The organism is Halostagnicola sp. A-GB9-2 (assembly GCF_030068615.1).
Lineage (GTDB): Archaea > Halobacteriota > Halobacteria > Halobacteriales > Natrialbaceae > Halostagnicola.
In genome coordinates this window covers 109,117-164,113 of sequence record NZ_JASJOC010000002.1, presented here as the reverse complement: position 1 = coordinate 164,113, position 54,997 = coordinate 109,117, and the positions used below count along the sequence as shown (strand labels likewise).

Annotated in this window: 56 protein-coding genes, 1 tRNA gene and 1 pseudogene (1 of these 58 cut by a window edge); 33 read left to right on the top strand and 25 right to left on the bottom strand. The window is 60.6% G+C overall.

Features of this window, described 5'->3' with window-relative positions; translation table 11 throughout:
• The first annotated feature begins 451 nt into the window (after positions 1-451).
• Positions 452-610 carry a hypothetical protein gene (locus QNM96_RS06265; RefSeq protein ID WP_283835164.1) on the top strand — a complete coding sequence of 53 codons (159 nt, stop codon included), beginning with the start codon at positions 452-454 and terminating at the stop codon, positions 608-610.
• Between the two features lie 524 nt (positions 611-1,134).
• Complete coding sequence (locus QNM96_RS06260; protein WP_283835163.1) at positions 1,135-1,944, top strand: alpha/beta hydrolase; 810 nt, start codon at positions 1,135-1,137, stop codon at positions 1,942-1,944.
• Positions 1,945-2,012: 68 nt separating this feature from the next.
• Here the strand turns inward: QNM96_RS06260 and grpE are convergent, their stop codons facing one another.
• Entirely contained in the window at positions 2,013-2,939 is a 927-nt protein-coding gene (grpE, locus tag QNM96_RS06255) for a nucleotide exchange factor GrpE (protein WP_283835162.1), read from the bottom strand.
• 248 nt (positions 2,940-3,187) lie between these two features.
• Here grpE and QNM96_RS06250 point away from each other — a divergent pair, with 248 nt between their 5' ends.
• From QNM96_RS06250 to QNM96_RS06240, 3 genes are all read left to right on the top strand, one after another.
• Positions 3,188-4,642: a DEAD/DEAH box helicase family protein gene (locus tag QNM96_RS06250; protein WP_283835161.1), complete on the top strand. Its 1,455-nt coding sequence runs from the start codon at positions 3,188-3,190 to the stop codon at positions 4,640-4,642.
• A gap of 65 nt (positions 4,643-4,707) precedes the next feature.
• Entirely contained in the window at positions 4,708-6,273 is a 1,566-nt protein-coding gene (locus tag QNM96_RS06245; protein ID WP_283835160.1) for a DUF790 family protein, read from the top strand.
• A 32-nt stretch (positions 6,274-6,305) separates the two neighbouring features.
• A complete protein-coding gene (locus QNM96_RS06240; RefSeq protein ID WP_283835159.1) occupies positions 6,306-6,599 on the top strand; it encodes a hypothetical protein in 294 nt (97 codons plus the stop codon).
• A gap of 32 nt (positions 6,600-6,631) precedes the next feature.
• Here the strand turns inward: QNM96_RS06240 and QNM96_RS06235 are convergent, their stop codons facing one another.
• Positions 6,632-7,867 (bottom strand): alanine--tRNA ligase-related protein, encoded by a 1,236-nt coding sequence (locus QNM96_RS06235; RefSeq protein ID WP_283835158.1) that lies wholly within the window; start codon positions 7,865-7,867, stop codon positions 6,632-6,634.
• Between the two features lie 92 nt (positions 7,868-7,959).
• Positions 7,960-8,481: a multiprotein-bridging factor 1 family protein gene (locus tag QNM96_RS06230; protein WP_283835157.1), complete on the bottom strand. Its 522-nt coding sequence runs from the start codon at positions 8,479-8,481 to the stop codon at positions 7,960-7,962.
• A gap of 135 nt (positions 8,482-8,616) precedes the next feature.
• On the opposite strand from QNM96_RS06230, the gene QNM96_RS06225 reads away from it, so the two are divergent.
• From QNM96_RS06225 to QNM96_RS06215, 3 genes are all read left to right on the top strand, one after another.
• A tRNA-Leu gene (locus tag QNM96_RS06225) sits at positions 8,617-8,701 on the top strand.
• A gap of 241 nt (positions 8,702-8,942) precedes the next feature.
• Positions 8,943-9,506 (top strand): DUF420 domain-containing protein, encoded by a 564-nt coding sequence (locus QNM96_RS06220; protein ID WP_283835156.1) that lies wholly within the window; start codon positions 8,943-8,945, stop codon positions 9,504-9,506.
• A 71-nt stretch (positions 9,507-9,577) separates the two neighbouring features.
• Positions 9,578-10,159 carry a hypothetical protein gene (locus QNM96_RS06215; protein ID WP_283835155.1) on the top strand — a complete coding sequence of 194 codons (582 nt, stop codon included), beginning with the start codon at positions 9,578-9,580 and terminating at the stop codon, positions 10,157-10,159.
• A gap of 66 nt (positions 10,160-10,225) precedes the next feature.
• Here the strand turns inward: QNM96_RS06215 and QNM96_RS06210 are convergent, their stop codons facing one another.
• The gene (locus tag QNM96_RS06210; protein WP_283835154.1) at positions 10,226-10,855 is read right to left on the bottom strand and encodes a DUF4013 domain-containing protein; all 630 of its coding nucleotides are present in this window, start codon (positions 10,853-10,855) and stop codon (positions 10,226-10,228) included.
• Positions 10,856-11,084: 229 nt separating this feature from the next.
• Here QNM96_RS06210 and QNM96_RS06205 point away from each other — a divergent pair, with 229 nt between their 5' ends.
• Entirely contained in the window at positions 11,085-11,681 is a 597-nt protein-coding gene (locus QNM96_RS06205) for a plastocyanin (RefSeq protein ID WP_283835153.1), read from the top strand.
• Positions 11,682-11,705: 24 nt separating this feature from the next.
• On the opposite strand, the gene QNM96_RS06200 is transcribed toward QNM96_RS06205, so the two are convergent.
• Positions 11,706-11,903 carry a DUF5800 family protein gene (locus QNM96_RS06200; RefSeq protein ID WP_283835152.1) on the bottom strand — a complete coding sequence of 66 codons (198 nt, stop codon included), beginning with the start codon at positions 11,901-11,903 and terminating at the stop codon, positions 11,706-11,708.
• 263 nt (positions 11,904-12,166) lie between these two features.
• Here QNM96_RS06200 and QNM96_RS06195 point away from each other — a divergent pair, with 263 nt between their 5' ends.
• From QNM96_RS06195 to QNM96_RS06175, 5 genes are all read left to right on the top strand, one after another.
• Positions 12,167-13,021, top strand: coding sequence for a polymer-forming cytoskeletal protein (locus QNM96_RS06195; RefSeq protein WP_283835151.1), 855 nt, complete (start codon positions 12,167-12,169; stop codon positions 13,019-13,021).
• A 335-nt stretch (positions 13,022-13,356) separates the two neighbouring features.
• Positions 13,357-14,220, top strand: a complete 864-nt coding sequence (locus QNM96_RS06190; protein WP_283835150.1) for an electron transfer flavoprotein subunit beta/FixA family protein — start codon at positions 13,357-13,359, stop codon at positions 14,218-14,220.
• A 2-nt stretch (positions 14,221-14,222) separates the two neighbouring features.
• Positions 14,223-15,860 (top strand): electron transfer flavoprotein subunit alpha/FixB family protein, encoded by a 1,638-nt coding sequence (locus tag QNM96_RS06185; RefSeq protein WP_283835149.1) that lies wholly within the window; start codon positions 14,223-14,225, stop codon positions 15,858-15,860.
• A complete protein-coding gene (locus QNM96_RS06180; protein ID WP_283835148.1) occupies positions 15,860-17,557 on the top strand; it encodes an FAD-dependent oxidoreductase in 1,698 nt (565 codons plus the stop codon). The genes QNM96_RS06185 and QNM96_RS06180 overlap by 1 nt, the downstream gene beginning before the upstream one ends.
• A gap of 43 nt (positions 17,558-17,600) precedes the next feature.
• On the top strand, positions 17,601-17,975 hold the full coding sequence (locus QNM96_RS06175; RefSeq protein ID WP_283835147.1) for a hypothetical protein: 375 nt from the start codon (positions 17,601-17,603) through the stop codon (positions 17,973-17,975).
• A 28-nt stretch (positions 17,976-18,003) separates the two neighbouring features.
• On the opposite strand, the gene QNM96_RS06170 is transcribed toward QNM96_RS06175, so the two are convergent.
• Both QNM96_RS06170 and phoU read right to left on the bottom strand, forming a co-directional pair.
• Positions 18,004-18,234, bottom strand: coding sequence for a hypothetical protein (locus QNM96_RS06170; protein ID WP_283835146.1), 231 nt, complete (start codon positions 18,232-18,234; stop codon positions 18,004-18,006).
• A 162-nt stretch (positions 18,235-18,396) separates the two neighbouring features.
• Entirely contained in the window at positions 18,397-19,068 is a 672-nt protein-coding gene (gene phoU, locus QNM96_RS06165; RefSeq protein WP_283835145.1) for a phosphate signaling complex protein PhoU, read from the bottom strand.
• A 339-nt stretch (positions 19,069-19,407) separates the two neighbouring features.
• Between phoU and gfcR the strand changes: the two genes are divergently transcribed.
• Positions 19,408-20,058 carry a transcriptional regulator GfcR gene (gene gfcR / locus QNM96_RS06160; protein WP_283835144.1) on the top strand — a complete coding sequence of 217 codons (651 nt, stop codon included), beginning with the start codon at positions 19,408-19,410 and terminating at the stop codon, positions 20,056-20,058.
• 216 nt (positions 20,059-20,274) lie between these two features.
• Here the strand turns inward: gfcR and QNM96_RS06155 are convergent, their stop codons facing one another.
• Positions 20,275-21,237 (bottom strand): transcription initiation factor IIB, encoded by a 963-nt coding sequence (locus QNM96_RS06155; RefSeq protein ID WP_049953109.1) that lies wholly within the window; start codon positions 21,235-21,237, stop codon positions 20,275-20,277.
• 160 nt (positions 21,238-21,397) lie between these two features.
• Here QNM96_RS06155 and rnhA point away from each other — a divergent pair, with 160 nt between their 5' ends.
• Complete coding sequence (gene rnhA, locus QNM96_RS06150) at positions 21,398-21,991, top strand: ribonuclease HI (protein WP_283835143.1); 594 nt, start codon at positions 21,398-21,400, stop codon at positions 21,989-21,991.
• Between the two features lie 105 nt (positions 21,992-22,096).
• A complete protein-coding gene (locus QNM96_RS06145) occupies positions 22,097-22,765 on the top strand; it encodes a rnhA operon protein (protein ID WP_283835142.1) in 669 nt (222 codons plus the stop codon).
• Between the two features lie 66 nt (positions 22,766-22,831).
• Here the strand turns inward: QNM96_RS06145 and QNM96_RS06140 are convergent, their stop codons facing one another.
• Positions 22,832-23,191, bottom strand: a complete 360-nt coding sequence (locus QNM96_RS06140) for a PadR family transcriptional regulator (protein ID WP_283835141.1) — start codon at positions 23,189-23,191, stop codon at positions 22,832-22,834.
• Between the two features lie 200 nt (positions 23,192-23,391).
• Between QNM96_RS06140 and QNM96_RS06135 the strand changes: the two genes are divergently transcribed.
• The 11 genes from QNM96_RS06135 to QNM96_RS06085 all read left to right on the top strand — a co-directional run bounded on the left by QNM96_RS06135 (position 23,392) and on the right by QNM96_RS06085 (position 32,990).
• Positions 23,392-23,925 (top strand): inorganic diphosphatase, encoded by a 534-nt coding sequence (locus QNM96_RS06135; RefSeq protein ID WP_283835140.1) that lies wholly within the window; start codon positions 23,392-23,394, stop codon positions 23,923-23,925.
• 238 nt (positions 23,926-24,163) lie between these two features.
• Positions 24,164-24,286: a hypothetical protein gene (locus tag QNM96_RS06130; RefSeq protein ID WP_283835139.1), complete on the top strand. Its 123-nt coding sequence runs from the start codon at positions 24,164-24,166 to the stop codon at positions 24,284-24,286.
• A 225-nt stretch (positions 24,287-24,511) separates the two neighbouring features.
• Positions 24,512-25,855, top strand: a complete 1,344-nt coding sequence (locus QNM96_RS06125; protein WP_283835138.1) for an alkaline phosphatase family protein — start codon at positions 24,512-24,514, stop codon at positions 25,853-25,855.
• 72 nt (positions 25,856-25,927) lie between these two features.
• Positions 25,928-26,431 carry a DUF371 domain-containing protein gene (locus QNM96_RS06120; RefSeq protein ID WP_283835137.1) on the top strand — a complete coding sequence of 168 codons (504 nt, stop codon included), beginning with the start codon at positions 25,928-25,930 and terminating at the stop codon, positions 26,429-26,431.
• An 80-nt stretch (positions 26,432-26,511) separates the two neighbouring features.
• Positions 26,512-27,348, top strand: coding sequence for an endonuclease III (gene nth, locus QNM96_RS06115; protein ID WP_283835136.1), 837 nt, complete (start codon positions 26,512-26,514; stop codon positions 27,346-27,348).
• A 68-nt stretch (positions 27,349-27,416) separates the two neighbouring features.
• Positions 27,417-27,788 (top strand): rhodanese-like domain-containing protein, encoded by a 372-nt coding sequence (locus QNM96_RS06110; protein WP_283835135.1) that lies wholly within the window; start codon positions 27,417-27,419, stop codon positions 27,786-27,788.
• Positions 27,789-28,067: 279 nt separating this feature from the next.
• Positions 28,068-28,754, top strand: coding sequence for a 5,6-dimethylbenzimidazole synthase (gene bluB / locus QNM96_RS06105; protein WP_283835134.1), 687 nt, complete (start codon positions 28,068-28,070; stop codon positions 28,752-28,754).
• 218 nt (positions 28,755-28,972) lie between these two features.
• Positions 28,973-30,115, top strand: coding sequence for an extracellular solute-binding protein (locus tag QNM96_RS06100; protein ID WP_283835133.1), 1,143 nt, complete (start codon positions 28,973-28,975; stop codon positions 30,113-30,115).
• 26 nt (positions 30,116-30,141) lie between these two features.
• Positions 30,142-31,275, top strand: coding sequence for an ABC transporter ATP-binding protein (locus QNM96_RS06095; RefSeq protein WP_283835132.1), 1,134 nt, complete (start codon positions 30,142-30,144; stop codon positions 31,273-31,275).
• Position 31,276: 1 nt separating this feature from the next.
• A complete protein-coding gene (locus tag QNM96_RS06090; protein WP_283835131.1) occupies positions 31,277-32,194 on the top strand; it encodes an ABC transporter permease in 918 nt (305 codons plus the stop codon).
• Positions 32,187-32,990, top strand: a complete 804-nt coding sequence (locus QNM96_RS06085; RefSeq protein ID WP_283835130.1) for an ABC transporter permease — start codon at positions 32,187-32,189, stop codon at positions 32,988-32,990. Before QNM96_RS06090 ends, QNM96_RS06085 begins: the two co-directional genes overlap by 8 nt.
• A 69-nt stretch (positions 32,991-33,059) precedes the next feature.
• Here QNM96_RS06085 and QNM96_RS06080 read toward each other — a convergent pair whose 3' ends face one another.
• The 3 genes from QNM96_RS06080 to QNM96_RS06070 form a co-directional block, all read right to left on the bottom strand.
• On the bottom strand, positions 33,060-33,866 hold the full coding sequence (locus QNM96_RS06080; protein WP_283835129.1) for a ZIP family metal transporter: 807 nt from the start codon (positions 33,864-33,866) through the stop codon (positions 33,060-33,062).
• 260 nt (positions 33,867-34,126) lie between these two features.
• The gene (locus QNM96_RS06075; protein WP_283835128.1) at positions 34,127-35,089 is read right to left on the bottom strand and encodes an EamA family transporter; all 963 of its coding nucleotides are present in this window, start codon (positions 35,087-35,089) and stop codon (positions 34,127-34,129) included.
• Positions 35,090-35,267: 178 nt separating this feature from the next.
• Positions 35,268-37,202, bottom strand: coding sequence for a beta-CASP ribonuclease aCPSF1 (locus QNM96_RS06070; RefSeq protein WP_283835127.1), 1,935 nt, complete (start codon positions 37,200-37,202; stop codon positions 35,268-35,270).
• Positions 37,203-37,524: 322 nt separating this feature from the next.
• On the opposite strand from QNM96_RS06070, the gene QNM96_RS06065 reads away from it, so the two are divergent.
• Positions 37,525-38,013: a hypothetical protein gene (locus tag QNM96_RS06065; RefSeq protein WP_283835126.1), complete on the top strand. Its 489-nt coding sequence runs from the start codon at positions 37,525-37,527 to the stop codon at positions 38,011-38,013.
• A gap of 153 nt (positions 38,014-38,166) precedes the next feature.
• Here QNM96_RS06065 and QNM96_RS06060 read toward each other — a convergent pair whose 3' ends face one another.
• The gene (locus QNM96_RS06060) at positions 38,167-38,733 is read right to left on the bottom strand and encodes a hypothetical protein (protein WP_283835125.1); all 567 of its coding nucleotides are present in this window, start codon (positions 38,731-38,733) and stop codon (positions 38,167-38,169) included.
• 161 nt (positions 38,734-38,894) lie between these two features.
• Here QNM96_RS06060 and nucS point away from each other — a divergent pair, with 161 nt between their 5' ends.
• The gene (gene nucS, locus QNM96_RS06055; RefSeq protein ID WP_283835645.1) at positions 38,895-39,611 is read left to right on the top strand and encodes an endonuclease NucS; all 717 of its coding nucleotides are present in this window, start codon (positions 38,895-38,897) and stop codon (positions 39,609-39,611) included.
• Positions 39,612-39,998: 387 nt separating this feature from the next.
• Here nucS and QNM96_RS06050 read toward each other — a convergent pair whose 3' ends face one another.
• Positions 39,999-40,367, bottom strand: a complete 369-nt coding sequence (locus QNM96_RS06050; protein ID WP_283835124.1) for a 4a-hydroxytetrahydrobiopterin dehydratase — start codon at positions 40,365-40,367, stop codon at positions 39,999-40,001.
• A 130-nt stretch (positions 40,368-40,497) separates the two neighbouring features.
• Between QNM96_RS06050 and QNM96_RS06045 the strand changes: the two genes are divergently transcribed.
• Positions 40,498-42,456 carry an ATP-binding protein gene (locus QNM96_RS06045; RefSeq protein ID WP_283835123.1) on the top strand — a complete coding sequence of 653 codons (1,959 nt, stop codon included), beginning with the start codon at positions 40,498-40,500 and terminating at the stop codon, positions 42,454-42,456.
• 1 nt (position 42,457) lies between these two features.
• Here QNM96_RS06045 and mutS read toward each other — a convergent pair whose 3' ends face one another.
• From mutS to QNM96_RS06000, 9 genes and pseudogenes are all read right to left on the bottom strand, one after another.
• A complete protein-coding gene (gene mutS / locus QNM96_RS06040; RefSeq protein WP_283835122.1) occupies positions 42,458-45,265 on the bottom strand; it encodes a DNA mismatch repair protein MutS in 2,808 nt (935 codons plus the stop codon).
• A 334-nt stretch (positions 45,266-45,599) separates the two neighbouring features.
• Positions 45,600-45,998, bottom strand: a complete 399-nt coding sequence (locus QNM96_RS06035; protein WP_283835121.1) for a hypothetical protein — start codon at positions 45,996-45,998, stop codon at positions 45,600-45,602.
• Between the two features lie 88 nt (positions 45,999-46,086).
• Complete coding sequence (locus QNM96_RS06030) at positions 46,087-46,281, bottom strand: hypothetical protein (RefSeq protein WP_283835120.1); 195 nt, start codon at positions 46,279-46,281, stop codon at positions 46,087-46,089.
• Positions 46,282-46,403: 122 nt separating this feature from the next.
• On the bottom strand, positions 46,404-47,909 hold the full coding sequence (locus QNM96_RS06025) for a DNA polymerase IV (protein ID WP_283835119.1): 1,506 nt from the start codon (positions 47,907-47,909) through the stop codon (positions 46,404-46,406).
• Positions 47,910-47,979: 70 nt separating this feature from the next.
• Entirely contained in the window at positions 47,980-48,261 is a 282-nt protein-coding gene (locus QNM96_RS06020; RefSeq protein ID WP_283835118.1) for a hypothetical protein, read from the bottom strand.
• Between the two features lie 121 nt (positions 48,262-48,382).
• Positions 48,383-48,580 (bottom strand): annotated as a pseudogene (locus QNM96_RS22920) (hypothetical protein); the annotation flags it as partial.
• 169 nt (positions 48,581-48,749) lie between these two features.
• Positions 48,750-49,520, bottom strand: a complete 771-nt coding sequence (locus QNM96_RS06010) for a methyltransferase domain-containing protein (RefSeq protein WP_283835116.1) — start codon at positions 49,518-49,520, stop codon at positions 48,750-48,752.
• A 12-nt stretch (positions 49,521-49,532) separates the two neighbouring features.
• The gene (locus tag QNM96_RS06005; RefSeq protein WP_283835115.1) at positions 49,533-50,138 is read right to left on the bottom strand and encodes an OsmC family protein; all 606 of its coding nucleotides are present in this window, start codon (positions 50,136-50,138) and stop codon (positions 49,533-49,535) included.
• A gap of 194 nt (positions 50,139-50,332) precedes the next feature.
• Positions 50,333-51,157 carry a MarR family transcriptional regulator gene (locus QNM96_RS06000; RefSeq protein WP_283835114.1) on the bottom strand — a complete coding sequence of 275 codons (825 nt, stop codon included), beginning with the start codon at positions 51,155-51,157 and terminating at the stop codon, positions 50,333-50,335.
• A 370-nt stretch (positions 51,158-51,527) separates the two neighbouring features.
• On the opposite strand from QNM96_RS06000, the gene QNM96_RS05995 reads away from it, so the two are divergent.
• Together QNM96_RS05995 and QNM96_RS05990 are read left to right on the top strand one after the other, a co-directional pair.
• Positions 51,528-52,133, top strand: coding sequence for a DUF1326 domain-containing protein (locus QNM96_RS05995; protein ID WP_283835113.1), 606 nt, complete (start codon positions 51,528-51,530; stop codon positions 52,131-52,133).
• Between the two features lie 25 nt (positions 52,134-52,158).
• The gene (locus QNM96_RS05990; protein WP_283835112.1) at positions 52,159-52,950 is read left to right on the top strand and encodes a DUF2182 domain-containing protein; all 792 of its coding nucleotides are present in this window, start codon (positions 52,159-52,161) and stop codon (positions 52,948-52,950) included.
• A 168-nt stretch (positions 52,951-53,118) separates the two neighbouring features.
• On the opposite strand, the gene QNM96_RS05985 is transcribed toward QNM96_RS05990, so the two are convergent.
• Positions 53,119-54,603 carry an RtcB family protein gene (locus tag QNM96_RS05985; RefSeq protein ID WP_283835111.1) on the bottom strand — a complete coding sequence of 495 codons (1,485 nt, stop codon included), beginning with the start codon at positions 54,601-54,603 and terminating at the stop codon, positions 53,119-53,121.
• A 94-nt stretch (positions 54,604-54,697) separates the two neighbouring features.
• Positions 54,698-54,997 carry the final stretch of a DoxX family protein gene (locus tag QNM96_RS05980; RefSeq protein ID WP_283835110.1) on the bottom strand. Its footprint extends 798 nt past the window's final position, so 300 of the gene's 1,098 nt are visible here — the last part of the coding sequence; the start codon falls outside the window, past its right edge; it ends in the stop codon at positions 54,698-54,700.

The following is a 54,997-nucleotide window of genomic DNA, read 5'->3' as shown; positions in this document are numbered from 1 at the left end:
GACACGCTTAGCCCAGCTGGCGGCGAATCGGAGAGTCCACATGCAGACGACCACGTCAACAGACGGCACCAGTATCGCGTACGATGAACACGGAGACGGCCCACCGCTGGTCTAGCTCCACGGCGGGGGGACGCGCCGTTACTACTGGAACCTACTAGTTCCCCACCTGACGGAGGACTTCACGGTCGTCCGTCCGGATCGACGCGACCGCAGCGACAGCGGAGACGCCGAGGAATACCTAGCAAGACTGCTATCGATCCTACCGGCTTCGTTTCCAACGAGCCACTGCACACTGTCTGATTCAGCTCCTGTGATTTCCTCGTCACACCCGGTGAGTGAGACGCTCATAGCCAGTCCCGATCACGAACGACAGTGCGTAGAAGTACACTACTGTGAGCAGAAAAAATGCCCAGTCCGGTGCCCACGGATCGTACAGAGCGGTTAGAACCGAGTGTACTGGGACGAGGACGAGGCCCATCAACTGATCGAGAATCTTGAAGGGAAGTCCGGTTTCGAACCATGTTGTTGTGTATCCAGCGAGTGGTCGTCGGAGGAAATGTTGGAATACGAGGAAGACGAGAAGGCCGAATACCCCGAGAACAGGTCGTGATGGTCGAAGGGCAGAATACAATATGCCAATATTTTGACTCCATGATTTCGACTCCATTAAGATGTCATTTTAATTATACCATCTTGTATTTACCGATCACGTCAAATAGATGTCGGAACAGTCATGATTTTTGCATTTACCATTTTGGTTTGTATGTTAAATAACCATACAAGAAGATATACTCGATGAGGATCCCGAAGAACATTACTGGCCATACCCAGTCTGGACATACTCACGGAGTGCGACGCTGAGCGGATGGGCCTACGAAAAGAAAATCCCATCAACGTCACCTTCGAGAATTTGAGCAGTATATCTGAAGTGACTGACGTTCTCGACGATGATGGATGGACCTCGCTTGACTGGAGGCAGGGCCAGGAAAAGCGACGCTTCGGATAGAAGCACAGAACAGATTCTGTCGAGAAGTCCACAAGTTATGGGACGTCGACGCCCCGCCGACTTCGTATAAACTGCCGAACTATTTCGAGACGGGCTTAGGCTGACTGGCATCCTACCTGTTCTTCCACATGCAGACGACCACGTCAGCAGACGGCACCAGTATCGCGTACGAAACAGACGGCGACGGACCGCCGCTGGTCCTCCTCCACGGCGGCGGAACGCGTCACTACTGGAAACCGCTCGTTCCCCGACTAGCCGACGACTTTACCGTCGTCCGTCCAGACCGGCGCGGACGCGGCGACAGCGGCGACGCCAAGGAGTACGGAATCGAACGAGAACTCGAAGACGCTCGAGCAGTGATCGACTCGATCACCGGCGATCCGATCCTGTTCGGCCACTCCTTTGGCGGCCTCCAGGCGATCGAGGCCGCCCGCGAGCGGTCGGTCGAGGCGGTCGTCGCTTACGAGCCGGCGTACCTCGTCGGCGAGTACCGGGAGCGAGCGGACCTCGCGTCCCGAATGCAAGCGAAGCTCGAGGACGGAAACCGCCGCGAGGCGATGAAACTGCATCTCGAGGAAGTAATCCACGGCGGCGAGATCGACGACCTCGATCGCTGGCTCGAGGAGTGGCCGGCCTGGCCCGACTGCGTCGAACACGTCGAGAACACGCTCCGGATGGATCGCGCACTCGAGAAACACCCGACTCCCGACGCACTGGACGTTGATGCACCGACGCTCTTGCTCAGCGGGAGCGAGGGACCGTCACACCTTCGAGATAGCGTTCGCGCAGTTCACGACGCGCTCCCGAACAGTCGTTTCGTGGAGTTCGAGGGCGTCAGTCACCTCGGACCGGTCGAAGCGCCGGAGCGGATCGAGAGTGAAGTTCGGCGGTTTCTCGAGGCAATAGAAGCACCGGATTCGACGATCGACGGAAAATGAAGGGGTGCAAGGGACGATGTGGAAACAGGCGGCTGTTCCACTAATCACACGACAGGTTTCTAACTGCGTCAGTTCTCGGCGTCCGCTTCGTCGTCTCCGGATCCGCTCGGCGTTTCGTCGTCGGTCGCGCCGCTCGCCTCCGCCCCGTTTTCGTCGCTTTCGTCGGCGAACTCCCCGTTCGAGACGGTTATCTGTGCGTTCTGGATGACCTTCTCGCCCATCTCGTAGCCGGGTGTGAACACGTCTGCGACGGTCCCTTCGGGCTGGTTGCTGTCGACGTTCATCATGACCTCGTGCCGTTGGGGATCGACCTCGGCCCCTGGTTCCGGATCGATCTCCGTGACGTTCTCGTCCTCGAGGATTCGGTCGAACTCCCGAAGCGTCATATCGACGCCGTCTCGGAGGCTTTCGACGTCCCCGCTTTCCTCCTCGAGCGCGCGTTTGAGGTTGTCCCGAACGCCGACCAGCCGTTCGACCAAGTCCTCGGTCGCGCGCTCTTTCATCTGCTCCTGGCGCTTTTTGGCTCGTTTCTTATAGTTCTGAAAGTCCGCCTGCTTGCGTTTGAGCCGGCTCTGGAGGTCTTCTATCTCGGCTTCTGCCTCCTCGAGTCGTCCGTCTCGTTCCTCGAGTGCCGCTTGCAACTCCCCGATTGTCTCGGCTTGCTCCTCGATACGACCGGCGAGGTCCTCCTCGCGATCGATCGCGTCCTCGAGCAGTCGGTCGACCTCCTCGGACGTTTCCGCCTCGGAAATATCCGCGACGGATTCCGATAGCGCGGGCGAGAGGGAGGGGTCGAGATGGATCTCGCCCTCGGTCGAGTCGTCGGCGACTGCTTCGGTGTCGGACTCCGAAGCGGCCGAATCTTCGGTCTCCTCGGCGACACCAGTGTGATCGGTTTGACTTGCCGAATGCTCATCCCCTTCGGCAACGTCGTCGGATTGCTCCTCGGACGGAACGGCCTGGGCGTCTGCGTTCGTGCCCTCGTCTTCGCTCATATCCCAGTCAAAGAACAGCGGTAATAAAAGGATTGAGGTCCGCTCCCGGACGTGTCAACCCTCCCGATAGCGATCGTGAAAACGATGTATACGACTGATACTGCCGGCTGTGACTATATGAAGATTCTCGCACCCCCGGGGCGGCGAGAATTGTGAACGACGTACAGCCGGCAGTATGAACTCGAGCGCTCACACCTCCACACGTGCTCAGCCAATCGATATATGTGCGTCCGGCGTGACTTGGGGCTATGACGTCTCCGGAATCGGACGAGAGGGGTGACCTCACGCTTCGGTACGAAGACGGGACGGTCCGTCTCGACGGAGCCCTCCCCGAACGCGTTCGCTCGCAGCTTCTCGACTCGACCTCCCTCGAGTTCGAGTCGGACTCGCGATCCGAGACGTATCGCGTTCCGGCTGTTCGATACGCGGACCTTCTCGAGGCCCTCCGAAGCATCGGTGAAGACGGCGGTCAGAATCTTCGGGGGACCGCCGTCGACGATCGAGTACTGTCGCTCGAGGAACTCTCTCGGCTCGAGTCGGCCTACACGCTTCGTGACTACCAGAACACGGCGCTCGAGGATTGGCTCGAGACCGATTCGACCGCGAACGCCGGTGATTTGGCACCCGCTCCGAGAGGCGTTCTCGAACTCCCCACGGGGAGCGGAAAGACCGTTATCGGGCTGAAAGCGATCGAGCGGCTCTCGAGACCGACGCTGATCGTGGTCCCGACGATCGACCTGCTCGAGCAGTGGCAACGAGAACTCGAGCGGGAGTTCGACGTGCCGATCGGGCGATTCGGCGGCGGCGAACAACGGCGCGAGGCGATCACCGTCTCGACGTACGACTCGGCGTACCTGAAGGCGGATTCGGTCGGCGACCGGTTCGGACTCGTCGTTTTCGACGAAGTCCACCACCTCGGCGGGGAAGGGTATCGCGACATTGCTCGACTGCTGGCGGCACCCGCGCGACTCGGACTCACGGCGACGTTCGAGCGGCCGGACGACGCCCACAAAGTGGTCGCCGACCTCGTCGGTCCGCTCGTCAACCGCATCGCCGTCGACGAACTCGCCGGTGACCACCTCGCGCCCTACGACGTCAAACGCCTCGAGGTCTCTCTCACTGACGAGGAACGCGAGGAGTACGAGAAGAACCAGGACATCTTCACGGACTACCTCGCCAGTTCGAACATCCGAATGACCAGCGGCTCGGACTACCAGCAGTTGGTCAAGCGGTCGGGTAACGACGCCGAGGCCCGTGAGGCCCTGCTCGCCCGCCAGCGTGCACGCGAGATCACTCGCGGAAGCGACGCCAAGAGACAGACCCTCGAGACGATCCTCGACGACCACCGGGACGAGCGGATCATCGTTTTCACCGCCTCGAACGACCTTGCCTACGAGATGAGCGAACGATTCTTGATCCCCACGATCACCCACCGGACGGGAACGGACGAACGCCGAGAGATTTTGGAGCGCTTTCGCGAGGGAACGTACTCGCGCGTGGTCACGTCGAACGTTCTCGACGAGGGCGTCGACGTTCCCGACGCCTCGGTCGCTGTCGTCCTCTCGGGGAGCGGAAGCGAACGGGAGTTCACCCAGCGTCTCGGTCGGATTCTCCGACCGAAAGCCGACGGCGGGCGGGCGCTGTTGTACGAAGTCGTGAGCCAGGAGACGAGCGAGGAACGCGTCGCCGACCGTCGACGATAGATCGAGACAAGCGAGACCCCGCATTCCGGGTGACTTTTACCCTCCCTCGACTGATAGGTCGGTAGATGTTGACGAAGGACCTGTTGCGCGTGTCGCGCGCAGGAGGGGGGTATCAGCCGCGCTTCGCCGGACGCGAACACCGGCCGCTCGCGGCCCGAGTGATCGGGATCTATCAGGGCCACGTCGGCGAGCCGCGCGGATCGCTCGAGTCGTCGCTGGAGGAACTCGAACGGGGGATCGGCGGAGTGGGAGACTCCTCGAATACCGGCTCTACGGACGGTGGCAACCAGCGTCCCGTCGACGAATTCAAACTGATTCGGGGATTCGGTGCGCTTCTGGATCGCGAGACGACAGTCCAGACCGAAGCGCCGCTCGAGCCTGTCCGCGCGAGACGCGCGGCGTTCGAGGCCGCGGAAGCCGTCGGCGGGGTCGCCTCCGAGGAGGAACGCGCGATGGCGCTGGTCGGGGCCGGCGAAACCCTCGAGATCTCCGCGGACGACATCGCGGCGTCGTTGTACGCCGATCTCGAGGACCGACAGATCATAGAGGAGGTCGACACGCGGTGGAGTCCAGACGAACTGCTGGCCCAGTACAACCTTTCACTGGCCCAGACGGCGCTGTTTGACGCCACGGAGATCCACGTCCGCTCGAGCGATCCGAAGGCGTTGATTTCGGCGATCAAACGCCTGCGGCTGATGTACGAAATCGAGAAGACGACCGACGGACGCGAGGTCGTCGTCACCGGACCAACGCACCTCTTTCGGGCCACGAGACGGTACGGGACGCGATTTGCGAGACTCTTGCGAACCGTCGCGAAGACCGAGGAGTGGCGACTCGAGGCGACGGTCGACGACCGCGGAACGGAGCGGACGATGACGCTCTCGAGCGAGGATCCGGTATCCGTCCCCGACGCGGAACCGGTCGTAGACGTTTCTTTCGACAGCGGCGTCGAATCGGAGTTCGCCGCTCGCGTCGGAGCGGTCGACCTCGAGTGGGACCTCGTCCGGGAACCCGAGGCCTTAGAGAGCGGGACCCGCGTGATGATCCCCGATTTCGCCTTCGAGTACCAACACGCCGACTTCCGCGTGTATCTCGAGATCATGGGCTTTTGGACGCCCGAGTACGTCGAGAAGAAACTCGAGGAACTCGAGAATCTCGAGGACGTCGACATGATGGTCGCGGTCGACGAATCGCTCGGCGTCGGCGAAGAGATCGCGGCTCGAGATCATCGGGCAATCCCCTATTCGAAATCCGTTCGCCTCAAAGACGTCGCGAGCGTACTCAGAGAGTTCGAGTCCGATCTCGTAGCCGAAAGTGTGGCGTCCCTTCCAGAAACGATCGAACCGGACGACGACGCGGTGACACTGTCTTCGCTAGCCGAGACGTACGGCGTCAGCGAGGACGCCCTCGCAGAACCGTCCTATCCCGACCACGAACTCGTCGGTCGGACGCTCGTCCGTCCGGCAGTCCTCGAGGAACTCGAGGCGAAGATCGAAGACGGAATGGATCTCGCCGACGCGGAAGCCGTATTCGAGTCGTACGGTGTCTCTGACTCGAGCGCACTGCTCTCCCGTCTCGGATACGGAGTCGACTGGGAGGGGTTATCCGGCGGCACCGTTCGCGAGCGGTGACGTTTTGACGCTTCGTGGGTGATGCTAATCCGATGAACGATGCCGACCGACCGCTTCCTCCCGAAGGCCTCGACGAGGACGTTCTCGCCTCTCTCGCCGTATTCGAGGCGGAGGAACCGTCGACGCTCCGGGCGGTCGCAACATATCTCGAGGAGCGCGCGGCGTGGGAGGAATCGAGAGATGTTAATCGATCCAATGTGGAGTTACCCGAGGGCGTCCCCGAGCGGGCGACCGTTTCGGTCACGGAGATCGCCGGAACCGAGTACCATTACTACCAGTGGCGCGAGGGCGACGAGATCAAGTCCACGACGAGGACGCGAACGTAGTCGGGAAGGAAAATAGTCGGAAACGGACCTATTCACTCGAGTGCCGAGATAATCTCCGCTGGCGTCGCGTCGAACCCGCCGCCCTGGGCGAGCCGATCCGAACCGCCGCCTCCGCCGCCGAACTCGGCTGTAATCTCCTCGAGTACCGCCGTCGCGGCTGTCGATTCGTCGGTGCCGACGACGGCGAAGACGGAATCGGTTTCGCCGGTTGCGACGATGATATCTCCGAACTCACTTCGGCGGTCCTCGAGAACGTCACTGACGACTCCCGCCGAAATCTCGCCGACGTCTGTGAGTACCCATCGTCCGCCCTCGCCCTCGTCATCTTCGAGCGTTCGGCCGTTCTCGAGGCGTTCCCGAACGAGTTCGCGTTCGCGGGCTCGTAGTTCCTCTGCGAGCTCCTCGCGCTTTGTGTCACGACGCTCGAGTTCGTCGGTCACGTCCTCAAGGCCGACACCCAGTTTCGTCTTCGCCGCGAACGCAGTTTCCTTCTCCCTGGCCCGCCGATCGATGGCGTTCGGGCCGACGGCGAACTCGACTCGAGTCATTCCCTCTCCCGGATTGGATCGGCCGAGAACGGTTACCGGGCCGATTTCGCGCGTGTTCCGAACGTGCGTGCCGCCACACGCCGCGACGTCCCACGGATCCTGCGGAACGACACCGCTGGTGCCGTTCTCGTCTTTCTCTCCGATCGTTACGAGTCGAACGCGCCCTTTCTCGAACGCGCCTTCTTCAGTCGCCTCGTTGAAGGCGATGTCTTCACGCTCGCGCGCATCCGTGACCGGAACGTCCTCCCAGGAAACGGAGCGGGACTCCCAGACGACTCGATTGAGTTGCTCGTTCAACTCCACCAGCATCTCGTCGTCGATTTCAGTCGAACTCTCGAGGTCGACGCGGACCTTCTCCTCGCCGATGTCGAACCCCCCGTATCCAAGATCGGAGAGGAGCTCTCTGCCCGCTCCGTAGAGCGCGTGGCTCGCGGTGTGTGCGCGCATGCAGTACATGCGAAACGACCAGTCGATCCGACAGAGCACGCGGCGGCCGGCGTCGAACGACGGCTCCTCGGCCAGTACGTGAACCTGTTCGCCGTCGGTGAGCTGGACGTCTTCGACGTCGACGTCACCGATCGTCCCCCTGTCGGCTGGCTGTCCGCCGCTCTCGGCGTAGAAATAACTCGTCTCGAGCCATACCCGTCGGCCGTCGACAGCCACCACCTCGGTCTCGAATCGCGTCGTATACGGCTCTGCGGCCGCTTGTTGCCCGCTCATCGGTTGATCTCCGTTTGCCCGCAATAAAAGTCTGCTCGCCGACCCGTGGCTTGCCGTCGATTCCTCCGTTCGAGAACCGAGTCCAGAGACGGTTACTCCTCGAGTTCGATATCCAGTCGCTCCTCGAGTGCGGCGATCAGCCCACCGCCGATTCCGGCCTGGGTCGCTCGTCCCTGTTCGACGGCGAGCAGGTCGCTTTCCGGGACACCCAGTTCCTCTGCGAGTTCGCCACGTTGTAATCCGGCTTCCTGTCGAGCCTCGATCAGGATATCGCCGTAGCCCGAAACCAGGTACGGAAGCGGGTCGTCGTCATAGTTGGTCCCCTCTTTCTCCCAGTGCTCGGAGTCGCCGTCCCAGATCGGATTTGCTTTGGCGACGTTCTGAGCCGCTTTCTGCTTCCGGCTCGGCCCGTCTCCGCCTCGGTCGCTCTGCGCCCGATTGCCCCCGCTGGAACCGCTCGTTCGCTGGGCGTCATCGTGGGGAGCACAGCTCGGACAGACCTCGAGCTCCGCGCCTGCGACGTTCGCTCGAGTAAGCGAGTCGCTCTCCGCGCCACAGAGTTCACAGGACGTCCCGCCGCTGCCGGAGGACGATCCAGTCGAGTACTTTGCCATGATACCATTTGGCATTTCGCGCATTTGAACGCTCCGTTTGTGACGGATCCATGTGATATCGACGCAGGCGTCGGACTAAAGGAAAGGGCTTTAATAGTCACACTGGATACGATTGAATGCAGAAAGAGAACGCGAGCGTGGGTAGCCAAGCCAGGCCAACGGCGCAGCGTTGAGGGCGCTGTCCCGTAGGGGTCCGCCGGTTCAAATCCGGTCCCACGCATCGCATGGGTGGACGAAGTCCACCATGGAAGCGCGGCGCTACGCGCCGCGACACGTGAGGCGGTGTAACCGCCGAACGAACGATGCAGGTGATCTCCTCCGAGGACATCACCCACGCACAATTCTACTGGAGCCAACAACCGCAAGCGAGAGCGCTCGCCAGCGGTTTCGTTCGGTCGCTATCCCTCGAGTCCCTACTCGAGGACAGTAACCGATTTCCCCCGACAGGCTAACGAATACGTATGGAATACGTCTCTCGAGAGCGCGTCGGCCCTCTCACCGGAATACTGAGCGTCGTTTCGCTTGCGGTGGTCTTTGCGGCGGCGGGTGGACAGATTCCCCCGTCGGTCGTTCCGACCGCACCGGAGTGGCTACTCGACGCAATTCCGCACGTCAACGTGCTCATCAGCCTGACCGCGATCGGAACGATAACGCTGGGCTGGCGATCGATTCGACGCGGCGAGATCTCGAAACACAGAGCCGCGATGCTGACCTCGTTCGGCTTGTTCGCGTCGTTTCTGGTTCTCTACCTCTACCGGTTAGTTGCGACCGGCGGACCGCAGGCGTTTCCTGGTCCCGAAACTGTCTACCAGTTCATTTACCTGCCGATCCTCGCCGTTCACATCCTTCTCGCGGTCGCGTGCATCCCGTTCCTCTACTACGCGCTCTTGCAGGCGATCGCGTACCCGCTCGAGGAGCTTCCTCAGACCAGTCACGCACGATTCGGCCGGATCGCCGCGAGTCTCTGGCTGATTTCGTTTTCGCTCGGGATCGTCGTCTATCTGCTTCTCCACGGCGTGTACTGACGCCAATGTGGAGTCCGTGTTCTTTCGAGCCCAGTGGATTCAAACCGCCTCGAGTCCAACCATTTCTCAACATGGAGAAAACGCCGCGAGGGACGTCGGTCGGGGTCGACGATCCCTACGAGTTCGCGGGCCTCTGTGATTACCTAACCGGCGAGGGCCAGTGCCGGTACGCCTTCGACCACTACGAACACGACCCGGAGTTCGCTCGAGAGCGCGCCGAGGACGACTATACGTGCCCGGTCGCAAATCCCGAGACTGAGGAGACGTGGGCAGATTGCCCGCATTTCCGATCCCGGAATCAGGACAGGGAATGCGTTCGCTGCGGACTCGAGGAGAAGCGAAACGAACTGACCGACGAGCGACCGCTCCTGGAGGAACACCACCTCTCGTACAGAGATACCCTCGAGGCCACGGGGAGCGACAGTACCGATGATCCCGAGAACGAAACTGAGGACGCCGACCCGGAGCTTACCCACGAAATCACGATCTACCTCTGTCGGTGGTGTCACGCCAAGGTCCACAACTCGTGGGCGCGGATCACCGACGACGTCGCACCCGATCCGGAAGCCGTCGCTGCGCTTGAGGAACGACGGGGGCGCGAACTCGAGGAGACAGGATTCGAGTCGGCGGCGGATCGGTACGGGACGGAGTGAGCGAAACGAAAGCGGCGTCTGGAGTCACTTGCTCCTCCGAATTGCTTGCTTCCTCCAAAGCGAATACTACGCGCTCGAGCGACGAGCCGGCCCGTCGACCTCACCCATCAGTTTCGAGTAGACGATAAATTCGTAGATCAGCGTTGCGGGGACCAACAGCAGTCCGATGATCGTGAACGCCAGCGCGACCTGGAAAATCAAGAAGAGGATCGGGCCGATAAGTATGACGAGCAAGAAGACGGCGAGGTACCGGAGAGAGAGGGCAGTCCGCGCTACAGCCCCAACCTTCAACGCGTCGCTTATTCGCCGTTCTCGACTGAAGTGGTACGTGATAGCGGTCGTACCGTAGATAAGCCCGAAGTAGGACGGAACGAGCAACACCCAGAACAGCGCCAGCCCTGCCGTCCTGTTGAGTTCCTGAACGAGAAGCATCGCTACCGCCGCGAGCATGAAGGCGACGAAATAGATGAGGAAGACGCCGGTCAGTTTCAGCCCGTCTACGAGCAACCCGACGTAGTCCTCGAACTGCGGCGGCTCAAGGCCCTTAGAAGCGTTTTGTACCGCTCTAGTGACATATCCCGTCAGGATAAATGCGGGAACGATTAGGAAAGAAGTAACGACCAATAGCGATCCGATGAGCAGCGTCTTGGGATAGTCGTCATCCTCGAGCGGGTATTTCAGCGCATTAACGATCATGACATGAGGTCGTATCCGGCTACTCATAAGTTTTCGTTGGTGTTTCCGAGTCGGACACAACCCGCTGACTGGTGGGGGTTTGGGGTGACAACGTGCTCGAGTTGCGGACTTAGGAGCGCGGCGCTTGCTGTCGGTGAAACGGTTCACCGAAACGAATGAATCCGACAATCACGAGTTACTGACAGTATGGACAGCGTACCAATAGTGAGGAAACTGGATAGTCGACCCGATGGAACGACCTGATTCGGTGGCTCGGCGACAGACACTGAAACTTGCGGGAAGCGTGACTGGTACGGCGCTCGTCGCCGGCTGTCTCAGCGGGGATGACAGCGATGATGGCTCGAACAGCGGGAACGAAACGTCGAGCGGCGGCAACGAAACCACCAACGGAGGAGGCGATGACGACGGATCGAACGGCGGGGACGAATCCGATTCGGCGAACGGTGAGAGTAACGAAAAACCACATTCGAACACCGATCCCGAAGCCTGGGAGGGCGTCGACGAGATCGTGTTGAGCGCCACGACCTCGAGTTGGGAAGGCCTCGAGCCCGACCCAATCGAGGGGGTAGAGAACCCCACGCTCGTCCTCACTGCGGGAAACGAGTACGTTATCACCTGGGAGAACGCCGACGGACAGTCCCACAATCTCGAGATCTGGGACGACGACGAGGAAGTCGTCGGTGACTACAGCACCGAGTTGATGGCCGAGGAGAACGAAACCCAGTCGCTCGAGATCGTGGCCGCCGAGGAGATGGCCGAGTACACCTGCGAGGTCCACGTCGACTGGGGAAAACGCGGCGATATCGAAATCGAATCCGCCGAATGAGATGGCGCTGCCCCGCCTGCTCGCTCAGTCGATAATGTCTCCGATTCGTCGCGGCTCGCCCTGCAGGTCCGGCTGTTCGGCGACGATCTGTAACACTTCGTGGTCGGTGACGTCGTAGTAGGACTTTTCGGTCGCCTCTTCGATGAGTTCCTGCTCGAGGCGAAACTCCGTTCCTTCGTAGACGACATCGACGCCGGTGTCGTCGAACGCAAGCGTTGTCATAGCTGACTGTATGCGGCGGTGGATTAAAAGCAGGGCGACTGCGCTTTCGTGGCGTCGGCTCGTCGATCACTCGAGTCGGTAGTCCGGGACCTCGCTGATCGGGCGGCTAGTCGGGAATTCTCGCCGGCCAGGTTTTGACACCGAACTGTGGAATCGCGATCGGCGGCAATCGGCGACAAGAAGGTAACAAATTGACAGCTTCGTCTGACGAACGGCGGACGGCGCGAGAGGTTTAATACCGGGGGGCCACATTCGTTGCGAGTGTGGCCTTCAGTAGGGATCCGCTCGATGAACTCGTCGTTCCCGACGGGACGGAAGCCAAAGAAGTCGACCTCGTGACCGACGGGGACGTTCTCGTCGGCGGTCGCTCGACCATCGAGTTCGGCGTCCGTGGCAGGAACGTACTGCTGGGCGAGAACGTCGAGGTTGACGGCGCAATCGAAGCCGAAGGCGACTGTCGGCTCGACATGTGGTGTGACATCGACGACGACGTGCTCGTCGGGCAGGACGCCTATCTCGGCGAACGCGTTCATATCAACGGGGAACTGAAAGTCGCCGGTGACTTAGATATCGGCGACGACGTCGACATCGAGGAGGGCTTCGAGGCCAACGGCTGGATCGTAATCCGGAATCCGATGCCGACCATCGTGTTTCTGTTCGTCTACCTCAAGCACCTCCTGTTAATTGGCGAGGACGACGCTGCTCAGAAGCTCATTTCCGAGATGGTCGACGAAGAGGAGGAGGTCGAAGCAGATCCGCTGGTTATCCCGCGCAACGCTACGGTCAACGACGACGCCTGGCGCGTTTCAACGCCCGCACGAATCGGGTCGAACTGTCGACTCCACGGAAACGTGCGAGCCGAGACGATCGACGTCGATGAAGACTGCAACGTCTTCGGGAGCCTCCGCGCTCGAGGAGATGTCACCGTCGGGAGCGGCACTCGAATTCACGGCGATCTGACGACGCGAGATGGCGATGTCATCCTCGAGAAAAACGTTCGCGTACTCGGCGACGTCTCGTGTGACACGCTCGATATCGCACCTCGAGCGGAGGTCGACGGGACGATTCGTGCGGACGGCGAAATTTCGATGGGGACGACCGAACGGGACCCAGAGTAGACGAATTTTTCGCTCGAGCGATCGATCCGAACGCGGGCGAGTGCCCGAGCGAACTCGAGCGGAAAGACCGGCAAAAGCGCGTCGGCCCCTCTCGGAGAAGCGAGACGGTTCGGGCAACGACACTCCGTCGGGCCGTTCACGGCGAGCCGGTTACACCGAACGGTCACGAGCCGATCTCGACGGAGCGTTCGACCGGCTTCTCACGCCGATCCGCAAAATCGGCGTCTCGATGTCTTTCCGGTGGTGATTCTCACCCACATTCTTAATAGTACTAGTTACGATAGAGTAAGGTGAGTTATGTCACGGATACACATACCACAGACATGGAGGGACGCATGCGATCCGTCGTGCTGACGAAAGGCGTCCCCGACTTCTCGGAGGGTGCCGTTTCCTTCAACGAGGAGGGGCACTTAGAGCGCGGGAAGACGCCGACGGTGATGAACCCCAACGACGAGGTGGCCCTGGAGGCCGCCCTGCAGACGAAGGTTCGCCACGGCGGCCACGTGAGCGGGATGAGCATGGGCCCGCCAGGGTACGCGAGCGTTCTCGAGGAGGCGATGGAGTCGGTGTACGCCGACGACAGCTACCTGCTATCAGATCGGGAACTCGCGGCGTCGGACACCTGGGCGACGGCGATAACGCTCTGTTCGGCACTCGAGAAGTACCAGGAGACGGTCGCAGAGATCGATCTGATCTTCGCCGGTTTCAAGACGGCTGACGGGGAGACTGGCCAAACCGGTCCGCAAACCGCCTGGGCGCTCGAGCGGCCGATCGTGACGCACGTGCTCGCGCTGGATATCGACCCCGACGAGCGTGTGCTTCGGGCGAAGCGCCTCGTCGAGGGCGACGTAGACGAGATCGAGACTGTCGAAGCGCCGTTACCGTGTATGGTCATCGCCGATCCGGAATTTTCGCCGACCTACCGCAAAGCCTCCCATCGGCTGACTCACAAACGGCTCCGCGGAGAGACCGAGGAACGAGCCGCCGATCACGAGGCCCACCTCACGACGTGGAACCACGAAGATCTAAATCTCGATCCGGATTACATCGGCCTCGACGGCTCGCCGACCATCGTCTCGTCGGTCGATCCGATTCCGAAGGCGCCCTCCGAACGCGAAGCGACGATGATTGAACCAGATGATGGCGAAGGGATGGAACGGGTACTCGAGGAACTCCAACCGTACGCCGGGGGTGACTGAGAATGGGAATCGATCCGGAAGAACACACGATCGACGATCTGACGGAGGAACTCGAGACGATCGATGATACCGAAGAACTGAACGCGGTGCTCGAGGCCGAACGAGCTGGACAAGATCGAAAGACCGCACGCGAAGCCGTTCACAAACGACTCGAGGATCTCGACGAACAGTTGGAATCAGGCGTCGAAACGGACGACGAAACCGAAGGGGAGTACGAGGAGACGAAAGAAGACGTCGGCGAGGAAGCCGAAGGCGAGGAACTCGAGGAATCAGAGGAAGCTGAAAGCGAAGACGCCGACGAAGAATCACCTGAAGAAGACGACGCTCTCTCACACCCGACTCGAGACAAACGTCACGTGCGCGCACTCGACGGCGGCGACTACGAGGACATGTGGGTCTTCTGTGAAACCCAGCAAGGCGAGTTGCTCGAGGTCTCGAAGGAGATGCTCGGCAAGGCTCGCACGCTGATGGACGAGTTCGAGGACGAGTATGGGGACGACGAACGCGTCGTCGCGTTTCTCATGGGCGAGGACTGCGAGGGACTCGCCGAGGAGTGTATCGCCTACGGCGCGGACGTCGCCATCTACCATGACGACGAGCGACTCGAGCGATTCCTGCACAAGCCCTACACCGAAGTCTCGGCGCACATGGCTCGCGGGGAGGGCACGGTCGAGAGCACGGACTGGCGCGAGTACGACGAACCGCGGTACGTCCTGTTCCCGGCGACGAACAACGGCCGGGACCTCTCGGCGAAGGTGCAAGCCGAACTCGACTCCGGGCTCGCGTCGGACTGTTCGGACCTCTTCATCGAAGAAGAGGAGGTCTCGAACCCGGTGAAGACAGGCGAACCCGGCGTCAAGAAGACTTTCGAGAAGGTCCTCCACATGAAGCGGCCGGACTTCTCGGGCTTCGAGTACTCGACAATCCTCTGTCTGGACAACCCCGGCCGGGATTTTCACCCGCAAGGCGCGTCGATCATCCCGGGGAGCTTCGAGCCGATGGAGCCCGACGCCGACAGAGAGGGGCTCGTCGTCGAACACGACATGGACCTCGACGAGGACTGGTTCTCGGTCGAGATTACCGAATACGACCAACTCGAGGAAGGGATCGATCTGACCGGCCACGACGTGATCGTCTGTCTGGGTCGAGGGATCGGCGACGACCCCACCGGGGGGATGGAACTCGGCCTCGAGCTGGTCGACGCGTTCGAGGACGCCGTGCTCGGAATTACGCGCGGGATCGTCACCTCCTCCTACCAGTTCGAGGGCCACGTCGAGCGTTACTCCAAGGAGGAGCGACAGATCGGCGAGACGGGCCAGGTCGTTGCACCCGACCTCTACATCGCGGCGGGCGTCTCGGGTGCCGTCCAGCACAAGGTCGGGATGGACGAGTCGGATACGATCGTGACGATAAACACGGACACGGACGCGAGAATCAGGGACTTCAGTGATTACTTCATCGAGGGAGACCTTTTCGAGGTACTCCCGCAACTCACGGCGGCGGTCGAATCGGGCGATTTCGAACTCGAGGCAGTCGCGGACGGCGGCGACGGTATCAACGCTGGAGATGGTGCTGGCGGCGACGACCGCGGTTCGAACGCGGAGAACGAAGCGACCGACGCGAACGGAGGTGACGACTGATGGCGGCCAGTGAATCCGACCAGGCCGGTCAAGAGTACGAACACTACGAGGCCGTCGTCGTCGGCTGTGGACCCGGTGGAGCCGCCGCCGCGGCGAGATTCGCAGATCACGGAGTCGAGACGCTCGTCCTCGAGCGCGGCACCGAAGCCGGTTCGAAGAACGTCTCCGGCGGGCTGATCTACGCCGAGGACTCGGCACCGTACACGATCGACGACCTCTTCGAGAACTTCCGCGAGGAAGCAAGCGAACGGCCGGTCACAGACTACAAGATCCACAACATCGCCGGGAACAAGGTCAAGACCTACGACCTGACCGACCTCCACGAGCACGATACCGACTGGTGCGACGCCGTGCTTCGGCGACCGATGGACTCCTGGCTCGAGCAACGAGTTCACGAGAAGACGAGCGAGACGGGCGGCGGGGTCCTGACGGACGTTCGAGTCAACGGCCTTCTGCGCGAAAACGGCGAGATCGTCGGGGTTACCTGCGACGAACTCGATCCGATCACGGCGGATGTCATCGTCGCGGCCGACGGCGTGAACTCGGAACTCGCTCGAGACGCGAGACTGATGGACTGGGACGAGCCCGACGAGTGGTTCCAGGGCGTGAAAGCGACCGTGGAGATGGACGGCGAGACGATAGCCGATCGGTTCGAAATCGACGACGAGGAAGGCGTCGCACACCTCTTTTCGGGCGACCTGTTCGACGACGTTCGGGGCGGGGGCTTTCTCTATACGAACGAGGACTCGCTCTCGATCGGGACCGTTTTTCACCTGGACAGTCTCGTCGCGGAGCAGGCTGAGCCACACCAACTGCTCGACTCGTTGCTCACCCATCCGCTTCTCGCTCAGTGGTTCAGAGGCGAGTATCGCGAGCGCGAGTACGCCGCAAAGTTGGTCCCCGACTCGAAAAAGGTCGCGCACAAAGAGCCCTACCGCGATCGGCTCGTCCTCGTCGGCGACGCGGCGGGCCAGATGCAGGCCCAGGGCCCGATCATCAAGGGGATGAACCACGCGGTCAGCGCAGGGGCGCTCGCGGCGGACGCCTTCGTCGTCTCCCGCGGCAACTCGGACCCAGAAAGCGCCGGCCGGCGCTACGCCAAGATGCTCGAGCGATCCGGGACGATGGACAAACTCCGGCCCCGGCGGTACGACGTGGCCCGAACCGTCGGCGAGCGCGATATCGTCGCCAACGCCGTCGATCGCGTTCTCGAGTCACCGATTGGAAGCGTCGCCGTCGGAAACCCACTCTCGAAGCGAGCCATGAAACGGGCGTACAACTCCCCGTTCCTCGTTTCGATGTTGCCCGACACCAGCACGGGCTACGTGACGCTCCCGTCGATCATCGGCGAGGAACACGGCCGAACGATCCACTGGGAGAACGAGGTCGAACCGCCGACGCTCGAGGAACGGATCGGCGACCTGACCTATGATACGGACGTCGGAAATCCACACATTCGCCTCCAGGACGAATCCTTCGAGGCGAGCGGTGACGCCGTCTACGCCTGTCCGGTCAGCGCCGAGGACTTCGGCGGCGGCTGTTATCGATCGGAAACCGTAAAGACGAATGGAAGCGAGGAGACGCTCGTGAGTCTCGACACCCAGCCCTGCGTGGAGTGTGGCACCTGCGCCATCGTCGCCGACACCGAGTGGGAACACCCCCGCGGCGGAAAGGGCGTCGAGTATCGAGAGGGATGAACGATCTCGAGATGAGCACCGAAATGAGCGACCCGTCACGACAATGAGCCGATACGGTCCGCAAATCGCAGCCCTCGCGCGGCGCGCCGAACGCGACCGCCGGACGTTCGATCCCGAGACGGCGACGCCGGTCGACGGAGAGACCTATCTTCGCGAGGGTGCCGGCCAAGTGATCTGGCTCTACGTGGAGGCGCGAACCGGCGGTCGGCTGGTCCCGTTCTCCGAATCGGAACTAAAGGCGCTTCGCCGGGCGATGAACGCGTGGCTCGAGTGTTACGCGCGCTGTCACGGCGTCGAACTCGAGGCCGACTTTACCGTTCGAGGGGCCGCGGAGGTGCTCCTCGAGACACAAAACGTGTTCGATACGGCGCAGTTGTTGACGCGGGTGCCGAGTCGAACGGCCGCGACGAAGCGGTGAACCGACGAGGGGATGAGACGAGTCCTCGTTACTGCTCGTATTCGCTCGAGACGCCCTCGGAGCCGGGGTCGGGACCGATGAGCCGTTCGCCCTCGGCCTCGCGAAGGGGTTCGCCCGCCCGCATAATTTCGTAACCGAGCAGGGCGACTCCCAGTACCGTGAGGGGCGGAATCAAGAGCACAATACCGAGTATCAGTCGCTCTCGAGGAACGAACTCGAGTCGTGCCTCGAGTTCTTCGATCACGTTTCGATCGCTCATGCGTTACCTATTCGAGCACCGAATTGATAGCTGTGTGGGGGTGAACGTGTTGGAATTAGGTCGTATGTGCGAATCGAACGCACGATTCGAACCATCGTCAGGTGAGTGGAGATTCCTCGGCCAAGCTTGTGAACAGAAATCCGTTCAATTCGGTTGTCGCCCTCAGTAGATGAGCTCGTCGTCGTTTTCGACCATGTAGACCGTCCGGGCGGCGATGTTGACCGAGTGATCGCCGACGCGCTCGAGATCGCGAATCGTCAGGAGGAGACGCGAAACGTCCTGCAGGATCGTTTCAACTTCGTCGGGCGACTCGAGTTCGCGCTCGATCAGATCGCGAACGACGATTTCGCTCGCCCGCTCGGCGAAGTGGTCGAGTTCGTCGTCGCGGGTCGACAGGTCGTAACACGCCTCGACGTCCTCCTCGTCGTAGGCGACGATAGCGTCGTCGACCATCTCGAGGGTGAGCTCGCCCATCGCCTGCACGTCGACGTCGGGAAAGAGGTCGCGTTCTGCCTCCATGCTGTACTCCCCGAGGTTGACCGCTAGATCGGCGATGCGCTCTAAGTCGGTGATGATCTTGAACGAGGCGGCGATAAAGCGGAGATCGCTCGCGACGGGTTGTTGAAGCGCGAGGAGATCGATACAGTCCTGCTCGAGATCGAGATACATTCGGTTGATCTCGCCGTCGCCTTTGATCAACTCCTCCGCGAGATCGTGGTCTTTCTGCTCTAGGGCGTCGAGGCCCATTCGCAGCCGCTCCATGACGACCTCACCCATGTAACAGACGTCCTCACGGAGTTCCGTGAGCTTCTCTTGATAAGATTTTCTGGCCATGGTTCACGGACCATTCCGGGCGGGGATATAGCTTGCGCCCGGTGTCGGTTTTTGCGTTCGAAATGGACTTTCTGCAGTCAGAATTCCTCGAGTTACTCGAAAAACCGATCAGCGGAAGAACAGATACGTCTCGCTCGCGGTGCTCGTACGGAAGGATATCGATTATCGACGCTCGAGAAGCGAATCCGCTACAAGAGCGGAGCGTAATAAACACGCCGGGAGAAGTCGCCCCCTTCGGCGACGGTCAACGAACGGAACTTCTGTACGCGAGGTCTCAAGGTAACGGCCGCATTCGCGAATGACGATACGCCTATAAAAACGGGGCCCAAAACTCCGCGTATGAAAAACGTCGACGACCTCATCGAAAGCGCGTCGGAACTCGCGACGCGCGGCCTCTCGAAAGGCGAAATCGCAGACGAACTGAACGTCTCCCGCGAGACCGCGAGCTGGCTCGTCGAGCGGAGCGATACGGAACCGCAGCCGTCCGACTCCGGCCAGTCCAACGGCGCGGCCCGAAGCGGTCCGCAGGACATCCACGTCGACTGGTCCGCCATCGGCCGCGACAGCGGCCGAATGGAGTCGATCGCGTCGGCGATGGCCGACCTCCTCGCCAAACACGGTGAAGACGTCGATCTCACGATCGGGATCGAGAAAGCGGGCGGTCCGATCGCGACGCTGGTCGCTCGAGAGCTCGAGACGGACCTCGGGACGTACACGCCGGCGAAACACCAGTGGGAGGAAGGCGACATCGACGAACTCGGCGGCATGTTCTCCCGCAACTTCGCGACGATTCGCAACCGTGATTGTTACATCGTCGACGACACCATCACGAGCGGGACGACGATGCGAGAGACCATCGAGGCCATCCGTGCCGACGGCGGCAATCCGCTCGCTTGCGTCGTGCTTGCGGACAAACAGGGCGTCGAGGAGATCGACGGCGTTCCCGTCTACTCGCTGTTGCAGGTCATCAGCGTCGGGAAGGACGACTAAACCCTCGATTTCTCGAAGATTCTCGACACCACACGGATTCATCGGGACGCTGGGGGATCCGGTACGCCGCGAATTGCCTCGGCGTCGCGCGCGATGCGCTATCCTATTCAGCCGTCAATGTCACCGTATTCAGCCGTCAATGTAGCTCTCCGATAGTATAGATACCGCTCTTGGGTACCCATCGCACCAGCGCTAAAAAATCGGGAGTACGGTTCGTTAGCCGTGGATCCCCATCGCTTCGATCTGTTCCTGATAGCGGTTCCGGATCGTCACTTCGGTGACCTGTGCGACGTCTGCGACCTCTCGCTGGGTCTTTTTCTCGTTACAGAGCAGTGAAGCCGCGTAGATCGCCGCTGCGGCGTATCCGGTCGGTGACTTCCCCGAGAGGAGTCCTTCCTCGGCCGTCTTCTCGATGATCTCGTTGGCTTTGGTCTGGACTTCTTCGGAGAGTTCGAGTTCGGAACAGAAACGGGGGACGTACTTTTTCGGGTCGACGGGTCGCATCTCGAGGCCGAGTTCCTGCGAGATGTATCGATACGTTCGCCCGATTTCTTTGCGTTCGACACGTGAGACTTCTGAAATTTCCTCGAGACTGCGCGGGATGCCTTCCTTTCGACAGGCGGCATACAGCGCAGACGTCGCGACGCCCTCGATCGAGCGGCCGCGGATGAGGTCTTCTTTGAGCGCACGTCGGTAGATGACCGAAGCAACCTCGCGCACCGAACGCGGCACGCCCAGTGCGGAGGCCATTCGGTCGATTTCGCTGAGTGCGAACTGGAGATTCCGTTCGCCGGCGTCTTTGGTACGGATGCGTTCTTGCCACTTGCGTAGTCGGTGCATCTGACTGCGCTTTTTCGAGGAGATAGAACGTCCGTAGGCGTCTTTGTCCTTCCAGTCGATCGTCGTCGTCAGTCCCTTGTCGTGCATCGTCTGGGTCGTCGGCGCGCCGACGCGGGACTTCTGTTGCCGTTCCTGGTGGTTGAACGCCCGCCACTCAGGACCGGGATCGATTTTCTCTTCTTCCACGACGAGCCCACAGTCTTGACAGATGAGCTCACCCCGGTCGGAGTCTTTTACGAGATTATCCGATTCACACTCGGGGCAGGCACGTACCCCTTCCTGTTCCTCGGTCTCGTCCGTCTCACGTGTTCGCTCCCGCTGGCGGGTGGACCGTGTCATCGCACTTTTATAGTAGTATCACAGGCATATATAAATCCTTGGTTGGGGTTTTTTGACTATGGCTCCAAAACACCGAGATTCCCTGGTAGAGGGACTCATAGACGAAGTTTGCGATTCGAAACCAGAAAGACTTTATTCGGATCTGGCCGAGTTCTCACGAATGCCGGTCATCGAATGCGACGTCGAGCAGGCGCGCGAACGGCTCGAGGAAGCTGACGTCAGCGTCGAATCCGGAAACACGGATCACGAGCGTTGGCGGGCGAGCCGCGGCGATGCGACGGGTATCGCCTACGACGACAAAGTCGTCATCCAGGGATCGAACCCACAGGATCTCGAGTCGCTGTTCCGCGAGGGCGGCGGTCGCGCGCACGTCTACTTCGACGGCGGTGCACGAGGTAATCCCGGTCCCGCAGGAATCGGCTGGGTGATCGTCACGAGCGATGGAATCGTTGCCGAAGGGAACAATACGATCGGTCGCGCCACGAACAACCAGGCCGAATACGAGGCGCTCATCGCCGCCCTGAAGGCTGCACGCGATTACGACTACGATGAGGTACACGTCCGCGGGGACTCCGAACTGATCGTCAAACAAGTTCGAGGCGAGTACGATACAAACAATCCCGAACTCCGCGAGCGACGCGTGACCGCGCTCGAGTTACTCTCGGGATTCGACGAGTGGACGTTAGAACACATCCCTCGAGAGGCAAACAACAGGGCTGACGAACTCGCAAACGAAGCGCTCGATCAGGCCTGATTTGACTCATCGTTTTTCTACCGATCTGTTGCGACGGCGACCCACTCGTTCTCACCGACAACGTGTAACTGAAAAGCCGGCCGCCCTACTTCTCGAGTAAGCCGCATGAGTGACTCGAACGAAGAGGTTCCTATCGGATCGAACCGCACTGATCACGACGGCCGGACAGAGACCGAACCGGACGAATCCACCGCGGTCGACGAAACCGAACCGCCGCTCCCGAGGTCGGTGATCGATGACGCGGAACGGCTCACCAGACTCAAGCGAAGCGCCGCCGACGAGGAGGAAGCCGCCGCGTACGAAGCCGAGCGAGAAACGCTCCTCGAGGATCTCGAGTACACTGCACGCGTCAGAACGGAGGACAACGATGTCCTCGTTCTTCACCCCGAGGAGTGGCATGACGAAGAGGCGGGCGTCATCAGAACGGACCGGATAGAGGACCTCGGACGCGCCGTCGAAATTCCGCTCGAGGGGGCCGCCGATCCCGACGACTGGGAGGCCGTCGACGCGGAAAACCGTACACTCGTCGACGACATTCGTGCCGACCACGGCGACGTCCACGGAGACAACGCGGCGATGCTCGCGGATTTTATGGGTAACCACTACGCGAAACCGATCGAATCTGCGACGGCCGCGGAGCTTTCGGAGTTCCGTACCGAGTACGTCGTTAGAAATGCGTGGCCGTCCGAAGCCCAACAGGAAGCGCTCGATCGCTCGATCGAACTCGTCTACGAAACGGCCGGGGAACCGGTGCCCGAGTATCGGTCCCGATAGTCGTCGGTACGTCGCGTCTCGTCCCGTTGGAAATCGGTGTTATCGTTGTCTTCGACGAGGTCGTTTTCAGTAGCTGTCTTCGACGATGTCGGCGATCTCGTCCGCTCGGTCGTCGCCCGTGACGACCTTCGAGAGCGTCCAGTTGATACCGTCGAGGACGGCGTCATAGCCGTCGTCGGTCAGCGAGTACTCGTTCGTTCGCTTGTCGAGTTCACTCTTTTCGACCAGACCGAGTTCGACGAGTTCGTCGAGGTTTGGGTAAAGTCGACCGTGGTTCACTTCGGTCCCGTAGTAGTCCTCGAGCTCTCGTTTGATCGCCAGCCCGTACATCGGCTCTTTGGCGAGGATAACGAGAATGTTGTTCTGGAACGCGGTCAATTCGCGTGCAATGCTCTGTTCGCCCGTAACTGCTTGTGCCTCTGACATAGATTTGTAAATGTCACCAGACTATTTAAGACTTGCCAACTATTCGCCCAGATAGCACAGATATACTGCCGTCGACGGCAGTATCAACGTCTTTCGGACGGTTTCGTCGGCTCACCTCGTCGATTCGTCTGGTGGCCATCAAGTATAGGTTCCAGTTCGATTACGAAAGTACTTTTTGATCGACCCTGAATCGTTCCGGTATGGTAAACCTCTGGGAAGACTTAGAAACCGGACCGAACGCGCCCGAAGAGATCTACGCCGTCGTCGAATGTCTGAAGGGCGAACGGAACAAGTACGAGTACGACAAGGACGTCCCGGGCGTCGTCCTCGACCGCGTACTCCACTCAAACGTCCACTATCCCTCCGACTACGGCTTCATCCCACAGTCGTACTACGACGACGAGGATCCCTTCGACGTGCTCGTCCTCGTTGAAGACCAGACGTTCCCCGGCTGCGTCATCGAGGCACGTCCCGTCGCGCTGATGAAGATGGACGACGACGGCGAGCAGGACGATAAGGTGATCGCCGTTCCGTCCGAGGACCCACGCTACGACCACATCGAGGACCTCGAGGACATTCCACAACAACAACTCGACGAAATCGACGAGTTCTTCGCGACGTACAAGAACTTAGAGGAGGGCAAGGAAGTCGAAACCCTGGGCTGGGAGGACCGACAGGCGGCCTACGACGCGATCGAACACGCACAGGACCTCTACGAAGAGAACTTCGCCTAATCGGACGCGGTCGTGACCGCCCATACTGCGGTCGTTCTGACGACCACAACCGACCTCGTATTTTTCAACGGGCGTCCTTCTCCAGACAGTTATCACGATGCACCCCGAATCGAGCACACCGGCGAGCCAGCTCTCCCCGGAAGAAACCGCTGATTCACGGTAGTAATCAACGCTCGAGCACTCATGCATTATGAGCATGGGTAATTTTATTGACTGCCGGGCCGTTGGTCTACTCGTTATGGCAGCCAAAGAGTTCCCCGTTGGATACCAGCGTTCAGACCTCGCGGAAACCGACGCCGGCGTCGGCATGGCGCATCCAACCATCGTTCCGACGAACTTCGATCCGGACGTTTCCGAGTAACGCTGAAGTCGTTCGCTACGTCGCGGGTGCTGCTTCGAGACGTTTTCGAGACGTCGACGTTCGATCCGGTCTATCCCTCCTCGAGAACGGAACAGTTGCCGGAGTAGCGTTCTCGCGTGTAACTGCGGTTCGCCGTTGCTCTCGAGCGTCAAAGCCCGCGTGGCCGTTCTCGAAAACAGTGTGTGGAAACGAACCTTCTTGTATGCGCTCGGACTACGACCCCGCATGGGTCTGTTTGACCGGTTACGGGGCGATGGAAGCCCTCGAGTCGCGTTTATCGGAGTTGATGGTGTTCCGTACAGTCTTCTCACGGATAACGAAGAGCGGTTCCCGAACTTTGCGGCGTTGGCAGACGACGGGACCGCAAACGAGATTTCGAGTATCGTACCGCCCGAATCCAGCGCCTGCTGGCCCTCGTTGACGACGGGAATGAATCCCGGAGAGACGGGTGTCTACGGTTTTCAGGACCGTGAAGTAGGCACCTACGATACCTACGTTCCGATGGGCAACGAAGTACAGGCCGACCGCGTCTGGGACCGCGTCCATGAAGAAGGGCGAAACGCGACGGTCATGAACGTCCCCGTCACCTTCCCCCCACAGCGCAACGTCCAGCGGATGGTCTCCGGATTCCTCTCGCCCGGTCTCGACAAGGCCGCCTATCCGGACGACGTCCGCGACACGCTCGAAGACTTCGAGTACCGCATCGACGTCAACCCAAAACTCGGCCACCAGGAGGACAAAGCCGAGTTCATCGAGGACGCACACGCGACGGTCGACGCGCGCTTCGAATCGTTCAAACACTACATCGAGCAGGACGACTGGGACCTCTTTTTCGGCGTCTTCATGACGACCGATCGGGTCAACCACTTCCTGTTCAAAGACTACGAGCGAGACGGCGAGTTCCGCGAGGAGTTCCTCGAGTTCTACGAGAAAATCGACGACTACATCGGGAAACTTCGCGAGGCACTCCCGGAGGACGTCACGATGATCGTCGCCTCCGACCACGGCTTTACGAGTCTCGACCACGAGGTCCACTTCAACGAGTGGCTTCGAGAGAACGACTGGCTCTCGTTTCGAACCGATGAACCCGAGGAACTCGGCGACATCACCGACGACACCAAGGCCTACTCGTTCATCCCGGGGCGGTTCTACATCAACCTCGAGGGCCGAGAGCCCCGCGGTTCGGTCCCCGAGGAGGAGTACGACGAGGTTCGCGACGAACTCAAGGCCGAACTCGAGGCTCTCGAGGGACCGGATGGCCGAAAAGTGGTCGACCGCGTCGTCGAAAAGGAAGCCGCCTTCCGCGGCGACCACGACGAAATCGCGCCTGATCTGGTCGCGATCCCGTCGAACGGCTTCGACCTCAAGTCCGGGTTCAAGGCCGACTCGGATGTGTTCACGACCGGCCCCCGAAACGGCATGCACAGCTTCGACGACACCTCGCTGTACGTCGACGATCCGAACGTGACGATCGACGACGCCGACCTTTACGACATCGCGCCGACGATCCTCGACCTGATGGAGATCGAGTACAGTCGCGGCGAGTTCGACGGCGCGAGTCTCGTCTAAGCGAGAAGATACCGCAAGCGGGCACGACTTCGCGATCGATCCCATTTTCCGAGTTAAGCTGGTACGTTCGATATGAACGACTCAGTCGACGGTGACCGGAGCGACGGCGGCAAACGGACTGACGACGAGAACGCGACGTCGACACCCCTCGAGGAAGTTATCCACGCCCGGGGCCACGAACACGTCAGCGCCGAGCACGCGAGCACGTTCGAAATTTCGACCGACGACTTTCTGACGCCGGCCGGCGACTGTATCCTCGCGATCGAAGCCGACCGCGCGCCGGCTGACTTCGACCCGGAATTCGTCGAGGCCTGCCGAAACTCCGAGGCGACGATCACGGTCGCCCTCGAGACCGACGGCCACCGTGATGTCGTACAGGGACGGGGCGATCCGGACCTCGAGTTCTCGAGCGACCGGAGTGCGGTGGGTCGAACGAGCGAGTACGTAGACGAACGGACAATTATGCTCGGGGCGGAGCACGCGGCGGAGGGATTCGATCGAGAGCTTGTTGCTGCGCTCGCGGACGGCGCAGACGTGATCGTAACGATCACCGTTTCCCGAGGCGGTTCGGAGTAACTGGTCTCGTGGTGACGTTGTGTGCGACATACTCGAGCGAATACACCGGCGTTTTGCGCGCTCGACGCGTACGCGAGTGCATGACCAACGATCCGGAACCGTCCCGGAACATCAGCGGCGGCCTCGAAGGTGGCGGTATCGCGGCAGAATTCGATCCAGCGACCGCGGACACGCGGGCGGAAGCCGTCGTCGACGAACTCGGCGAACTGTACTGGCAGAAGACCTACGGCGGTCAGGACGCCTTTATCTGTCTCGTCCGCACGATTTTGAGCCAGAACACGAGCGATAAGGCGAGCCAGCCGGCCCACGACGCGCTCCTCGAGCGGTACGACGCCGACGGCATTGACGACGATCCAGCTACCGTGTCGGATCTCGCCACCGCGCTCGCGAACGCAGAGCAGAGCGAACTCGCCGAGACGATCAGTTCTGCGGGGTTGTACAACCAGAAGTCAGAGACAATCATCGACACCGCCGAGTGGGTCGAATCGGAGTTCGGCTCCGCGACGGCGTTCGACGCGTTCGTCAAGGACGAGCCGCCGGAGACGGTTCGCGAGACCTTGCTCTCCGTTCGCGGCGTCGGACCGAAAACCGCCGATTGCGTGTTGCTCTTCGCCGGTGGACGAGGCGGCGTTTTCCCCGTCGATACCCACGTCCACCGCATCTTCCGACGGCTCGGAATCGCACCGCCCGACGCGGACCACGAGGAGGTTCGCGAGGTCGTCGAACGCGAGATCCCTGCCGCGAAGTGCGGCTTCGGCCACACCGCGACGATCCAGTTCGGGCGGGAGTACTGTACCGCGCGAAAGCCGGCGTGTCTCGAGGATCCGGACGCGTGTCCGATGGCCGGACTGTGCGATCAGGTCGGCGTCTACCCGGCGACCGAGGAGGTCGTCGATCCGTCCGAAGCCGCGGAGTGACGACCGACGAAACGGTCTGCCAGAAACGATCCTCAAGGCTTTTGACGCTCGCTCGTCCACCTCGAGCAATGAGTAAAATCTCGCCGTCGGCGCTGGACGAGCAACTCGCGAGCGACAACGCCCCAGTGGTTCTCGACATTCGACCGGCCGCCGACTTTCGGGACGACCATATCGAAGGCAGTCGAAACGTTCCGGTCTACGGAGAGCTTCGAAACGGTGAGAGTCAGGGGTTTCGCGAACACCTCGAGGACCTCGATTCGGATCGGCGCGTCGTCACGGTCTGTAAGGCTGGGATCGTCGCCCGAAAAGCGACCCGAATTCTCGAGGACGAGGGCTACGAGTCAGAGACGCTGGCCGGCGGAATCCGCCGTTGGAAGGGCTACGAAAGCGATTCGTTCGGCTACCGGGTGCGTTCGGTACTGGGTTCAGTGCTTCCGTGAGCGCAGGTGCCGTGCTTTCGTGAGCGCGGAAGCTGTATTCCGTGAGTGCAATTCCGTGAGTTCGGATGCTGTATTCCGTAAGTGAGACTGGATGCACTCGGTTTGATACGGTCGGTTAACGATTTACCGGAGCAACCGAAGGACGACTCGTGGTTGCTCCGGAAATGGCTGACAACCGACCGTATAACCCGACGAGCATCCGCGAGGCGCGACACTCCCCACAGCGCGATTCCACTTCGATACGACTTTCTCACCCACCGAAATTGTTCTACTGAAGGCATGGTTGAATTCACGGACGCCGACCGCGAGGCCGTTTACAAAGCGATCTACGCGCGGCGGGACATCCGCCGGTTTCGAGATGACCCGATTCCCGAACGGATTCTCGAGCGACTCGTCGACGCCGCCCACCACGCGCCGAGCGTCGGCTTCTCTCAGCCGTGGGACCTGATCGTGATCAGCGACGAGGAGACGAAACGGGCGGTTAAATCGATCGCGGATCGGGCAATCGCGGCCGCCGAAGCGGGCTACAAGGAACCGCGCAAGTCCGAGTACGCCGCGCTCAAACTCGAGGGTATTCTCGAGTCACCCCTCAACATCTGTGTCACGTGCGACCCGACGCGGGGCGCGCCCCACGTACTGGGTCGAAGCTCGATGAAGCGCACGGACGTGTACTCGACGTGTCTGGCCGTCCAGAACCTCTGGCTCGCGGCTCGAGCGGAAGGCGTCGGCGTGGGCTGGGTCAGCGTCCTCTATCCCTCCGAACTACAGGAATTGCTCGAGATACCGCCCCACGTCAAACCGGTCGCATATCTCTGCCTGGGGTATCCCGAAGCCGGCTTTCCCGAGGAGCCGGTACTCGAGACCGAGGGGTGGCGCGAGCGACTCGAGCGCGAAACGATCGTCCACGACGAGCGGTGGGAAGCGAAAACGGAACCGAAAAACGCTGCCGATAGTGCGGAACGGTAACAAGTGATAACACTCGAGCATGAGGGGGAATCACTTGTGAACGTCCCGCATCGGCAGATGACGAGCGGTATGGCCCGTAACGAGCCTAATACAGGTGTTTTGATCTGCCGATCCGAGTGTATGTGTTTTCGACCGTTCACAGGACCCAATTCGTTCGTCTGCATGCTCTTCAGACTTCACAACGGTTAAATGTATGAGTCCGGGTAAGGCTTCCTACCATGGGTGCAGACCGACAACGGGATGTCGCAACCAATGGATCCGAGTCGAAGTTAGAGTCATCAACTGAATCTGGGGGGAAAACGACGTCTCGACGCCGTCTGCTGTCGGCTACGGCAGCGGGTTCGGCAACGGCTCTCGCAGGGTGTGCGGAGCTCCTCGGCAGCACGGACCAACTGCGCGTCATGGTCTGGAGTGGAAACTACGCTGATCACTTCGAAGAAAGCGTGGTTCCGTTATACGAGGACGAATACGATGTCGCACTCGACGTTCAACGCGGTTGGGACGAGATCCTCACCGACATCCAGTCGGCACCGGACGACGAACCGCCGTTCGACGTGACCGTCGCGGAAGGGAACTTCTACTACTACGGTCAGCAGGGCGATCTCTTCGAGCCGATTCGTGAGGAAAACGTTCCCAACGCCGACGGACTCATCGACTTCTATACGGAGATTCGAGATCCGGAGTACGGCATGCCGATCGACGGCGCGCCGTGTACTATCATCCACCGCGAAGATATGGATATCGACCCCGATAGCTGGGGCGACCTCTCTTCTGACGCCGTCCAAAACGGCGAGGGTATCGGGGTTGATACCGGCTTCTGGTGGTACCCGCTCTACGCCGCCGCACTCGGCATGGACGAAGAAGACGGTGCCGAAGAAATGCACAACGAGGAGTACCACGACGATGTCCTCGAGGAGGTCGAGGACTGGGAGGTCGATAGCTGGGCCAGCTCCGGCGAAGACATCTGGCAGGCGTTCGAGAACGAAACGATCGACGTCGCCCAGTGGTACTACGATCAGACCGAGAACGTCATCGACGACTACGACGGGCTGACCCACACGATGCCCGAACAGACCACCGGCTGGTTCAACAACTGGTGTGTCGTCAACGGCACCGACAGACGAGACGAGGCAGAACAGTTCATCAACTTCCTCATGGATGCTGAGGTACAGTCGGAGTGGTCCGAAGAAGCGCCGCTGGCGTTCAGCAACTCGGACGTCGACTACGCCGACGGAATGGAGGAAGACCTCCCGACCACGACCGAAGAGGCGGAGAACATCGCGTTCCCCGATTGGGAGTACCTCGCCGAGCACGACGACGATCTCTCCGACGAAATCTCGAGCATCCAGCAGAGCTCCTAGACGCCGACAACCGATACCAGCAACCAATGTCAGAAATTACGCTGAGCGAACTCGAGAAACAGTACGGGGAGACAACCGCCGTGGAAGACGTTTCGGTCGAAATTAACGACGGCGAGCTGCTGTGTTTGCTCGGACCGAGCGGCAGCGGCAAATCGACCACGCTTCGAATGATCGCCGGCCTCGAGACGCCGACCGATGGGGAGATTTCCATCGGCGAAGACGACGTCACCGATCGGCCGGCCTACGAGCGCAACACCTCTACTGTGTTCCAGGATTGGGCGCTCTTTCCGCACAAGTCGGTCCTCGAGAACGTCGCCTTCGGCCTGAAGATGCGAGACGTTCCAGCCGAAGAGCGCGAGGAACGCGCTCGAGCGATGCTCGAACGCGTCCAGATGGGAAGCTACGACGACGAGGACCCGACGAACTTGAGCGGCGGGCAGAAACAGCGAGTCGCGCTCGCGCGTTCGCTCGCAGTCAATCCGGACGTTCTGTTGCTTGACGAGCCGCTGTCGAACCTCGACAAACGGCTCCGTGAGGACATGCAGATCGAGCTTCGAGAGATTCACGAGGACTTAGAGGAGACGTTCGTCCACGTCACGCACGATCAGGACGAGGCCTTCACGCTGGCCGACCGAATCGGGATCATGGCCGACGGGAATCTGGTTCAGGTCGGCAGTCCGAACGAAGTCTACGAGAACCCGAAGAACCGATTCATCGAGGGGTTCCTCGGTGACACGAACTTCATCGACGGCGAAGTCGATAGAGTGACCGCCGAAACCGTCCACGTGGAGACCGAACTCGGACGGGAGATCGTTCTTCCGACGGACGAAGAGCCCGACATCGACGAGGGGGCCGAGCTAACGCTCTCGCTGCGGCCGGAAATCCTCTCGATCGATCAGCCGGTGAGCGCCCAATCCGACGGCGGTCAGACGGTGCTCGCGGACGGAAGCACGACAAATGCGGTGATCGGAACCGTCGAGAACGTCCTCTATCGCGGCTCGACGGTTCGATACTCCGTCTCGAGCAACGGCACGACGATGTTCGTCGAACGAACGGGAGCGAGTACCGACGCGCTAACCGCCGGAGACGATATCCGCATCGATTGGAACGGCGCGGACGTCCTGGCGTTCCGCGCGGACGGAACGAGGGTCTCACTGTAACATGTCCGAGAGGAATTCCGTACTCCCGAGTTCGCTCGCGTCGGCCTGGGAACCGATTGCCGACCAGTCCAGATCGAACCGGGCGCTGTTGTTGATGGCTCCGCTGATCGTCTTCGAGTTGCTGGTCTTCGTCGTTCCGTTTTTCATCCTGTTGCGGATCAGCTTCGCGGAGGAATCATCCGATCTGGTCTACGCCGAGGGAACGTGGACGCTTCAGGCGTACGTAGACGTCTTCACGTCCGGGCTGTTACGGAGTATCGTTGGGTACTCGTTCATGCTCGGAATCGCAGTGACGCTTGTCACCGTCGTGATCGCCATCTTCTATGCGTACGCCATCTGGCGATCGGACGGACTCATCAAGTCACTGTTGTTGTTCTCGGTGGTTCTCCCACTGCTAACGACGCTGGTCATCAGAACGTACGCGTTCCAGCCGTTGCTTTCGCCGACGGGAACCGTCAACGAGATACTGCTCTCGCTCGGCATCATCAATAGCTCGATTCAGATCGTTCCGAGCACCGTCGGCGTCGTCATCGGCCAGACCTACATCGTTCTCCCCTACGCCGTGCTCGCGATTTATAGCGTGATGGCGACGATGGACTGGCACGTCGTCGAAGCCGCGCGCGATCTCGGCGCGAGCCGACCGCGATCCGTGCTTGAGGTCGTCGTGCCACAGGTGATGCCCGGTATAATCGTCGCGTCGGTCATCTCCTTCGCCTGGAGCGTCGGCGCCTACGCCGCACCGGATCTGCTCTCGAACAGCATCTCCTTTGCGATGCAAGTCGAGGACCTGATGCTCTCGGGGCTCCGGTATCCGCTCGCGGCCGCGTTCTCGGTCGTGATGCTCGTGTTGATGCTCGTCTGTATCGGCGTGTTATTTGCCGTCCTCAACCGCTTCGGAGGTGACTTCGAACTTGCATAGAGAAACGTTCGAAGACGTGGCGTTCCGCGCCGGATACCTGGCGTTGCTGGTATTCATGCTACTCCCCTTGCTCGTGGTCATCGTGACCTCGTTCTCCGGATCGGGTCGGATCGCCTTCCCGCCGGATAGTTTCTCGCTCGTGTGGTACGGGGAGTTCTTCGAGAGCATCCGCTGGCTCAACGCGTTCACGAACAGTCTCATCGTCGGCTTCGGGACCGCACTGGCCGCGACGGTGCTCGGCGTGATGGGCGCGTTCGGACAGGAGATAGAGGACGGATCCTTCGGTAAGCTCCTAGCACCGCTCGTTCTCATCCCGCTTTTGATCCCGCCGGTCATCCTCGGGATCACCCTGTTGATGTACTTCAACGAGGTCGGTCTTCGCGGATCCTACGCGAGCATCGTCCTCGCTCACACCCTGTGGGCGACGCCGCTCGTCTACTTCGTCATGCGATCGGTGTTCAGTCGATTCGACTGGCAGCAGTTAGACGCGGCACACGACCTGGGAGCCGGTCCGATCCGGTCGTTCGTCCAGGTCGTCCTGCCGAACGTGAAACATGGAATCTTCGTGGGCGCACTGCTCGCCTTTATCATCAGCCTCCAGGAGTTCGTGATGGCGCTGTTCCTCTCGACGCCGAACACCGAGACGATCCCGGTGTTGGCCTGGACTGAAATCCGGCAGGCGCTGGATCCGATGGTGAGCGTCGTCTCGACGTTCCTGATCCTGATCTCGGTCGGGGCCATCGTCGTCGCCGTTATCGCGACGAACCTCGAGTGGCTGTCGAAACAGCTGTCTTGATCGATCGACAGCCGTCCTGACCGGCCGACAGCCGTCTCGAACGGTCGGTCGAAATTTTCGGCCGCCGCACTATTCGGTTAACAACATGATTGGAAGCATGAGTACGATACCCGTCACGATTCCAACGGTCAGCTCGAGTCGCCCACCACGGGTGAGGCCGGCATCGCGACCTTGCTCGAGGGCGTCGGGAAAGATGTCATGTAGGACCAGATAGATCATCGCACCGGCGGCGAACCCGAACCCGTAGGGGAGAAACTCGCGGGCGGAAGTGACGAACGCGTAGGCGATGGCGGCCCCGATGGGTTGGGGGATGCTCGAGAAGACGGCCCACCCGAAGATTCGAGCGTTCGGGACACCGAAGGTCTTTAGCGGGATTGCGATGGCCAGCCCTTCAGGCAGGTTCTGTACGGATATCGCGACGGTGATAAAGATCGCCAGGGACGGAACAACGAGACCGACGACGACGAGATCGCCCTCGATTCCGAGGTCGGCGAACGCCACGCCGAGTGCGACGCCCTCCGGGAAGCTGTGAACGGTGAGAATGCCGACGATGAATACGAGCTTCTTGAAATCGGCGGCCGCCATCTCTCTCGGTGCGAATTCGTACCCGCTTATCGCTCGATCAGCCGCGATCACGATCGCGACGCCGACGAGAAGACCGACGCCGACCTGAATGGCCGTCCCTACCACGAGCCCCTCAAACACGAAGCCGAACACTGATGCGAACAGCATGACTCCACCGGCGAACCCCCACAGGACGACCGTGAGCCGATCGCCGATTTCGTCGACAAAAAAGACCGGAACGGCTCCGACGCCGCAAACGATCGCCGTGAAAACCCCAGCGGCGAGCACGAAACCGAGTTCAGCACCAATCATTTGTGCGTCACGTTCGTTCGAACCGCTCAAGCGTACACCGTCCTAGAACAAAAGGAACCTCGTCGCTGGGAGAGATCATAAAAAAGGCGACGGTAGCGACAGCAACGGCCAATGGTAATGTCGGCTACAGTCAATTTTACTGACAGTAACAGTCTATATAACGATAGTAACAGTCGAGGTATCCGTAGAAGAATTACCAACGGAGGCCGGAATCGGGAGCAGTCGTCAATCAAACTGGCACCACCCGTCGGTGACGGGAGCTATCCGGACCCGAACTGAATCAACACACAACCCACGAGTATCACCACTGACGCCGTCCCTTTCTGGAACAGCGTAAACGGGTCGAACTGCTCGGTGAGCAACTGTGGCGTCAGCTTGCTCAGCGATAGCGATCCGATGAAGACGAGCATCACATCGAGTTTGGTGATCGCCGTCGCGAGCGAGACCGGTCCGGTCTCGAGCGCCCGAACGAATGTCAACAGCGCAACGGCGTTGAGCAGGCCGCCGACGACCAGCAGGGTGGTCCCCCTCGAGAGCCGCCAGGATAGCACGTCGCTCGAGTCCACGGCAGGCCGAAACCGCGCTCCCTCGCGAAACGGCGCAATCGCGGTGACCGACGCCAGGCCGCCGACGCTGATCCAGAAGAGGATCTCGAGCGTCCCGAACTCGGTCGTGAGGACTTTTATTCCCGTGTTGAGGACGGCGAAGGCGGCCGCGGCGGCCACCGCGACGCCGATTGTCGACGGGCCCACGGTTCCCCGAAGTGATCCGCCGCCGTGCTCGTAGGAAATAAACAACGCGCCGAAAACCACGAGCAGGACGCCCCCGTAGACGCCCGCCGGAAACGACTCCTCGAGGAGCAAGAAGCCGAGTGCGAGCACGAAGATCGTTTCGATAGCTAATGCCGGAACGAACCGCGAGACGTCGCCGCTGACGAGCCCCAAGTAGTAGATCCCGTATCCGACCGTCGAGACGACGCCGAACGCGAGCGCCGTGAGCACCGCAGAAACCGGCGTCGGGTCGGTCACAGCGATACCCGAAATCGTCGTCGGCTCGAGTGCCAACCCGGCGACGACGTAGACGGCGTAGAACGGGACACAGGAGTAGATCGTCAACGTGATCGGGTCGTCGATCTCTGTTCCGCTAACGACTTTTGCCAGCAGCGCGATCCCGGCGTAGACGACCGCAGTCAATAGCGCGTAGACGAACCAGATCGGTATCACTCAGCAAACAGCCTCCGGCCATTCACAATAGATCACGGATATGATATTACCTCGATGCGGAAAACTCGCTTGGATTCAATTCGGGGTTACGACTCGGAGGTGAGTGGAGTCGGTTGCGGCATGAATCTGAACCGGGTCGAAAACAACTGCAGGCAGCGCCGAAACTGTGACTCTATACCTAGAGGAAGCGGAACGTCTCGAGGTTCTTCGGCGCGAACGTGCGCATATTGTAATCGTGATAGAGCGCGGAGGACAGATCCTGCGTCGAGCGTTCGTCACCGTGGACACAAAGGACCTTCTCCGGGCGCGGGTTCATCGTATCGACGAAGTTCATCAGGCCTTCGCGGTCGGCGTGACCGGAGAAGCCGTCGACGGTTTCGACTTCCATGTTGAGCGAGAGCGTGCCGCGACTGTTTCCGTCGCCCATCGCACCGACTTCGCTGGTTGGAATCTCGTCCCAGCCGTTCTGGATGCGTCGACCGAGCGTACCCTGCGCCTGGTAGCCGACGAAGACGAGCGACGAATCTGGATCCGGGCCGAGGTGGCTCAGCCAGGACATGATCGGGCCGCCGGTGACCATCCCGGACGTCGAGAGGATAATACAGGGGTCGCCGTCCGCGACGTCCTGACGTTCCTCTTCGCCGCCGTCGATGTGGTTGAACTCCTCGGCGAGGAACGGATTCTCGTCGTCGTGGAAGATCCGGTCTCGGAGATCGTCGCGGAGGTATTCGGGATAGGTCGTGTGGATCGCCGTCGCCTCCCAGATCATCCCGTCAAGGTGAACCGGCATGCGCGGGATATCCCCCTCGCGCATCGCCTTTTCCAGAACGAGCATGATCTCTTGAGAACGACCGACAGCGAACGCCGGGATAAGGATCTTCCCGTCGCGATCCACCGCCTCGTTGATGACTTCCTTGAGTCTCTCCTCGGAGTCGCGCTGGTCGGTCTGGTAATCGTTCCGACCCCCATAGGTCGACTCGAGAACTAGCGTCTCGACCCGCGGGAAGTCGTTGGTCGCGCCGTTGAACAGGCGCGTGTCGTCGTAGTGAATGTCGCCCGAAAACGCGACATTGTAGAGGCCGTCGCCGATGTGGAAATGGGAAACGGCCGAACCGAGAATGTGGCCCGCGTTGTGGAACGTGAGTTTGACGTCCGGCGCGATGTCGGTGACATCGCCATACTCGAGCGGAATGCAGTGTTTGATCGCCTCGCGAACCATCTCGGATTCGTACGGCGGCGTCCGGCCTTCCTTCGCGGCGACGTCGAGATAGTCGAGCGTGAGCAGTCCCATCAGGTCACGGGTTGGCTCGGTACAGTAAATCGGGCCGTCGTAGCCGTACTTGAACAGGAGTGGGATCAGCGCGGAGTGGTCGAGGTGGGCGTGGGTCAGCACGACCGCATCGATCGTCTGCGGGCCGGCTCCGAGGGCTTCGGGCGCGTGGAGGTACGGCACTTCGCCTTCGGCACCGGGTTTGTCACCGCAGTCGATCAGGATGCGCGTCTCGGGCGTCGAGAGGATGAAGGACGCTCGTCCGACCTCGCGACAGCATCCGAGCGTAGTGATCCGGACATACTCGTCGTCGGACATCTCCTCGCGGTGGATCTGTCTGCCGACGCGTTCGAGAACGTCCCGGCGCTCGTCGCGTTCTTGCTTGAGGAAGTTCCGAACGTTCGAGACCGTCGAGGACTCGATCGGCGGCGTGCGCACGACCTCCGGGGTCCAGCCGACGTTTTTCGTGATGTCACGAAGCGTCGAGCCATGGCGACCGATCACCATGCCGGGTTTCTGGGCTTCGATAACGACCTCGCCCGTGTCCGCGTGGAAATCGAGGTCGGTAACCCCCGCTTCTTCGGGGATGACGCTCATGATCTCCTCGCGAGCCTCTTCGGGTCTCGAGAGGACGCTCGGATCGGGCCGAACGGTGATGCGTTTTCGAAGTTTACTCGCGAGTTGTCGAATGAGGTCGCCTTTCTGAGCGAACTTCTTCGGGTCGCGCGTATAGACTACCAGTTCGGGGCCTTCGTATTTCACCGAGGAGACCGAGATATCTGCCGGTAACTCGCTCGTGATCTGTTCTTCCAAATCGTCGAGTTGCTGCTCTACAGTGCTCATAATCGCCGAATGTGGATTGCGTGAACGGCCGACGGAAAGCGGGGAGCCAGGGCGGTGTGCGAACCCGAGAACGTCGCGTTCGTACCGAATCCGTCGATGATATCGAAGTACCGCCCCAAACGGGGGCTGTTATCCGTAGCATCTCACGAAGTCGATAGATATCTCGGGTACAGCGTCCGTCTTCGTACTGGAGTACGCTCCCAGATCGGTTATCCTGGTCCGTGCGGGAAGATTCCAGGGAGAACCCGCTTACCCGAGGCTATTCCGTGCGCAGTATAAAAGCCTTCGCAAAGATGAGGGCGATTCGCCACGAATCGACGGTATGCGACTCACACCGAACCGCGTCGCCGACGAAAGAGACTGGGTAGCAGGACAGGCAGAGACTGTCGTGCCGACAATTAACGACGTTCGAGACGATCTCGGGGAACTCTTCGAGACCGAGGTCGATCACGTCACCGAGACACAGTATCAAACGGAAGTTGACGCGGTTTTCGCCGACGGCGATCTCGCCGTAAACGTCGCCGCGCTGGTCGCCATCCTACGCGACCTCGACGTGGAGGGCGATTACCCTGGCTTCGTCGTCGATGAACTGCTCGGGCGCGAACTGGCGGCGACGATTTCGGGCACCCAGCCCCTCCGCACGCTCGGCGAAGCCACGTTTCACTACGCAGACGTCCACGTCCACGGCTCGAGCGACGAAAACGCGGGCGTCGACGATCTCGAGGCGGCGCTAACTGCGGGGTTTCAGGAACGAATTCCGGGCTGGGAGTGGACCGAACGCGACAGTCCGTTCGCCGTCGACTCCGCGTGAGAGAAGAATCGTGATGGTCGTCAGGAACTGAGACGGGAGGCCGTCCTCGTGCTGGGGAGTAGTCACAGTCGACTCGAGGGGAGTCGTTCGAACGACCGCCTTTACACGAAGTACAGGAGAAATCCCACGACTGTAGTCGTGTGGGTGAATCCGTCACTCGTCGCTTTCGTCGCCGTCCTCAGGTTCGTCGTCCCCGCTGTCTTCATCGTCTCCGTCCGATTCGCCATCCCCGTCGTCTTCACTGTCCTCGTCTCCATCGTCGTCTTCACCGCCCTCGAGATCTTCCTCGGTCGGCGGCTCCTGTTGCCCGCCCTGATTCTGTGCTAAGAGGATCTCGTACGCACCGCCGTCGTACAACGTAAAGACGTTCCCGTTCACGAGGCCGTCGAGAATCGCTTCGGGCGCGCCGTCGATCAGAAAGAGACCGATATCTTCTGATGACTCTTCGACGGTTATCGTGGAGTCGTCGACTCGAGATTCGAACCCTTCGACGGCTTCTTCGAAGAGTTCGCGTTCTTGCTGGATGAGCTCTTCCTGGCTCATCTCTTCGTCTATCGCGGCCTCGAACTCCTCTTGAGACGGCTGGACGATCGCCGTAACGTATCCGTCGCCCTCCTCGTCGCTTCCGATCGAAAACGCGCCAGAACAACCGGCGGTGGACGCCGTAAGACCCGTTCCAGTGAGTTGGAGAAACCGACGACGGTTCTGATCGGCTGGCATAAGTACTAGCTCGCGGGTCCAAATCCGTATAAGCGTTCTCCATCGACGAAACACATATCGGCCTGATCCGCACTCTCGTTCGAGCCACACTCGTGTCGAGTTGTTTTTGTCCGATTGGACGCTATCTGAGTACAGTGACCGCCTCCGATCACACAGTCCCGATGACGCTCGAGCAGCCCGCTTTCGAAACCGCGTGCGAGACGATCTCGGACGGGGTCGCTCGAGACGCTCTCGTGACTATCTTCGGTCGGTGTACCGTCGAGTACGACGGCCGAGCCTCGAGCCGACTCGACGCCGGGGATCGACACGTCATGTGCAAACCCGACGGAACGATGCTGGTCCACACCGACGAAGGCCAGCAGCCGGTCAACTGGCAGCCGCCGGGCTGTACGCACGAGGTGTTCTGCGAGAGCGAGGAGCTACGGCTCGAGAGTTACCGATCGACGCCCGAAGAGCGGCTTCTGGTCGCGTTCGAGAGCGTGCTTCAGGTGTCGGTATTCCTCGTCTCCGACTCGAGCGAACTCACGCTCGTCGGCACCGAGGAGGACCTCCGAGAGCGAATCCTCGAGGATCCGGGCCTGCTCGAGCCCGGCTTTCGACCGCTGGCGACCGAGCGCGACACCCCCGCGGGTGCGATCGACATCTACGGCGAGGACTCGGTCGGGCGCGCGGTCGTCGTGGAACTCAAACGACGCAGGGTCGGCCCCGACGCCGTGAGCCAGTTGCGACGCTACGTCGACGCGCTCGAGCGTGATTTACATGCCGACGCCTCGATCCGGGGGGTTCTGGTCGCTCCGTCGGTGACCGATCGAGCCGAGGGGTTGCTCGCCGAACACGGACTCGAGTTCGTTTCGCTCGAGCCGACTAGTACTGCGTGACGTTCTACCAGTACAATCCTCGACCGATGTACCGAATCGTCGGGGTCTCGAGAAGTATACCACGTCTCGCCGGCAACACGGATTTCCACACCCTCCCCGACCGATTCGTTCAGTCGCTTCGTTCCTTCCCCCATCCACTGGAAGACGCTTCGCGACTTCCAAGCCAGTCGGTCACGAGGTGACCGAAGACCTCGCACAATGTTGAATCGCGGTCGCCAGCGGCTCACGGATCGCTTCGCTCCCGCTCGCATAGCTCACCGCGATACGGCGCGCGCCACTGCATGTTGTTTGTTCGAACGGTGCAATGATTTCTACGTGGTCCCTCTCAGTTCCAAAATACAAACAGAAGAATTGGGCGACTGAATCGAACGGAACGCAGCTGCGAAATTACTCGTCGTCGGAGTCGTCGGTCGGCGCGTACTCCTCGTGGATCCGATCCATCCGCGCGGCCATCACGAAGTCGGTCTTGTGAAGGCCGTCGATCTTGTGCGTCCACATCTCGACGACCACTTCGCCCCACGAGAGTTCGATATCTGGATGGTGCCACTCCTCCTCGGCGAGTTCACCGATATCGTAGGTAAACTCGAGGGCGTCGCGAAAGTCTTCGAGTTCGTACGTTCCCTCAAGGTGGTGTTCGTCGACAACTGTCCAGACATCGGTGTCTATCCGACCGTACAGTTCCTCGATTCCCTCGCCGGTGAGTGGGTCGTCGTCGCTGGTACAGGCAACACACTCCTCTTCTGCGAGTTCGGGCATGCAAGGTCGTACGAACCGAAGGTGGAAAACTCGTTTGCACAGCTACTCTTCCATCAAACGGTAAGTGCAACCGAGTCGAGGATTCAGCAACAAAAGGGTTTACACGTCCCTCGCTGTTAGCTGTTTCAGAATGGGTTCGACTTCCGAAGCAGATGCTGAACTTCACGATCGAATTCACCAACAGGAAGTGGTTGTCGAACTCGGACAACAAGCCCTCGAGACCGACGAACTCGACCGACTATTACAGGACGCGACGGATGTCGTCGCCGAAACGCTCGACGCGGAGTACTGCAAGGTCCTCGAGTTGCGTCCGGGAGGAACCGAACTCCTGTTGCGCCACGGGGTCGGTTGGGAGGAGGGACTCGTCGGCACCGCGACGGTACCGACGGGAACCGGTTCGCAGGCCGGGTATACGCTTCGGACCGACGAACCGGTCGTCGTGGATGGCCTCTCTACCGACAAACGGTTTTCCGGACCCGACTTGCTCGTCAACCACGACGTCGTCAGCGGGATGAGCGTCGTCATCGGTTCATCCGACAACCCGTGGGGAGTGCTGGGAGTGTATACGACGGAGCGGCGAGCGTTCACCGAACACGATAGTAACTTCGTCCGAAACGTTTCGAACATTCTCGCCTCGACAATCGACAACAGGGAGACCGAACAACGACTCGAAACTGAAAAGCGGATCAGAGAGCAACTCGTCGAGACCAGTCCGGTGGGCATCGTCGTCGTCGGTGCTGATGGAACTCTTCAGTTCGCTAACGAGCGTGCGGAGGAAATCTACGGTCGGGGTCGAGAAGAACTCGAGGCGTACTCCCACGACGATTCTCGCTGGGATCTCGTCGATACGCACGGAAAGCCGCTCTCGAAGGACGAAACTCCCTTCGAGCAGGTACTGGCGACAGGAGAATCGATCTTCGATATGGAACTCGGGTTGCGCCAACCCGACGGGAAACGCGTCTGGATATCCGTCAACGGCTCGCCGTTGCGAATTGACGACGACGGAAGCGCCGTTTTCGCCTTTACCGACATCACCGAACAAAAGCGCCTCGAGACCGAGTTCACGGAAATGTTAGGGCGGGTATCCGACGCGTTCTACGCTCTCGACGACGAGTTCCGCTTCACTCACGTCAACGAACGCGCCGAAGAACTCCTCCAGCACTCGGAGGAGGAACTGCTCGGCGAGATCCTCTGGAACGTGTTCCCCTCCGCGGCCGAAATCGACGAGGTCTGGGACGCCTTCCAGACGGCGCGAGACGAGCAGGTGCCGACCAGTTACGAACTCTATTACGATACGCTCGAGTTCTGGGTCGAAGCGAATCTCTACCCGTCCGAGACCGGGATTTCGGTCTACTTCCGAGATATCAGTGACCGGGTCCGACGCGAACGGGCGCTCAAGCGGTCGAACGAACGCCTCGAGCAGTTCGCGTACTCCGCTTCTCACGACCTCCAGGAGCCGTTACGAATGGTCTCGAGTTACCTACAGTTGATCGAGCACCGGTACCGAGACGTACTCGACGAGGACGGCGAGGAGTTCCTCGAGTTCGCCATCGACGGGGCCGAACGGATGCGCGCGATGATACAAAGTTTACTCGAGTACTCGAGGATCGAAACCCGGGGCGAACCGCTCGAAGACGTCGATTTCGAACGCGTTACCGAGGACGTCCTCGACGATCTCCAGCTCCAGATCGAGGACAACGATGCCGAGATCAGCGTCGGCGAGTTACCTCGAGTCAAGGGCGATCCCGAACAGTTGCGCCAGCTCCTTCAGAACCTCCTGTCGAACGCGATTCAGTACAGCGGCGACGAGCCGCCGCGGGTTCGCATCTCCGCGGAACGGTCTGATTCGATGTGGACCATTTCCGTCGCGGACGAGGGGATCGGAATCGATCCCGACGAGACGAACCGTATCTTCGAGGTGTTCGAACGGTTGCACAGCCGCAAGGAACACGCGGGCACCGGAATCGGACTTGCACTCGCCCAACGCATTGTCGAGCGCCACGGCGGCGAAATATGGGCCGACTCCGAACCCGGTGAAGGGGCTACCTTCTCGTTTACGCTTCCCGCTGTCGAAGCGCCCGATCGGTAGGTTACTCCTCGAGGAGCCGTTTCAGTCGGTCCAGTTCGGTCAGCGCTTGCACGGGGGTAAGATGGGCGAGGTCGAGTTCTCGGAGTTCCGCCGCGAGTTCGTCGGAACCGTCCCCGTTCGCTGACTCGAGGGCCGGTGCCGCCTCGGACCGGGCGTTGGCCGAGTGTTCGCCGCCATCCGTGGTCGCCGTCGCGGCGGGTTCGGACGTTCCGGATCCAGCCTCGAGGTCCGGGGTCCCATCAACGCTGTCGGTTGCTCCGTCAGCGTCGGTGTCCTCGCCGGCCTCCGCTTTCGCAACGAGTTCCCTCGAGCGCTCGACCACGTCTTCGGGGACGCCCGCTGCGGTCGCGACCTCGACGCCGTAGGAGCCGTCGGCCGCGCCGGGGGCGATATCGTGGTGGAAGACGACCTCGTCGTCCTCCTGGCTCGTCTCGAAGTGGAGCGTGAACGCGGCCTCAAGGTCGTCGGCGAGTTCGGTCAGTGGGTGGTGGTGAGTCGCAAATAGCGTCGTCGCGCCGACCTCGTCGTGGAGGTGCTCGGTGATCGCCTGCGCGATGGCGAGTCCGTCGGCCGTCGAGGTGCCGCGGCCGACTTCGTCGAGCAGGACCAGCGAGCACTCGTCGGCCTCCTCGAGGATCGTCGCGAGTTCGTCCATCTCGACCATGAATGTCGAGCGCCCGCCAGCGATGTCGTCGCTCGCACCGACGCGGGTGAAGATCCGCTCGAGCGGCGTGAGCCGAACGGATCGCGCGGGGACGAAGCTCCCGACCTGCGCGAGCAAGGCGATCTGGGCGACCTGACGCATATACGTCGACTTGCCGGACATGTTCGGCCCCGTGATGATCCCGAGTCGTCGCTCGCTCGAGAAGCGAGCCTCGTTCGGGACGAACGACTCCTGTGTGCGCTCGACGACGGGGTGTCTCCCCCCTTCGATGTCGAGCACCTGATCGTCGCCTCGCTCGAGGAGTTCCGGCCGACAGTAGTCGTACTGGGCCGCGACGGTCGCGAGCGAGACGAGCGCATCGAGGGTTGCGACGGCCTCCGCGAGCCCCTGAACACGTTCAACCTCGTTCGCGATGTCCCGCCGGATCTCGCAGAACAGTTCGTACTCACGCTCGTCCGCGCGCTCTTCCGCGCCGACGATCTCGTCCTCCCGTTGCTTTAACTCCGGCGTGACGAACCGCTCAGAGTTCTTCAGCGTCTGTCGTCGCTGGTAGTTCTCCGGCACCGCCTCGAGGTTCGGGTTCGTAACCTCGATGTAGTAGCCGTGAACCGAGTTGTAACCGACCGACAGCGAATCGATCCCGGTCCGTTCGCGTTCGGATTCTTCGAGGTCGTCGATCCACTGCTTCCCGTCTCGAGCGGTATCCCGAAGCTGATCGAGGTCCTCGTCGTATCCTTCGGCGATGACCCCACCTTCGGTGATCTCGATCGGCGGATCGGCGACGATCCCGTTTTCGATCAGCTTTCGAACGTCGGCGAGCGGATCGAGGTTCTCCTGCAGTGTCTGTAGCCGATCACAGTCCGCCTCGGCGGCCTCGAGCCGGTCGCGGATTTCCGGGACCACTGCGAGTGTGTCCCGAAGCGAGCGCAGATCCCGCGCATTGGCCCGTTCGCGAGAGATCCGACCGATGAGTCGCTCGAGGTCGTAGACGTCCCGAAGCAGATCCTGTAGTTCCTCTCTGGTCTGGACCGCACCGGTCAGCTCCTCGACTGCGTCAAGGCGAGCCTCGATCTGGGCCGGCTCGAGCAGCGGTCGCCGAAGCCAATCTCGAAGTTTCCGCCCGCCGAGGGCGCTTGAGGTCTCGTCGAGGACGCCGAACAGCGTGGCTTCGTCCCTGCCGTAGACTGCTCTCGGTTCGAACAGCTCGAGGCTCCGGAGCGCGACGGCGTCGAGCAGGAGGTACTCCCGCGGATCGTACCGCGTGAGGTGGGTGAGGTACTCGAGGCGCGTCGTTGCGCTTCCGTTCTCGAGCATTCGCGTGGTCGCATCCTGACTCGCACCGTCGGTGGATCCCGTTTCTCCCGTATCGGCCGATTCGTCCTCTTCGACGCCGCCTCGAGCGTACTCCGCGTAGGCGAGCAGTGCTCCACAGGCCCGAACTTCGACGTCGCCGGCGAGCAACGAATCCGGATCGCCGAAATACTCCGAAAGCATCTCCGCGGCGCGTTCGCGTCCGAACGCCGATTCGTCGAAGGGAGTGACCATACACTCGTCCGGCGTGAGCGTCCCGTCGACCGCCGGGCCGACGATGGCTTCGGCGGGATCGAACCGGCTGATCTCGTCCGCGATGGCGTCGCTCGAGGTCGAACCCGTCGCGAGGAAATCCCCCGTCGAGACATCGAGGAGAGCGAGTCCGATGGCGTCCGCGTCTCGAGCGAGCGCGGCGACGAAGTTGTTGTCATCGCTCGCGAGCAGTTCGTCCTCGGTGAGCGTCCCGGGCGTGATAACCCGCGTGACGGCGCGTTCGACCACGCCGGGAGACTCCCCGGGCTCTTCGACCTGATCTGCGATCGCGACACGGTAGCCGGTCTCGAGTAGTTCGTCGATGTAGGAGGCCGCGTTGTCGACGGGAATCCCCGTCATTGGATACTCCCCCGTCGAGTCCTCGCGGCTCGTAAGCGTCAACTCGAGAAGGCGGGCGGTTCGCTCGGCGGCACCGCAGAACGTTTCGTAGAAATCGCCGACCTGAAAGAGCACGATGGCGTCGTCATAGCGCGCACAGAGGTCGTGATACTGGCCCATCATGGGCGTCAACTCCTCGCGCTGTTCGGCCATTTCCGGTGGCGGGCCACAGGCCGAGTTCATACCCAATACCGACCGCCGGACGCTGAAATAGCTTGCTGGATTCGATCGCACAGCACCTGCGTTATATCGGCCGCCACCTGGAGAATCGAGGACGACTACGAGCCGTCAGCGGACGATTCTTTTGTCGCGAACACGTAGTGAAGTACCCCGCGAACGGTGGCGCGGGGCATCCGTGTTTACTCCCGCACTGCTGAGGCAACGGAGTTTAATTCCTCTCGCGCTTGACTCGGAGAGTCTTGCCCCGACGTTCCGTGTCGGTGAACACCCGAAGCGAAACATGCTCCGTGAGAGTCGATCGCTCCACCACGACCCGATGCCGCCTGTCTCACCTTCTTTACTCGTGGAAGGGTTTCGAGAGACGGCACATTCTCATTTTGTTCGTCAAACCAACTTCACGGAACAAGCGGTAGCCTTCCCCGTGGTTCATCACCATCGGGTACGACTCATCAATGTATGGGTAGGGTCGCCCCCACCCGTCATCTTTGTTGTCGTGATACGTTTCGATTTCACTGAGTGCTTTGTCAACGATGAGTTGGCTGGTGTTTTTGACGTGATCGGCGTTATCAACAACTGTTGCCTTGATTCCGTCCCAATCCCATCCATGCCTATCGAGACGATTCGTTTCGTTGCGGATGCGACGGGCTTCGAGACAGCCGTTTTGCAGGTCATCGCCACTCCCCGTTTCAATGTCTAATCCGAACGACAGAGTGTGGGTGAGTTTAGATGACTGCACGATATTTCGGTATGGTTCGATTCTTGTTAAAAGTTCGTGTTGTGACGTGCTTCACCCACGGGCACGGTGGCCCGTGGTACTCGCGCTGCTATCTTTTATAGAAAAACGCGCTGACGCCGCCCCACCACAGCCCCCTCGAGAGGAAGTAGGACATCGTTCCGTCGGTCCCGGGCGGTGCTCCGAGGGTAAATCCGACTGCCGGAACAAGAACGAGCGCCCCGACCAGAATCGCGAGGGCCTTGAGCAGAGCCCCTCCCTGCGGAGTCCACGTTCGGGCGTTCATTACAAACGTATTTTACATCCAACAGCAAAGAGTTTGTGAAGAACGGTCATCGACCGACGTCGGACTCGCGACGAAAGCGCGCTCGCCGGGTCGCGGTTCGGTACCTTCTGTCGCCGACCCTGCTACCGCGAACCAAAATCGCTGAGCGACGACTGTCCCGCCGGCAGGCCGTCGGGTTCCGACGAAGACTCGAGAGCGTCAGCTGATTCGTCGGTTTCACCGTCCGCTTGCCACTCATCAGTAATCGCCGTCGGCTCGCTTGAGTGCTCGAGTCCAGATTCGTCGTCAGCTGCGTTATTGTTCTTCGGTTCCGCCGATTCGCTATCTGCGTTCATCGAATCGTCAGCCGGTTCCGTCGACCCGCCGCCCGCCACGTCATCCCATCCGTCCAGACTCGCCTGGTCGGCCCCCGTGAACTCGAGGTTCGCGACGCGAACGCCGAGCTTTCGAACCGGCTCGGTTTCGAACTCGGTGAACAGGTCCCGTGCGATCCGGTCGACGAGTTCCGGGTCGTCGACGGGTCCGGAAAGCGACCGCTCGCGCGTGTTCACGTCGAACGGCGGGAGAACCGCTTTCACTCCGACAGTTCGGTAGAGCGCACCCTCTCGAGTCGCCCGGTCCGCGACCGCGGCCGCGAGCGTCTCGATCAACTCGTACTTCGGCTCCGGCTCCTCGACCGCCTCGGCGAACGCCGACTCTCGAGAGAAGCTCTTCGGCTCACCTCGAGGTTCAACGCGCCTGTCGTCGTCGCCCCGAGCGCGTTCGTAGAGCTCCCGACCGCGCTCGCCGAAGCGCTCCTCGAGCGGGCCCGGGTCAGTTGCCGCGACCTCGCCGGCCGTCTCGAGGCCCATACTGCGAAGCTCGCGAGCCGTCACGGGACCGACGCCGTGGAGCAACTCGACCTCAAGTGGGGCCAAGAACGACTCAATCTCGCCGGGTCGAACGACGGTCAACCCGTCGGGCTTGTCGAAGTCGCTGGCGATCTTGGCGGCGCTCATCGTCGGCGCGACGCCAATGCTGACGGTGACGCCGACCTCGCGTTCGATGCGTCCCTTAACGTGACGGGCGAAGCCGTCGGCGACTTCCCAGGCGGTTCTGTCGGTCACGTCGAGGTAGGCTTCGTCGATGCTCACCTCGCGGACCACGTCGGCACAATCGTGGAGGATCTCCCGAACTTCCGAGGCGACGGACTCGTAGTAGTCCATGTCGACCTGCCGGTAGTAGCCGGTGTCTTCGACCTCGAGTTCCGCTGCCATGCTCGAGTCGGCATTGTCATTCGAAGTCGCCTCGCCATCCGAACCCGTATCGTCATCCGCATCCCCATCCGAATTCTCACCGACATTCGAATCGTCCTCGAGTGGAGCCCGCCGCGGAAGCTTCTCGAGCGCGGTCGAGATCGCCTGTGCGCTTTCGACACCGAACTCGCGAGCTTCGTAGCTCGCGGTCGCGACGGCACCGATGGTTTCGCCGGCTTCGTAGCCCATGCCGACGACGACGGGTTCGCCCTCGAGTTCGGGCTCTTTGAGTCGCTCGCAGGACGCGTAAAAACAGTCCGCGTCGACGTGCAGGACGATTCGATCCTCCTCGTCGACGGTTTCGACCCCCGGCAGCCGTGGCCCGTCGTTCATCCGTTATCAATCGGTTCGTCTGCGCGGTTGTGAACGTTCCGACCGGTCGACTGTCAACGGGTGACCGCTCTTAGCTCCGAACGTCCTCGATCTTGTCTTTGGCTTTCTCGAGCGTTGATTCGAACGTCTCCTCTATTTCTTCGACGGATCGTTCGACATAGTGAACCCGTCCGTGAGGGACCCGACGAACCATGTCGTTGCCGTCCTCGTCGGTTCCGTAGGCGAACAGCCAGTGGTCCTGAAAGTAGGCGATGCGGTCGTTGTCGACCGTGACGGATTCCTGGCCGTCTTCAGGCGTTTCGTAGACGATCGTCGCCGTTCCGACCTCGGTGGAACTGTGTTGATCCGGCATGGGTCGTGGTACGGCGGCCGGTCACGTAGTCGGCCGCCCAGCGACTGCAGCGTATGGAGATTCGTCTGTCGTCGGATCAGGAATTAGGTAGTTGGCACACCGGTCAAGCGTTTGCCTTGTCTCAGCTGCCACTCGATCTGGTAAGTGGGAGATCGACATCGATCTCGTCGTACCAGAGGACCGGTCGTTTCGACCGCCCCTCTCGTTCGAGTTGAATCAGTTAGTACTCAGCGGGTTCGTTGACGTTATCGAGGACCTCCGGCGGGTGTCGATCGACGGCGCGTACGAGTTCGCGGATACTCTCGGGTTGTTCGTCAACTTCGGGATCGTCCTCGTCACGGTCGTCATTTACATCGTTGTTCTCGTCATCGTGAGCGGTGGCAGCTCCGGACAGGCCGACCCACACCGAGGCCGCCAGCGCTGGCTTGCAATGCTGTTCGCCGCGATATCTCGTCGACCAAGCTGGTTTCGTCAGTCATGGTCTCTCATTAGTGTTTGCGGGCGTTGAGCGAGATGCTCTTGACACCGTATTTCTGGCAGGCGTTCGCCGCCTGATCCGAGACGAACTCGTACTGTGTATTCTCCTGGAGTTCCAGTACCTCAAATCCGGCAGTTTCGATCAATCCCGTGTAGTCATCGGCCTGTTCGGCGCCCCCGATACACGCCGCCCAGAGATCCGCATCGGTCTTGATGCTCTCTGGCAACTGTCGTTCGCTGATGATGTCGGACAAGGCCAACCGTCCGCCCGATTTGAGTACCCGGTGTACTTCTTCGAAGACACGCCTCTTCTCCGCAGAGAGGTTGATCACGCCGTTCGAAATCACTGCGTCGAACGACGCGTCCTCGAACGGGAGGTCCTCGATGTATCCCTCGCTGAAGGTAACGTTGTGGAAGCCGCTGTCCGCAGCGAGGTCGTTCGCTTTTTGAACTTGCTCGGGAGTCATGTCCACGCCCGTGACCGACCCGGTCTCGGTGACGTTCATCGCAGCGTAGAAGGCATCCATCCCCGACCCGCTACCGAGGTCAAGAACCTTCTCGCGCGGTTCGAGATCCGCCATGTCGAAGTAGTAGCCGACGCCTGCGAACGAATCGATCGCCTCGTCGGGAACGTAGGTAAGAATGTCCGGATCGTAGCCGAGCCGCTCGGTGAGGGTACGGCCCGTCTCGAAGTGAAACTCGGCGTCAGTAGACACCGCGACATCCTGGTACATCGACTTGACCTCGCGTTCGAGTTTCTCCGTGTCGAGTGAATCACTCATTGTTGCTCACCGTTAGTCGTCGCCCGCCACCTCCGCGGGCGTGTTGACGGTCATATCAACTTCTTGATCGAGCGAGACGAGCGTATAGACGGGCGCTCGGCGCGCCCACTCGTCGATCAGATCCTCGTCGAGGTCCGCACCATCGATTTCGATCTCGGCAGTCAGATTCTCGAAGACGGAGTCGGACTCTTTGAGTTCCTCGAGACTAAAGAGGACCGCTGGATCGAAGTCGGTCCGGACGTGCGTCCGAAGGTGGTCGATATCGACACCGTTCGCGGCGGCGTTGATGGTAATACCAACGTTGATACAGGCAGCGAGCGCAGACAGTGCGACTTCAATCGGTTCCATCCGGTCGGTCGCGCCGACCCATCCACCAGCGTCGAGGACTTCTTTCCACCCGCCGTACGGAAGGGTGTACTCGCGCGTTTCACGCGTGATCGTCTCGCCGCCGAGGTCGTAGCTGTCGATCTTCGCCAGGCTGTGTGCGGCCGTTCCCTCGTAGGTTGCGGACGCTCGGAGGCCGAACTGGACCTCCTCAGGATGGCCGGCTGCGTGTTCGGCAAACCCGTCGAGTGTTTCGAGATCGATGCCGTGTGCGATTTGCTGGTCGTCAGTCATGTTATGTTGCCTCCTGGCAAGAGACGCTACGAAGGCGAAGATAAAGTGGTTATTTTGTGGTGTTTCGGCAGTTCCTCGCGTTCCTGCAGACCCTGAAAACGGTTCACCAACTGCAATCTGGAGTTGGTCGTCACCGAACCGCTTCTCGTTCCATACTCCACGTCACGATCAGGTCAAAAGTTGGACTTGGAGCGTTATTCGACGAACTGCTGGGGTTCAATCGGCCGAGCATCGGATCGGTAGCGTTCGTAGACCGACAGCGCCCATTCGCGTACCGCCGGTACGTCGGTATCGATCACTGCCTGAACCCCCCCACTGTCCTGCTCGTAGCAGCTAATGGTGACGCGCTCGTCAAGCAGACCGATTCCATATGGCGATAATTCGTCGTGTTCGAGCACCGTGAAGTTGTCTTGTTGAAACAACTCGGAACTGCGCTCCGGATACGTCGAAATAAAGTACATGTGGCTGTTCGGTCGGTCGATCACCGTTACGTCTACACCGTTATCGATCTGTTGACAGAGAACGTCAAAACAGGGGTCCATCAAAGCAATATCTGGACGGAGATATCGTAACGTGGTCGTCTTTTTGAGAAGCGACTCGAATCGCTTTACCGGATCGTATGGGACATCGGGGTTGGCAACAGTTACAGTCAGTTCCGACCAGATCTCGATCGGGAACTCGCTGACCTCGTTCGGGAGCCAGTGCCAGACGTCACGCAACTTTCGCTCGGTTTCGACCCGGTCGAGCAGGTATTCCATTCCGGATGCGATCGCCTCTCCTAGCCGGGTTGCTACGTACTGGTAGCCGTCTTTGCGGATCCAGAGCCGTTCTTCGAACTCGTTCAACGTCCGCCGTACCGTGGACGAGGAAACACCAGTCACCTCGCAGAGTTCGGAGCGACTCCGTGGACGCTCTGTGAGCGCAACGAGTGTCGGGATTCGGTGTTCTGACCGGGCGAGATACGCGACGTCGCCGATCGGTGAGTCTGGAGTGCGGTGTCCCATGCTATCAAGGTTCATGTCTAGAGTACGCAAAGGAACACGAAAACTATTGGGGGCTCTTACACGACGATACTACGGTTGGTAGAAACAGTCCAAGAACTGGCCTAAGCGACGGTTTCGGAGTTTTTCGACTGTCATCGATTGCCTGTCCCAACCAACGCTCGCCAGCGTGTTGTAGCGAGCTAAAATGGACATTCGATTGGACGGGTCGATTGAACAGTACCTCCGGAAGGCTGAATTTCTCGCTTCAGTGATTGCGCGAACGTCAGCGACTGCCAGATCGTCGTTGGTTAACTACTTGCAATTATTTATTGAATTCTCACATCCGACCCTCAACGAGACTAATTCGCTTTGAAGAAGATTGTGACGGGGGTCGAGGAGCATACCAATGACACAAGACTGGAACCTCAAAGGCGACTTCATCGAGGCGTGCAACTGTTCGGTCCCGTGCCAGTGTCTGTGGTACGAACCAGCAGACGACGACAAATGTACGTTCGCCGGATTCTGGAATATCCAAGAAGGGGCGTACGGGGATGTGTCCCTAGACAGGCTCGGAGCAGGGATGCTCGTTTGGGAGGACGGCATCCTTCTCGACGGCGGGTGGCACGTCGTCCTCGTGATCGACGAGGCTGCTGATGAAGCGCAAGCGGAGGCACTCGAAACCATCTTCTCCGGCCAGGCAGGCGGGTTGTTTGAAGCCGCCGCGCCGCTGATCGACACCGTCGAAGATAGTGTTGTGGTGCCGATATCCTACTCAACGGGGGACGGCCACCTCTCGTTCAGTGCGGGCGATATCGTCTCGATCGAGACCGACAAAAGCGTCGGCTTCGGCGATAGCCAGGGGTCAGCATACCCCCACCCGTTCATTCAGCCGGACGAAACAGCGAACATTGGCAAGACGACCGAAGCGACCGTTGCCTTCGATGACGACTTTTCGTGGGACGTCGGAGGCAATAACTCGTACTTCGGTGAGTTCGAAATGGCGAATACCTGAGTTCTCCACATAATTCTTTCCAGGTATGACCACACGAAAGACCGAACAGCAGATCCTCACCATACGCCAACTTCCGCTTATCGCCATCGTCATGTACGTGCTCGCGCTCGGTGCATGGATTGCAATCCTCTGGCGATGGGTCCCAATGCCGGGAGGCAAGATGGACATGCGGATGTCTGACCCCGGCGTCCCCGAAGCGATGGCGATTGGACAGGGTCCTATCGGCGTCGTGCTCTATCTGCTCATGTGGGGGACGATGATGGTCGCCATGATGTATCCCTCGACGGTGCCGTTGTTCCGGCTGTACAACGGGACACTGCAGGATCTCTCCAGACCCGCAAAAGCCGCAAGGCTGAGCGCGTTGCTCGGGGTGTATACACTCGTCTGGACGCTCACCGGCCTCATTCCACTGGCAGTCAACGCGCTGGTCCCACTCGTATCGCTAGTAAGCAATCACGGGCCGCTCCTCATCGGAGGCGTACTCCTACTGCTCGGAGGATACCAACTATCGCCGTACAAATACCAGTGCCTCGATAAATGTCGATCACCGTTCGGGTTTCTGATGACCTACCATCGGTCCGGGATTCGCGGTGCCGCGAGTATGGGTTTGCGCTTTAGCCTCTTCTGTGTGGGGTGCTGTTGGGCATTGTTCGCGTTCATGGTCGTTGCCGGCTCGATGAACATCCTCTGGATGGCGATCATTGCGCTCGTGCTTTCGCTCGAACGAACGGTTTCGTGGGGCCCACAATTGGCTAAAGCAGTCGGCATCGTCGCTGGGGTTTCCGGGGTCCTTTTCATCGCGGTCATGATGGTGTAACGTACCGAGGATGATGAGAGTATGCGCGCTATACGTAACGCGCTGTAAGGGAAATCCCTAACAGTACGAGTGAAGACTATCCTGACATATCTGCAAAATAGGGGTTCAGTTCGATGAAACCGAACGATACAATTTCGGAGGAACGTTCAGACGAGTCTCGAGCCGAATCTATCCCTTGATGTTACACACCGGGAACGTCCGGGCGACCTTGTCCCCGATTCCCAACTCGTCGGAGACTTTGACGACCTCGTCGACATCCTTGTAGACGCCCGGCGCTTCCTCGGCGATGGTGGCTCCGGACTGGGCCTTCACGTAGATCTGCTCCTGGTCCTCGAGTTCCTGCTGTACGTCGCCGCCCCAGTAGTCGTTTTTCGCCTGCGTGCGGCTCATCAGGCGTCCCGCGCCGTGGGCCGTCGAACCGAAGGTGAGATCCATCGAGGCTTCGCCGCCACGAAGGACGTAGCTTCCCGCGCCCATGCTTCCGGGGATGATCACCGGCTGACCGACGTCGCGGTAGGCCGCAGGTACTTCCGGATGGCCCTTCGGGAACGCTCGAGTCGCCCCCTTGCGGTGGACGTAGAGTTCTCGTTCCTCCCGAACGTCGCTCCCGTCTCCTGCCGACCCGACGGTGTGGGTCTCCTTTTTCGCGATATTGTGGGCCACGTCGTAGAGCAGGTCCATCTCCATCTCCTCCCAGGAGCGCTCGAAGACGCGCTCGAAGACCTTCCGGGTGCGGTGCATGATCAGCTGACGGTTGACCCACGCGAAGTTGATCGCGGCGTTCATCGCGCCGTAGTAGTCCTCGGCGAGCTGGGATCCGGCGGGTGCCGCCGCCAGCTCTTTGTCCGGCAACTGCTCGAGCATTCCCTGATGTTGCTGTTCGATCTTTCGCAGGTAGTCGTTGCACGTCTGGTGGCCGAGCCCTCGAGAGCCACAGTGGATCAGGACGACGATCTGGTCTTCGGAGAGTCCGAACGCCTCGCCGACCTTGTCATCGAAGACATCGGTGACGCGCTGGACCTCGAGGAAATGGTTCCCAGATCCGAGCGAACCGATCTGATTCTTCCCGCGGTCTTTGGCCTTCTGGGAAACCTTCGACGGATCCGCTCCCTCGCGCATCCCCTCGTCCTCGCAGTGGAGCAGATCCTCCTCGACGGCGTGGCCGTTCTCGAGCGCCCAGTCGACGCCGCGAGCGAGAATTTCCTCGACGTCGTCGATTCCCGATTCAACGATGCCGCCGCCGCCGAGCCCCGACGGAACGTTCGCAAAGAGCGAGTCGACGAGTTCCTCCTCCCGGCCCTTGACCTCCTCGTAGGTCAGGTTCGTCCGCATCATGCGGACCCCGCAATTGATGTCGTAGCCGACGGCTCCCGGCGAAATACAGCCGTCTTCGGCGTCGAGCGCGCCGACGCCGCCGACCGGGAAGCCGTAGCCCTGATGGCCGTCGGGCATACAGATCGCGTAGTCGGTCATCCCCGGCAGGTGCGTCGCGTTCTGTAACTGCTCTAGGGTCTTGTCCTGGCTGATCTCCTCGAGGAGCGCTTCGCTCGCGAGGACCCGCGCGGGCGTTCTCATCTCTCCCTCTGGCTTTACTTCCCAGACGTACTCTCGAATCTGCTCGAGCGTAACGCCGTCCGCGTCGAACGTAGTCATACCCGAAAATCGGACGCCGACGGTGAAAGGTGTTCGTCTCTTTGGCCGCCGAATAGCACCTCTCGATCAGTTACGCAGTTCCCGATGCGACGCGCTACTGGTTCGCAACGGGAGCCGCCTCCTCGAGTTCCTCTTCGACCCGTTCGGTGCGATTGTCGAGCGCGTACGGACCGCTACCGGTGATAAGCAAGACCGAGGCCATCCCGAACAGAGCCACGTGGGCGAGGACGGGATCGTCCGGCAGCGCGAACAGCGTGAGCGTAAATATCCCGATCGCCGTCGCCGCACTGGCTCGGGTGAACAGCCCGAGAATAAGGGCGGTTCCGAGCGCGATCTCGGCGAGTCCGGCACCCAGAACCCAGAGCTCGGGCGCGACCGGGACGACCGCCGTGAG

What these genes read in the sequence shown, in the direction of transcription:
- QNM96_RS06215 (WP_283835155.1), top strand. Translation starts at nt 9,578, where the DNA reads ATGGAGAAAACGCCGCGAGGGACGTCGGTCGGGGTCGACGATCCCTAC.
- QNM96_RS06020 (WP_283835118.1), bottom strand. Translation starts at nt 48,261, where the DNA reads ATGCCGGATCAACACAGTTCCACCGAGGTCGGAACGGCGACGATCGTC.
- QNM96_RS06025 (WP_283835119.1), bottom strand. Translation starts at nt 47,909, where the DNA reads ATGAACGACGGGCCACGGCTGCCGGGGGTCGAAACCGTCGACGAGGAG.
- QNM96_RS06245 (WP_283835160.1), top strand. Translation starts at nt 4,708, where the DNA reads ATGTTGACGAAGGACCTGTTGCGCGTGTCGCGCGCAGGAGGGGGGTAT.
- QNM96_RS06080 (WP_283835129.1), bottom strand. Translation starts at nt 33,866, where the DNA reads ATGATTGGTGCTGAACTCGGTTTCGTGCTCGCCGCTGGGGTTTTCACG.
- QNM96_RS06060 (WP_283835125.1), bottom strand. Translation starts at nt 38,733, where the DNA reads ATGCCAGCCGATCAGAACCGTCGTCGGTTTCTCCAACTCACTGGAACG.
- QNM96_RS06110 (WP_283835135.1), top strand. Translation starts at nt 27,417, where the DNA reads ATGAGTAAAATCTCGCCGTCGGCGCTGGACGAGCAACTCGCGAGCGAC.
- phoU (WP_283835145.1), bottom strand. Translation starts at nt 19,068, where the DNA reads ATGGCCAGAAAATCTTATCAAGAGAAGCTCACGGAACTCCGTGAGGAC.
- QNM96_RS06140 (WP_283835141.1), bottom strand. Translation starts at nt 23,191, where the DNA reads ATGTCAGAGGCACAAGCAGTTACGGGCGAACAGAGCATTGCACGCGAA.
- QNM96_RS05985 (WP_283835111.1), bottom strand. Translation starts at nt 54,603, where the DNA reads ATGACTACGTTCGACGCGGACGGCGTTACGCTCGAGCAGATTCGAGAG.
- QNM96_RS06185 (WP_283835149.1), top strand. Translation starts at nt 14,223, where the DNA reads ATGGGAATCGATCCGGAAGAACACACGATCGACGATCTGACGGAGGAA.
- QNM96_RS06065 (WP_283835126.1), top strand. Translation starts at nt 37,525, where the DNA reads ATGCGACTCACACCGAACCGCGTCGCCGACGAAAGAGACTGGGTAGCA.
- QNM96_RS06050 (WP_283835124.1), bottom strand. Translation starts at nt 40,367, where the DNA reads ATGCCCGAACTCGCAGAAGAGGAGTGTGTTGCCTGTACCAGCGACGAC.
- nucS (WP_283835645.1), top strand. Translation starts at nt 38,895, where the DNA reads ATGACGCTCGAGCAGCCCGCTTTCGAAACCGCGTGCGAGACGATCTCG.
- QNM96_RS06090 (WP_283835131.1), top strand. Translation starts at nt 31,277, where the DNA reads ATGTCCGAGAGGAATTCCGTACTCCCGAGTTCGCTCGCGTCGGCCTGG.
- QNM96_RS06260 (WP_283835163.1), top strand. Translation starts at nt 1,135, where the DNA reads ATGCAGACGACCACGTCAGCAGACGGCACCAGTATCGCGTACGAAACA.
- QNM96_RS06170 (WP_283835146.1), bottom strand. Translation starts at nt 18,234, where the DNA reads ATGAGCGATCGAAACGTGATCGAAGAACTCGAGGCACGACTCGAGTTC.
- gfcR (WP_283835144.1), top strand. Translation starts at nt 19,408, where the DNA reads ATGAAAAACGTCGACGACCTCATCGAAAGCGCGTCGGAACTCGCGACG.
- QNM96_RS06210 (WP_283835154.1), bottom strand. Translation starts at nt 10,855, where the DNA reads ATGATCGTTAATGCGCTGAAATACCCGCTCGAGGATGACGACTATCCC.
- QNM96_RS06100 (WP_283835133.1), top strand. Translation starts at nt 28,973, where the DNA reads ATGGGTGCAGACCGACAACGGGATGTCGCAACCAATGGATCCGAGTCG.
- QNM96_RS06205 (WP_283835153.1), top strand. Translation starts at nt 11,085, where the DNA reads ATGGAACGACCTGATTCGGTGGCTCGGCGACAGACACTGAAACTTGCG.
- QNM96_RS06120 (WP_283835137.1), top strand. Translation starts at nt 25,928, where the DNA reads ATGAACGACTCAGTCGACGGTGACCGGAGCGACGGCGGCAAACGGACT.
- QNM96_RS06130 (WP_283835139.1), top strand. Translation starts at nt 24,164, where the DNA reads ATGGCAGCCAAAGAGTTCCCCGTTGGATACCAGCGTTCAGACCTCGCG.
- QNM96_RS06250 (WP_283835161.1), top strand. Translation starts at nt 3,188, where the DNA reads ATGACGTCTCCGGAATCGGACGAGAGGGGTGACCTCACGCTTCGGTAC.
- QNM96_RS06190 (WP_283835150.1), top strand. Translation starts at nt 13,357, where the DNA reads ATGCGATCCGTCGTGCTGACGAAAGGCGTCCCCGACTTCTCGGAGGGT.
- nth (WP_283835136.1), top strand. Translation starts at nt 26,512, where the DNA reads ATGACCAACGATCCGGAACCGTCCCGGAACATCAGCGGCGGCCTCGAA.
- QNM96_RS06155 (WP_049953109.1), bottom strand. Translation starts at nt 21,237, where the DNA reads ATGACACGGTCCACCCGCCAGCGGGAGCGAACACGTGAGACGGACGAG.
- grpE (WP_283835162.1), bottom strand. Translation starts at nt 2,939, where the DNA reads ATGAGCGAAGACGAGGGCACGAACGCAGACGCCCAGGCCGTTCCGTCC.
- QNM96_RS06045 (WP_283835123.1), top strand. Translation starts at nt 40,498, where the DNA reads ATGGGTTCGACTTCCGAAGCAGATGCTGAACTTCACGATCGAATTCAC.
- QNM96_RS06175 (WP_283835147.1), top strand. Translation starts at nt 17,601, where the DNA reads ATGAGCCGATACGGTCCGCAAATCGCAGCCCTCGCGCGGCGCGCCGAA.
- QNM96_RS06010 (WP_283835116.1), bottom strand. Translation starts at nt 49,520, where the DNA reads ATGAGTGATTCACTCGACACGGAGAAACTCGAACGCGAGGTCAAGTCG.
- QNM96_RS06220 (WP_283835156.1), top strand. Translation starts at nt 8,943, where the DNA reads ATGGAATACGTCTCTCGAGAGCGCGTCGGCCCTCTCACCGGAATACTG.
- QNM96_RS05995 (WP_283835113.1), top strand. Translation starts at nt 51,528, where the DNA reads ATGACACAAGACTGGAACCTCAAAGGCGACTTCATCGAGGCGTGCAAC.
- QNM96_RS06200 (WP_283835152.1), bottom strand. Translation starts at nt 11,903, where the DNA reads ATGACAACGCTTGCGTTCGACGACACCGGCGTCGATGTCGTCTACGAA.
- QNM96_RS06240 (WP_283835159.1), top strand. Translation starts at nt 6,306, where the DNA reads ATGAACGATGCCGACCGACCGCTTCCTCCCGAAGGCCTCGACGAGGAC.
- bluB (WP_283835134.1), top strand. Translation starts at nt 28,068, where the DNA reads ATGGTTGAATTCACGGACGCCGACCGCGAGGCCGTTTACAAAGCGATC.
- QNM96_RS06095 (WP_283835132.1), top strand. Translation starts at nt 30,142, where the DNA reads ATGTCAGAAATTACGCTGAGCGAACTCGAGAAACAGTACGGGGAGACA.
- QNM96_RS06000 (WP_283835114.1), bottom strand. Translation starts at nt 51,157, where the DNA reads ATGAACCTTGATAGCATGGGACACCGCACTCCAGACTCACCGATCGGC.
- QNM96_RS06230 (WP_283835157.1), bottom strand. Translation starts at nt 8,481, where the DNA reads ATGGCAAAGTACTCGACTGGATCGTCCTCCGGCAGCGGCGGGACGTCC.
- QNM96_RS06145 (WP_283835142.1), top strand. Translation starts at nt 22,097, where the DNA reads ATGAGTGACTCGAACGAAGAGGTTCCTATCGGATCGAACCGCACTGAT.
- QNM96_RS06030 (WP_283835120.1), bottom strand. Translation starts at nt 46,281, where the DNA reads ATGAACGCCCGAACGTGGACTCCGCAGGGAGGGGCTCTGCTCAAGGCC.
- QNM96_RS06235 (WP_283835158.1), bottom strand. Translation starts at nt 7,867, where the DNA reads ATGAGCGGGCAACAAGCGGCCGCAGAGCCGTATACGACGCGATTCGAG.
- QNM96_RS05990 (WP_283835112.1), top strand. Translation starts at nt 52,159, where the DNA reads ATGACCACACGAAAGACCGAACAGCAGATCCTCACCATACGCCAACTT.
- mutS (WP_283835122.1), bottom strand. Translation starts at nt 45,265, where the DNA reads ATGAACTCGGCCTGTGGCCCGCCACCGGAAATGGCCGAACAGCGCGAG.
- QNM96_RS06135 (WP_283835140.1), top strand. Translation starts at nt 23,392, where the DNA reads ATGGTAAACCTCTGGGAAGACTTAGAAACCGGACCGAACGCGCCCGAA.
- QNM96_RS06125 (WP_283835138.1), top strand. Translation starts at nt 24,512, where the DNA reads ATGGGTCTGTTTGACCGGTTACGGGGCGATGGAAGCCCTCGAGTCGCG.
- QNM96_RS06180 (WP_283835148.1), top strand. Translation starts at nt 15,860, where the DNA reads ATGGCGGCCAGTGAATCCGACCAGGCCGGTCAAGAGTACGAACACTAC.
- QNM96_RS06005 (WP_283835115.1), bottom strand. Translation starts at nt 50,138, where the DNA reads ATGACTGACGACCAGCAAATCGCACACGGCATCGATCTCGAAACACTC.
- rnhA (WP_283835143.1), top strand. Translation starts at nt 21,398, where the DNA reads ATGCCGGTCATCGAATGCGACGTCGAGCAGGCGCGCGAACGGCTCGAG.
- QNM96_RS06070 (WP_283835127.1), bottom strand. Translation starts at nt 37,202, where the DNA reads ATGAGCACTGTAGAGCAGCAACTCGACGATTTGGAAGAACAGATCACG.